The 54,688-nt window shown below is 45.6% G+C and carries 52 protein-coding genes (1 of these 52 cut by a window edge); 25 read left to right on the top strand and 27 right to left on the bottom strand.

Going from position 1 to position 54,688, the window contains the following annotated elements:
* From napA to ACTTJF_RS01245, 12 genes are all read left to right on the top strand, one after another.
* A protein-coding gene (napA, locus tag ACTTJF_RS01190) for a nitrate reductase catalytic subunit NapA (RefSeq protein ID WP_442550397.1) crosses the window boundary here: on the top strand, positions 1 to 6 show its end. 2,781 nt of this gene lie to the left of the window's left edge; only the last 6 of its 2,787 coding nucleotides appear in the window; its start codon lies beyond the left edge, outside the window; its stop codon occupies positions 4 to 6.
* Between the two features lie 2 nt (positions 7 to 8).
* Positions 9 to 773 (top strand): ferredoxin-type protein NapG, encoded by a 765-nt coding sequence (napG, locus tag ACTTJF_RS01195; RefSeq protein WP_442550398.1) that lies wholly within the window; start codon positions 9 to 11, stop codon positions 771 to 773.
* Complete coding sequence (napH, locus tag ACTTJF_RS01200) at positions 770 to 1,561, top strand: quinol dehydrogenase ferredoxin subunit NapH (RefSeq protein ID WP_442550399.1); 792 nt, start codon at positions 770 to 772, stop codon at positions 1,559 to 1,561. The genes napG and napH overlap by 4 nt, the downstream gene beginning before the upstream one ends.
* Positions 1,561 to 2,079, top strand: a complete 519-nt coding sequence (locus ACTTJF_RS01205; protein WP_314068731.1) for a nitrate reductase cytochrome c-type subunit — start codon at positions 1,561 to 1,563, stop codon at positions 2,077 to 2,079. Before napH ends, ACTTJF_RS01205 begins: the two co-directional genes overlap by 1 nt.
* Positions 2,076 to 2,546, top strand: a complete 471-nt coding sequence (locus tag ACTTJF_RS01210; RefSeq protein WP_314068730.1) for a 4Fe-4S ferredoxin — start codon at positions 2,076 to 2,078, stop codon at positions 2,544 to 2,546. Before ACTTJF_RS01205 ends, ACTTJF_RS01210 begins: the two co-directional genes overlap by 4 nt.
* Positions 2,543 to 3,514: a hypothetical protein gene (locus ACTTJF_RS01215; protein WP_442550400.1), complete on the top strand. Its 972-nt coding sequence runs from the start codon at positions 2,543 to 2,545 to the stop codon at positions 3,512 to 3,514. The genes ACTTJF_RS01210 and ACTTJF_RS01215 overlap by 4 nt, the downstream gene beginning before the upstream one ends.
* Positions 3,511 to 3,858, top strand: a complete 348-nt coding sequence (locus tag ACTTJF_RS01220; protein ID WP_298085818.1) for a chaperone NapD — start codon at positions 3,511 to 3,513, stop codon at positions 3,856 to 3,858. Before ACTTJF_RS01215 ends, ACTTJF_RS01220 begins: the two co-directional genes overlap by 4 nt.
* 68 nt (positions 3,859 to 3,926) lie before the next feature.
* Positions 3,927 to 4,562: a hydrogenase-4 component G gene (locus tag ACTTJF_RS01225; protein ID WP_442550401.1), complete on the top strand. Its 636-nt coding sequence runs from the start codon at positions 3,927 to 3,929 to the stop codon at positions 4,560 to 4,562.
* Entirely contained in the window at positions 4,549 to 5,016 is a 468-nt protein-coding gene (locus ACTTJF_RS01230) for a hypothetical protein (protein ID WP_442550402.1), read from the top strand. Before ACTTJF_RS01225 ends, ACTTJF_RS01230 begins: the two co-directional genes overlap by 14 nt.
* 302 nt (positions 5,017 to 5,318) lie before the next feature.
* Positions 5,319 to 6,494 carry a porin gene (locus tag ACTTJF_RS01235; protein WP_442550403.1) on the top strand — a complete coding sequence of 392 codons (1,176 nt, stop codon included), beginning with the start codon at positions 5,319 to 5,321 and terminating at the stop codon, positions 6,492 to 6,494.
* Between the two features lie 48 nt (positions 6,495 to 6,542).
* Entirely contained in the window at positions 6,543 to 7,139 is a 597-nt protein-coding gene (locus ACTTJF_RS01240; RefSeq protein WP_442550404.1) for a c-type cytochrome, read from the top strand.
* Between the two features lie 176 nt (positions 7,140 to 7,315).
* A complete protein-coding gene (locus ACTTJF_RS01245; protein WP_442550405.1) occupies positions 7,316 to 8,506 on the top strand; it encodes a major outer membrane protein in 1,191 nt (396 codons plus the stop codon).
* A gap of 284 nt (positions 8,507 to 8,790) precedes the next feature.
* Here ACTTJF_RS01245 and ACTTJF_RS01250 read toward each other — a convergent pair whose 3' ends face one another.
* The 16 genes from ACTTJF_RS01250 to ACTTJF_RS01325 all read right to left on the bottom strand — a co-directional run bounded on the left by ACTTJF_RS01250 (position 8,791) and on the right by ACTTJF_RS01325 (position 27,408).
* Complete coding sequence (locus ACTTJF_RS01250; RefSeq protein WP_442550406.1) at positions 8,791 to 9,228, bottom strand: Dps family protein; 438 nt, start codon at positions 9,226 to 9,228, stop codon at positions 8,791 to 8,793.
* A 720-nt stretch (positions 9,229 to 9,948) separates the two neighbouring features.
* Positions 9,949 to 11,178: a glucose-6-phosphate isomerase gene (locus ACTTJF_RS01255; RefSeq protein WP_442550407.1), complete on the bottom strand. Its 1,230-nt coding sequence runs from the start codon at positions 11,176 to 11,178 to the stop codon at positions 9,949 to 9,951.
* A complete protein-coding gene (gene galU, locus ACTTJF_RS01260) occupies positions 11,165 to 11,998 on the bottom strand; it encodes a UTP--glucose-1-phosphate uridylyltransferase GalU (RefSeq protein ID WP_122862728.1) in 834 nt (277 codons plus the stop codon). The genes ACTTJF_RS01255 and galU overlap by 14 nt, the downstream gene beginning before the upstream one ends.
* A gap of 288 nt (positions 11,999 to 12,286) precedes the next feature.
* On the bottom strand, positions 12,287 to 12,796 hold the full coding sequence (locus ACTTJF_RS01265) for a flavodoxin family protein (RefSeq protein ID WP_122862729.1): 510 nt from the start codon (positions 12,794 to 12,796) through the stop codon (positions 12,287 to 12,289).
* Complete coding sequence (locus tag ACTTJF_RS01270; protein WP_442550408.1) at positions 12,793 to 14,016, bottom strand: radical SAM protein; 1,224 nt, start codon at positions 14,014 to 14,016, stop codon at positions 12,793 to 12,795. Before ACTTJF_RS01270 ends, ACTTJF_RS01265 begins: the two co-directional genes overlap by 4 nt.
* Entirely contained in the window at positions 14,017 to 14,790 is a 774-nt protein-coding gene (locus ACTTJF_RS01275) for an energy transducer TonB (RefSeq protein WP_442550409.1), read from the bottom strand. It abuts the gene before it with no gap.
* Positions 14,790 to 15,611: an ABC transporter substrate-binding protein gene (locus tag ACTTJF_RS01280; RefSeq protein ID WP_442550410.1), complete on the bottom strand. Its 822-nt coding sequence runs from the start codon at positions 15,609 to 15,611 to the stop codon at positions 14,790 to 14,792. Before ACTTJF_RS01280 ends, ACTTJF_RS01275 begins: the two co-directional genes overlap by 1 nt.
* A 31-nt stretch (positions 15,612 to 15,642) precedes the next feature.
* Positions 15,643 to 16,410, bottom strand: coding sequence for an ABC transporter ATP-binding protein (locus ACTTJF_RS01285; protein ID WP_442550411.1), 768 nt, complete (start codon positions 16,408 to 16,410; stop codon positions 15,643 to 15,645).
* Between the two features lies 1 nt (position 16,411).
* Positions 16,412 to 17,392: a FecCD family ABC transporter permease gene (locus ACTTJF_RS01290; RefSeq protein WP_122862734.1), complete on the bottom strand. Its 981-nt coding sequence runs from the start codon at positions 17,390 to 17,392 to the stop codon at positions 16,412 to 16,414.
* On the bottom strand, positions 17,382 to 19,454 hold the full coding sequence (locus ACTTJF_RS01295) for a TonB-dependent receptor (RefSeq protein WP_442550412.1): 2,073 nt from the start codon (positions 19,452 to 19,454) through the stop codon (positions 17,382 to 17,384). Before ACTTJF_RS01295 ends, ACTTJF_RS01290 begins: the two co-directional genes overlap by 11 nt.
* A gap of 50 nt (positions 19,455 to 19,504) precedes the next feature.
* Positions 19,505 to 19,927 (bottom strand): ExbD/TolR family protein, encoded by a 423-nt coding sequence (locus tag ACTTJF_RS01300; RefSeq protein ID WP_442550413.1) that lies wholly within the window; start codon positions 19,925 to 19,927, stop codon positions 19,505 to 19,507.
* Entirely contained in the window at positions 19,905 to 20,534 is a 630-nt protein-coding gene (locus tag ACTTJF_RS01305; protein WP_442550414.1) for a MotA/TolQ/ExbB proton channel family protein, read from the bottom strand. The genes ACTTJF_RS01300 and ACTTJF_RS01305 overlap by 23 nt, the downstream gene beginning before the upstream one ends.
* 175 nt (positions 20,535 to 20,709) lie before the next feature.
* Positions 20,710 to 22,800 carry a TonB-dependent receptor gene (locus ACTTJF_RS01310; RefSeq protein WP_442550415.1) on the bottom strand — a complete coding sequence of 697 codons (2,091 nt, stop codon included), beginning with the start codon at positions 22,798 to 22,800 and terminating at the stop codon, positions 20,710 to 20,712.
* 313 nt (positions 22,801 to 23,113) lie between these two features.
* A complete protein-coding gene (locus ACTTJF_RS01315; protein ID WP_122867267.1) occupies positions 23,114 to 23,383 on the bottom strand; it encodes a DUF2470 domain-containing protein in 270 nt (89 codons plus the stop codon).
* 139 nt (positions 23,384 to 23,522) lie between these two features.
* Entirely contained in the window at positions 23,523 to 25,562 is a 2,040-nt protein-coding gene (locus tag ACTTJF_RS01320) for a TonB-dependent receptor (RefSeq protein WP_442550416.1), read from the bottom strand.
* Between the two features lie 265 nt (positions 25,563 to 25,827).
* The gene (locus ACTTJF_RS01325; protein ID WP_442550417.1) at positions 25,828 to 27,408 is read right to left on the bottom strand and encodes a cyclic peptide export ABC transporter; all 1,581 of its coding nucleotides are present in this window, start codon (positions 27,406 to 27,408) and stop codon (positions 25,828 to 25,830) included.
* Between the two features lie 96 nt (positions 27,409 to 27,504).
* On the opposite strand from ACTTJF_RS01325, the gene ACTTJF_RS01330 reads away from it, so the two are divergent.
* Both ACTTJF_RS01330 and msrA read left to right on the top strand, forming a co-directional pair.
* On the top strand, positions 27,505 to 28,125 hold the full coding sequence (locus tag ACTTJF_RS01330) for an IMPACT family protein (protein ID WP_442550418.1): 621 nt from the start codon (positions 27,505 to 27,507) through the stop codon (positions 28,123 to 28,125).
* Positions 28,126 to 28,493: 368 nt separating this feature from the next.
* On the top strand, positions 28,494 to 29,606 hold the full coding sequence (gene msrA / locus ACTTJF_RS01335) for a peptide-methionine (S)-S-oxide reductase MsrA (RefSeq protein ID WP_442550419.1): 1,113 nt from the start codon (positions 28,494 to 28,496) through the stop codon (positions 29,604 to 29,606).
* 290 nt (positions 29,607 to 29,896) lie between these two features.
* Here msrA and ACTTJF_RS01340 read toward each other — a convergent pair whose 3' ends face one another.
* Complete coding sequence (locus ACTTJF_RS01340; protein WP_442550420.1) at positions 29,897 to 30,151, bottom strand: chemotaxis protein; 255 nt, start codon at positions 30,149 to 30,151, stop codon at positions 29,897 to 29,899.
* Between the two features lie 319 nt (positions 30,152 to 30,470).
* The gene (locus ACTTJF_RS01345; RefSeq protein WP_442550421.1) at positions 30,471 to 32,060 is read right to left on the bottom strand and encodes an ABC-F family ATP-binding cassette domain-containing protein; all 1,590 of its coding nucleotides are present in this window, start codon (positions 32,058 to 32,060) and stop codon (positions 30,471 to 30,473) included.
* A 148-nt stretch (positions 32,061 to 32,208) separates the two neighbouring features.
* Here ACTTJF_RS01345 and ACTTJF_RS01350 point away from each other — a divergent pair, with 148 nt between their 5' ends.
* From ACTTJF_RS01350 to ACTTJF_RS01365, 4 genes are all read left to right on the top strand, one after another.
* Positions 32,209 to 33,375, top strand: a complete 1,167-nt coding sequence (locus ACTTJF_RS01350) for a GGDEF domain-containing protein (protein ID WP_442550444.1) — start codon at positions 32,209 to 32,211, stop codon at positions 33,373 to 33,375.
* Positions 33,365 to 34,432 carry a GGDEF domain-containing protein gene (locus tag ACTTJF_RS01355; protein WP_442550422.1) on the top strand — a complete coding sequence of 356 codons (1,068 nt, stop codon included), beginning with the start codon at positions 33,365 to 33,367 and terminating at the stop codon, positions 34,430 to 34,432. Before ACTTJF_RS01350 ends, ACTTJF_RS01355 begins: the two co-directional genes overlap by 11 nt.
* A 214-nt stretch (positions 34,433 to 34,646) precedes the next feature.
* The gene (locus tag ACTTJF_RS01360; RefSeq protein WP_442550423.1) at positions 34,647 to 35,504 is read left to right on the top strand and encodes a radical SAM protein; all 858 of its coding nucleotides are present in this window, start codon (positions 34,647 to 34,649) and stop codon (positions 35,502 to 35,504) included.
* Positions 35,501 to 36,349 (top strand): alpha/beta hydrolase, encoded by an 849-nt coding sequence (locus tag ACTTJF_RS01365; protein ID WP_442550424.1) that lies wholly within the window; start codon positions 35,501 to 35,503, stop codon positions 36,347 to 36,349. Before ACTTJF_RS01360 ends, ACTTJF_RS01365 begins: the two co-directional genes overlap by 4 nt.
* 80 nt (positions 36,350 to 36,429) lie before the next feature.
* Here the strand turns inward: ACTTJF_RS01365 and ACTTJF_RS01370 are convergent, their stop codons facing one another.
* The 5 genes from ACTTJF_RS01370 to thiC form a co-directional block, all read right to left on the bottom strand.
* Positions 36,430 to 37,122: a cytochrome-c oxidase gene (locus ACTTJF_RS01370; RefSeq protein ID WP_442550425.1), complete on the bottom strand. Its 693-nt coding sequence runs from the start codon at positions 37,120 to 37,122 to the stop codon at positions 36,430 to 36,432.
* A gap of 110 nt (positions 37,123 to 37,232) precedes the next feature.
* The gene (locus ACTTJF_RS01375) at positions 37,233 to 38,570 is read right to left on the bottom strand and encodes a PFL family protein (RefSeq protein WP_442550426.1); all 1,338 of its coding nucleotides are present in this window, start codon (positions 38,568 to 38,570) and stop codon (positions 37,233 to 37,235) included.
* A 9-nt stretch (positions 38,571 to 38,579) separates the two neighbouring features.
* Positions 38,580 to 38,846, bottom strand: a complete 267-nt coding sequence (locus ACTTJF_RS01380) for an ACT domain-containing protein (RefSeq protein ID WP_442550427.1) — start codon at positions 38,844 to 38,846, stop codon at positions 38,580 to 38,582.
* A 77-nt stretch (positions 38,847 to 38,923) separates the two neighbouring features.
* Complete coding sequence (locus ACTTJF_RS01385) at positions 38,924 to 40,024, bottom strand: P-loop NTPase (protein WP_442550428.1); 1,101 nt, start codon at positions 40,022 to 40,024, stop codon at positions 38,924 to 38,926.
* Positions 40,014 to 41,348: a phosphomethylpyrimidine synthase ThiC gene (gene thiC / locus ACTTJF_RS01390; protein ID WP_442550429.1), complete on the bottom strand. Its 1,335-nt coding sequence runs from the start codon at positions 41,346 to 41,348 to the stop codon at positions 40,014 to 40,016. Before thiC ends, ACTTJF_RS01385 begins: the two co-directional genes overlap by 11 nt.
* A gap of 99 nt (positions 41,349 to 41,447) precedes the next feature.
* Here thiC and ACTTJF_RS01395 point away from each other — a divergent pair, with 99 nt between their 5' ends.
* The 4 genes from ACTTJF_RS01395 to ACTTJF_RS01410 all read left to right on the top strand — a co-directional run bounded on the left by ACTTJF_RS01395 (position 41,448) and on the right by ACTTJF_RS01410 (position 45,752).
* A complete protein-coding gene (locus tag ACTTJF_RS01395; protein WP_442550430.1) occupies positions 41,448 to 42,578 on the top strand; it encodes a bifunctional 2-C-methyl-D-erythritol 4-phosphate cytidylyltransferase/2-C-methyl-D-erythritol 2,4-cyclodiphosphate synthase in 1,131 nt (376 codons plus the stop codon).
* 18 nt (positions 42,579 to 42,596) lie between these two features.
* Positions 42,597 to 43,523 carry a response regulator gene (locus ACTTJF_RS01400; RefSeq protein ID WP_442550431.1) on the top strand — a complete coding sequence of 309 codons (927 nt, stop codon included), beginning with the start codon at positions 42,597 to 42,599 and terminating at the stop codon, positions 43,521 to 43,523.
* Complete coding sequence (locus ACTTJF_RS01405) at positions 43,501 to 44,685, top strand: sulfate adenylyltransferase (RefSeq protein WP_442550432.1); 1,185 nt, start codon at positions 43,501 to 43,503, stop codon at positions 44,683 to 44,685. The genes ACTTJF_RS01400 and ACTTJF_RS01405 overlap by 23 nt, the downstream gene beginning before the upstream one ends.
* Positions 44,686 to 45,254: 569 nt before the next feature.
* Entirely contained in the window at positions 45,255 to 45,752 is a 498-nt protein-coding gene (locus ACTTJF_RS01410) for a phosphatidylglycerophosphatase A family protein (protein ID WP_442550433.1), read from the top strand.
* A 149-nt stretch (positions 45,753 to 45,901) separates the two neighbouring features.
* Here ACTTJF_RS01410 and ACTTJF_RS01415 read toward each other — a convergent pair whose 3' ends face one another.
* The 3 genes from ACTTJF_RS01415 to ACTTJF_RS01425 all read right to left on the bottom strand — a co-directional run bounded on the left by ACTTJF_RS01415 (position 45,902) and on the right by ACTTJF_RS01425 (position 50,059).
* On the bottom strand, positions 45,902 to 46,333 hold the full coding sequence (locus tag ACTTJF_RS01415; RefSeq protein ID WP_442550434.1) for a fatty-acid--CoA ligase: 432 nt from the start codon (positions 46,331 to 46,333) through the stop codon (positions 45,902 to 45,904).
* A complete protein-coding gene (gene ccsA, locus ACTTJF_RS01420; RefSeq protein WP_442550435.1) occupies positions 46,333 to 49,410 on the bottom strand; it encodes a cytochrome c biogenesis protein CcsA in 3,078 nt (1,025 codons plus the stop codon). Before ccsA ends, ACTTJF_RS01415 begins: the two co-directional genes overlap by 1 nt.
* A gap of 85 nt (positions 49,411 to 49,495) precedes the next feature.
* Entirely contained in the window at positions 49,496 to 50,059 is a 564-nt protein-coding gene (locus tag ACTTJF_RS01425; RefSeq protein WP_442550436.1) for an RBBP9/YdeN family alpha/beta hydrolase, read from the bottom strand.
* A gap of 300 nt (positions 50,060 to 50,359) precedes the next feature.
* On the opposite strand from ACTTJF_RS01425, the gene phsA reads away from it, so the two are divergent.
* The 3 genes from phsA to nrfD are packed head-to-tail and all read left to right on the top strand — an operon-like array spanning position 50,360 to position 54,192.
* Positions 50,360 to 52,648 (top strand): thiosulfate reductase PhsA, encoded by a 2,289-nt coding sequence (gene phsA / locus ACTTJF_RS01430; RefSeq protein WP_442550437.1) that lies wholly within the window; start codon positions 50,360 to 50,362, stop codon positions 52,646 to 52,648.
* A 10-nt stretch (positions 52,649 to 52,658) separates the two neighbouring features.
* Positions 52,659 to 53,228, top strand: a complete 570-nt coding sequence (locus ACTTJF_RS01435) for a 4Fe-4S dicluster domain-containing protein (RefSeq protein ID WP_315016363.1) — start codon at positions 52,659 to 52,661, stop codon at positions 53,226 to 53,228.
* On the top strand, positions 53,221 to 54,192 hold the full coding sequence (nrfD, locus tag ACTTJF_RS01440; protein WP_442550438.1) for an NrfD/PsrC family molybdoenzyme membrane anchor subunit: 972 nt from the start codon (positions 53,221 to 53,223) through the stop codon (positions 54,190 to 54,192). The genes ACTTJF_RS01435 and nrfD overlap by 8 nt, the downstream gene beginning before the upstream one ends.
* A 173-nt stretch (positions 54,193 to 54,365) precedes the next feature.
* Here nrfD and ACTTJF_RS01445 read toward each other — a convergent pair.
* Positions 54,366 to 54,688, bottom strand: a 323-nt coding sequence (locus ACTTJF_RS01445) for a M15 family metallopeptidase (RefSeq protein ID WP_442550439.1), incomplete at its 5' end; no start/stop codon positions are given.

Consider the following 54,688-nt stretch of genomic DNA (forward strand, 5'->3'; position numbering starts at 1 on the left):
GCTTAATAATGCAAAATAGAAGAGAGGCTTTAAAATTTGGGTTAAAAGCGATTAGTTTGGTTCTCGCGGGCGGCTTTATCTGGAGTACGCAAACGACGGCTAAAGCCCAAACTCTACTCATCAGGCCGCCGGGTGCTTTAAAGGAGAAAAATTTCCTTAGCGAGTGCATACGCTGCGGGCTTTGCGTAGAAGCCTGTCCTTGGGATACGCTTAAGCTTGCGGATTTAGACGACGGATTGCCTTACGGCACTCCGTTTTATACTCCGCGAAATATCCCTTGCTATATGTGTCCGGATATCCCGTGCACGGTCGCCTGCCCGACCGGCGCGCTAGATACGAAGCTAGTGAGCGAGGATAACGGCAAGCTAAATATAAACAAAGCGCAAATGGGTATCGCGGTGCTGGATCCGAATTTCTGCATCGCTTACGAGGGACTTCGCTGCGACGCTTGCTACCGCGCTTGCCCTTTGATAGACAAGGCGTTAAAGCTTGAATACGTTCGCAACGAGCGAACGCAAAAGCATGCGTTTTTTAAACCGGTCGTAGATGCCGATTATTGCACGGGCTGCGGTATGTGCGAGCAAGTTTGCGTGACGCCTAAGGCTTCTATTTTCGTACTTCCGCGCGAAATAGGGCTGGGATCTAGCAATGAGCAATATGTCGAAGGCTGGATCGAAGGGCAAGATAAAAAGCTAAAAGACGTAACGCCGAAAGATTTTAAAGGCGATGATAAAAAGCTAAACGACTATCTAAACGGCGGAGATTTGCTATGAAATTTTTGATTTTAAGAAGAATAAGTCAAATTTTGATTTTGGTTCTATTTTTTGCGAGTAACTATTACGGAGTTAAAATTTTACAAGGCAATCTTAGCTCGTCTTTGCTATTTGGAGTCGTTCCGCTTAGCGATCCGTTTGCGGTTTTGCAGCTGTTTTTAGCGGGTTTTTCTATCGGCTCTACCGCCGTTTTAGGAGCGGGGATAATACTAGCTTTTTATGCTTTTATCGCTCCTAGAGCCTTTTGTAGCTGGATTTGCCCCGTAAATATCATCACCGAAACGGCTCGCTGGGTCAGAGTAAAGCTTGGCTACGACAAAGATAAAAAATTCGTAAATTTCACGCGAAGCGCGAGATATTACGTTTTAGGGTTTACGCTTTTTATCTCGTTGGTCACTTCGGCTCCGGCGTTTGAGGGCATTAGTTTTATCGGCATTATTCAGCGCGGCGTCATCTACGGCGGCACGCTGTGGCTATTCGTGGCGTTTGGAGTGTTTGCGATAGACGCGTTTATCGGCGATAGACTAGTCTGCTCAAAGCTTTGTCCGTTGGGCGCTTTTTACGCGATAGCCGGCAAATTTGCCCTTATCAGAGTAAAGCACGATGCGGCTAGTTGCACTAACTGCATGAAATGCAAGCTAATCTGCCCGGAAAATCAAGTGCTTGGCATCATCGGCAAGCAAAGCGGATTTATAAAATCTAGCGAGTGCATTAGCTGCGGACGCTGTATCGACGTTTGCGACGACGACGCGCTCAAATTTAATATAAGAAATTTAAGGAGAAATTAATGAAAGCTAATAAGCTTATTTTTGGAGTCGTTTGCGCCGCTGCACTACTCATCGGCTGCAATAACCCTAGCGTCGGCGACGTGTCAGGCTTAAGAACCGCCGAAGTTACTGACGAGAACGTGACTTTAGCGGATATTAACTGGACTAGCCCGATGCCGGGCGAAGCGCAAAAATACGAGCGCTCTTTCGAGAACGCGCCTCCGCTAATCCCGCACGATATCGCGGATCTGCTTCCTATCACGAAAGACAACAATATGTGCGTTACGTGCCATATGCCTGAAGTCGCGAAAGACGTAGGCGCTACGCCGATCCCTAAATCTCACCTTTACAGCATGAGGTTTAACAAAGACAAAGGCGGCGAGCTAAGCCAAGACCGCTACGACTGCACGACTTGCCACGTTCCGCAAGCCAAAGTAAAACCGCGCGTGAAAAACAACTTTAAGCCTGACTTTAGCCGTCAGCAAGACGCGCAACACCGATCAAACCTTCTAGATATACTAAACGAAGGCGTTAGGTGAGCGTATCCAGACGCGAACTATTTACTAAATTTTTGGGCGGCAAAACCGCTCAAAAATTTATCGCGCCGCCTTATTTTTGCGGCGAATTTAACTGCGCTGATTGCGAAGCGCCTTGCGTTAGCGCTTGTCATAGAGAACTTTTGAGTTTTGAAAACGAGAGAGTAAATTTTAAATTTAAGTCCTTGGGTTGCAACTTTTGTAAAGAGTGCGCGATTGCTTGCGAGGAGGCGGGACGAGAGGTTTTAAATTTAAAATTCGCGGCTATTATAGAAGCTAAAATTTTTATCGACGTGCATAGCTGTCTTGCGTGGAACGGCACGATTTGCTGTAGTTGCCAGGACGTTTGCAAATTTAGAGCGATCGATTTTTTAGGCGTTTTTCGCCCAAGCGTAAATCAAAAATGCACGGGCTGTGCGCAATGTATGGAAGTTTGCTTCGCGAATAGTATCAAAATGGAGGCGTTATGAGAAAATTTATTTTATTTTTTACGGCGATTTTTTGCTTAAATTTGACCGCAAATTTAGCGGCGGCACCGCTTGAGATCTCGCAAGCGGACAAGGTCATAAAAGCGGGCGCAAACGTGATAAGCTCAAATTTGATAGATGAAATTTTATATCTAGGCACGGACGGTAGCGAGCTTGATATCTATGACATAAAGGCGGATAAATTTTTAGAACCGATCAAATTTCGCACGGTCAAAACGCACTTTAGCGACGAAGAGCCAGCAAAAATTTTTAGCATCGACCGCCTGGGCGATATGCTTTTAGTTCTAACCGAGATGGACTACAACGAACGCTATTTGTACGTTTTTAGAAAAGAAAATGACGGCTGGAGCGAGGTTAGCAATATGCACCTAGCCAACAAATCCGCCAAAAAAGCCTTTTTCATAGATGAAAAAACGGCGGTAGTGTCGGATTTCGGCAATGAAATTTACTACATCGACCTAGAGAGTAAAAAAGCGGTCTTTAAACATAAATTTTCTATCGCGCTTTACGTTGATTTCGAAATCAACAAAACCCGCGACAAAATCGCTATCGGAGCCGAAAGCGGCGTGATTTATATCTATAATCTAAAAACTCGCCAAACCGAGCAAACGCTAAATTTCTTTAAAGACAACATGTACGATATCGACTACAAAAATGACGTCGTAGCCGTGGGCTGCATCGACAAACAAGCAGGCGTTTTTAACGGCTCGATGAGCTATTTTAAGTCCGATTTTATCGTTTATGCGACTGGGCTTAGCGACGATGCCAAAACGCTAGCGTATATGAACGGCGAAGAGAGCGATATCCTGGTCTACGACATCGCAAGCAAAACAAAACTCGCGACCGTAAAAACCGGACAGCAAATTTTAAATGAAATTTATCTCTCCGATAACGGCAGGCTAATCAGCGTCGCGTACGAAAAAGAGGTTAAATTTTGGAGCGTAAAATGAACATATCAAGTGCGATAGTATATACCAAAGACGGAAACGAAGCCGCCGAGGTAGCCAAAAGAATCGAACAAGTAAAAGGCTGCGAGGTCATCGCCGCGCAAGACGGCAAGATCGTAGTCGTGATGAGCGCGGAAAATTTAGACGGCGAGATAGAGCTCTTTAAGGCGCTAGAGGGCGTAGAGGGCGTCTCGGGAGCCGCGATGATATACAGCTATCAAGAGGATTTGCAACAAGATATCGAAAGCATTAAAAAAAGCGGCAAGATAAGCGAAATTTTACTCGACGAAAACATCGATGCCAAGGACATTGTATACAACGGCCACGTCGGCGATAGGGTAAAATAAATTTTTACCCGTTAACTTTATCCTAAATTTGACGATATATAATATGGATAAAATTTAAAGGATAAAAAATGCAAAGCATCAACGGTTTAAGCCAAAATCCCTACATCCTGCAACTTCGCTATGACGTGCAAAACGTCCAAAACACGGCAAGCGTAGATCAAAATGAAAATATAAAAAGGATGCAAGAAGCCTACGCAAATATCGATGCAAAGCAGCTAACAAATAGCTATTTGTCGCATTTTCAGGCTAGAGCGGACTCAAATTCGAGTTCAAATTTCTTATCTCAAGTTTCGGCCTTTAATGGCTCTGCAAAATTTAGCGACATTTTCGGCGCTCAAAACAAAAGCATAAATTCTCTAAACGATATCTTGTCCGGCGTCGATTTTAAATCTATCGGCTACGAGGGCAAGCCTATAACGCAACTAAGCCAAAGCGAAGCCAGTGATCTAGTGAGCGAGAATGGATTTTTCGGTATCGCAAACACTGCTGATAGGATTTCAAATTTTATTATTAGCGCTGCAGGAGACGACCTGCAAAAGCTCGAAGCCGGAAAAGAAGGTATGCTGAGGGGCTTTAAAGAGGCTGAGAAAATTTGGGGCGGTAAACTGCCTGAAATTTCGCAAAAAACGATAGAAAAAGCGACGCAAGCGGTAGATAAAAGAATAGCCGAACTCGGTGGGAACGTCCTTAGTGTTCAGGCTTAAGTTTTTAAATTTAGCCGCCGTTTTGCTGGTTTTTAGCGGTTGCGCATTTTTTGAGAAAAAACCGGCGCCAAAAATCGTTCAAAAACCAGTCGTACAAAAACCTGCGCCAGTTAAAGGCTCTTTACGCGGCGTGATATCAAGTGTGACCTATGACGGCGGCAGATACTGCTACGATATAAAATCAATCGACGTATTAAACGGCAAACTGCCTAGCGGCAAATACTGTGCGGATAAATTTTACTTTTCTAGCGGAGATACCGTCTATGCAAGAGTTTCGGGTGGATTCGTTACCGAGATGCTACTCATAAAAAGCGGAACGCATCACGTTACGCACAAAGTAAAGAAAACGCCAAAAATTAAAAGTCCAAGTCCTGCAAAAAGCCCGCAGCAAGAAGAAAGCAATAAAAAAATCCTAATCGACGTTCCGAAAAGTGAAAATATCAGCTTTGATTAGCCGTTGATTTACCGAAATATTTTATAATTCTTACAAGCAATCAAAGTTAGAACTCCTTTTAAGAAGGGGATGTGCGTCCCCTTTTTTATCTTTTTTCTCATAAAAATCATTAAAATTTAGTTTTTGTATTTAAGCTTTGCTGATAGTATTTGCATTTTGGTAATATCAAGTATCAAAAATAACCTCAAAAATCCTGATATATACAAGTTTTGCCATTATTTATGTTAAATTTTCCTATTAAGCTTACTGCAGCCGCTTTTGTGCTAGAATTATGCCTATAAAACTTTTATAAAGGAGAACTTATGAAACTTGCTAAAATTTCTTTAGCTGCTTTGGTTGCGCTAGGCGCTTTCTCTACTTTAAATGCTACTCCGCTTGAAGAAGCTATTAAAGACGTAGATTTTTCAGGATTTGCTAGATATCGATATACGGGCAATAAGCTAAAAGTAAATGATGCAAAAGAGACAAAAGCAGCTCACAACTTTAGATTTGTGGGTACTTTTAAGGCCGCTCTTGACGATAACTTTTTTGGTGTGTTGGGCTTAAGATACTCTGCAAACGACGGTTCTGGTCACAACACTGATACGACAAATACAACAAGCTCATTTGGCGTAAGAGAATTTTATCTTGGCTATAACGTAGGTAATACCACAATAACAGCCGGTAAACAATTTGCCAAAACATATTTTGACGATGACTTGGTTGGAACCGGTCTAAGAGTGCAGAATACCGATATCTCAGGCCTTACTTTGGTCGGTGTTGCATTCGACGCTCTTGAAACCGACAATATTGATTACGACGGTAAACTACTATCAGGATTGGCAGGCTCAAAAAGCCTTAACTATTATGGTGTAGGCGCAATGGGAAGCTATGATCCTCTAAATTTCAAAGCTTGGTGGGCGTATCTTGAGGATACTGCAAACCTATTTGCAGCAGATGCGGCTTTAAAATTTGACTTAGAGGCTGTAAAATTGGGATTACAAGCGCAATACGTCCATAACGAATCAGACGATAATAACTTTGGCGATGCAAATTTCTTTGCAGCTAAGGGCGATGTAGGATTTTTTGGAGTTGGCCTAAATGCAGGTTATATTTACTATAAGGCTGATGACAATAAAAAATCTTTCGTAACAGTCGAAGATAATGCCAAGCTAATTAACCCAGGTAAACTTCTTAACTCTGTAATGAATGGTGGTGCTCAATACTACAACAATATTCAAGATAAAAACGACTATTGGTTTGTTGGCGCATCATACAAATTTGACAAATTTGGCTTGTATGCTAACTATATCGATGGCAAAGGCTATAGTTATAAATACCTAAAAAGAGTTGATAGAAACGAGTGGAATGCGGGTGGTAGCTACGCTTACAGCAAAAAACTTAACTTCTCTACATTCTATGCGGCAGCTAAAGAAAAAGACGGAAATAACAAAAATAAACACGATCGTATAAGATTTGAAGCTAAATACAGCTTCTAATCAAAAAAGCTCGTTTTATGCTATAATCCCAGGCAAATTTCCATTTGCTTGGGATTTTTAAATTTATCAAAAAGGTTTTTTATGAAATTTATGCGTTTTTCGCTTTTAGCGTGTCTTTTTACTTTTTCTTTAAATGCTGCTGATGAGCCGAGCTATATATTTGAGGCAAAAGGCGAATTTGCAAAAGAGCTAAAAAGCTTGGTAGAAAAATATTCTAAAGACGAAAATATAAGTATAAATGTTTATGAAAAAGCACCCGAAACTGATAGCAGCGGTAAGTTTTTAAATATCGGCGTAGATGGTAAAAGAAAATATAGTGTAGAAAAAGGTCGCGAGCTATATGCCAAAAACTGCGCATCTTGCCACGGCGAAGACGGAAATAAAAGAGCTTATGGCACTTCTGAAAAGTTAACCAAAATAAGTGCGGAGGATATAGAGGCTGCTTTTTCGGGCTATCTAAACGATTCTGATTATGGTGGAAACATGAGAAATTTAATGAAAACCGTTGCTGCAAAAACTACATATAAGGATCTTGGGGCTATCATTGCTTTTTTAAAAGGCAAGGACGCTTTATTGTATAAGGATGGCACACAGGAAAATACTGACGTCTCCACTACCCCTACACAGGGAAGCTACTTAAAATAGAAATTTGCCGAGTTGATTTAACTCGGCATTCTAAAATTTTGCTACAAATTTGATCCCTATATTATATTTTGGTAAATGCTTGGTAATAATTCGCCCAAAAGCTAAATTTTTAAGCTTACCAAAGGTTATATTATGCTAGTATTCTAAAATATTTAATCTTTCTTAAGGAGAAAATAATGAAAATTGCTAAAATTTCATTAGCAGCTTTGGTTGCACTAGGTGCTTTCTCAACTGTAGCGAGCGCTACACCGCTTGAAGAAGCTATTAAAAATGTAGATCTATCAGGATATGCTAGATATAGATATAATAATATTGCTGTCAAAGATAGTGCTGGGCAAAAAGACAATACTGTTGCACATCATCAATTTAAATCAGAATTTTCTTTTAAAGCTGCTCTTGATGACAATTTCTTTGGCGTTTTGACTCTTAGGTATAATTCATCAGATAGCTCCGCTTTCGGTGCCGACAATAGAGCGGACAATACTAACACCACTAGCCCATTCAATGTAAAAGAATTTTATTTAGGATACAAAACAGGTAACACTACAATAACTGCAGGTAAACAAGAGATCGGCTCATTCTTTACCGATGATGCTGTTGGTACAGGTCTTAGGGTTGAAAACCAAGATATTACTGGTTTAACACTAACAGCACTTGCATTTGATGCGTTAGAAAACAATAGCGAAAGTGATGGTAATATCTATGGCTTCCTTCCTGGAATTTTCAATAATAACCTTTACGCAGTAGCTGCTATCGGTTCTTATGATCCGGTAAGCTTTCAATTATGGTACGCATCTTTAGTTGATTCTGTTAACCTCATGGTAGGTGACGTAAACTTTAGCCTTAATGTTACTGATGATGTAAATATCGGTGCTCAAGTTCAATATGCACATGCTGATATAGATAGTAATGTTGGTACAGACTACAAAGATACAGACTTTTATGCAACAGAGCTGGGTACGAAAGTATTTGGCGCTGATGTAGCTGCAGGTTATATAGGCTACAAGGTTCACGACAAAGCTAAAGGTTTTGTAAGCCTGGAGGATCAAGGTTCATTTATAGATGTAGGTGAGATAAAATCTGCTCTTGACTATACTGCTCTTGAGGGTAAAGCAAATTTCTGGTTCTTAAAAGCTGGATATACTTTTGCTGAGAAATTTAGAGTGGGCGGCGATTACTCTAACGGTAAAGTTAAGCTTGCTTCGGGTGATAAAGAGAAATATCAAGAGTATGTAGCCAGACTAACTTATGATTACAGTGCTAAGCTTCAGTTCTCAAGCTTCTATGCGTATGAGGTTAACAAGCACCAAGACGCTTCAAAAGACAAGACAAAACAGCTAAGATTCCAAGCTAAATACACATTCTAATTTTAAATATCTCGGGCTTGTCCCGAGATATTCTTCTTTTTATAATTTTCTGCACGCTTATTATTGTATTCTTCAAAGTAGTTTTGGATTTCCATTTTTTTGTGGCACTAAGTGCAAATGTCCGTATTTCAATTTATCCAAATTTGACTCTTTCTATGGCCTAAATTTGATTTAATTTTTACATATTGATAATTTTGCTAATTTTTTAAAAATACCAAAATTTGTAGAGATTAAAATTTGAAAGAAAAGAATAAAAAAGAAGAGAGGGGCTTGCGCCCCAAAAATTAAGCTAAAGTAGCTTTTAGCATCCAAATAGCTTTTTCGTATTTTGCGATTTTATCTTGCGCCATAGCTACAGTTGTGCTGTCTTTTGCTTCGTCGGCTACTTCTTCAAGCTTTCTAAACTCGCCCAAAAGATGCTCGTACTCAGCTAAAACACCTTTTAGGACCTCGGTTGGAGTGTAACTATCCTTATTATCGGTTTTTGGATGCGCTAGTTTGTTTAGCTCTTCCATCTTTGTTATAGCTCTGCCGCCTAGCTGTATAGCGCGCTCAGCGACATCGTCGAATATCTCTGCCATATCCTCATAAGCTTTTTCGGTGTATTCGTGTACGCTAAAGAACTGAATACCTTTTACATACCAGTGGTAGTCGTGAAATTTAACGAATAACGCGTGAGCGTCGGCCTGAATTTGATTTAATTGGGTAACAACTTTTGACATTTTGTCTCCTTTGATTTGATTTATGGTGAAATTATAGCACAAAAAACTTAAAGAAAAATAATTTGCAAATAATAAAAATTATTGTTTGTGAAGAGTTTTTGAGGATTTAGAATACATTACTTCGTCAAGTGTTGATAAAGATTGCTACGGGGCATAAAAATCTTTCTGGATGGAATAGGGGCATGTTCTTTGGTTGGTTTTTAAATTTCACTAAATATGCCAAAATATCTAGAGAGGAGGTTTTGGTGATTAGAGGGTAAAAGTTTAGAAATTTTTATTGCAAATTATAGGATGATATATGGTAGAAGCTGTTAAATTCGTCTATAAATGCGTTTGCCAAATAATATTTATGATCAAACCAGCGGTATCGAAAAAGTAAAATCTAGCAAATTTACTGATAAATTTTATTCGCACGACTTTAGCGAAGGCTAAAGATCGCGCAATGTCGCGCCAAATTTACGCCTCGAGTTATCAGCACTGCAAAAACGAATCAAAAGCGTATAGGGCAGCGGAGATTATTCGCTTGTTTGCCGGTATTGGTGGATGCGCATTAAATTTCCGCCTAAAATTTGTCAAAACAAAGCCACAGCAAACTTAAACTCAAATTTGCCGACGATACCGCAAATTTGAGCCGACAGCTCAAAAAATTGCTAGACTAACGGTGCTTTGTTTGCATACGTCTTCGCAAAGCAAAATCTGCGTAAATTTACGCCGCAGCCTTTATTTTCCGGCCGTTAGCATCGTCTTTAGTATGCGTTTGCCGACCTCGACGCCCGGCTGATCGTAGGTGTTTATGCCTAGCATTATGCCGGTAGCCGACGTAAGAAGCTCGAAATAATAAATCAAAAATCCCGCGCTCGCCTCATCTAGCCGCTCAAGCTCGATGACGTCTACGCTGATGCCTTCTTGCACGAGCGCATGCATGGTGGCGCTACACTGGGCGTTGATTAGCTCGCCCAAATTTAGCCCGTTTACGAAGTCGCAGCCCTCAAGGCCGTTTAGGCTAATGCTCGGTATCGCCGTGTTTACGCCAACTGCGGCTACCTTGATGAAGCTTACCGTTTTGTCCTTCACACCGTCCATGATGAGCTGCAAAAAGCTGTGCTGATCGCGCGAGCCGATGAGTCCGACGGGCGTGAGTCCGTAGCGTTTGTAGCCCTTTTTCTTGCCCAGGCTCTCCGCCCACAGCTGTACGTACCAGTCGTTAAACTCCAAAAACCTATCGCCGTAGCTAAATATCACGTTGATCTTGGCGTTTTTGTGCGTCGCGTAGTGATAGGCTTTTTGTAGTAGCGTATCGTCGCCGTCCTCTAAAAATCGCTTTTTACACGCCCGCGCGCCTTCTAGCAGCGCCGCCGCGTCGTATCCGCATAGCATTAGCGGCACGAGTCCGATCGCGCTAAGCACGCTAAATCTGCCGCCGACGTTTTTAGGGATATTAAAAAATTTGATACCGTTTTGCTTGGCGTAGGTCTCTAGCGGCGAGGCGGGGTCGGTGATGACGATAAAATTTGCGCTCAAATTTGAGGGCTTAAAGCGCTCTAAAATGCACTTAAATAGCGTGATCGTCTCGATCGTGGTGCCTGATTTTGACGAGATGATAAAAAGCGTTTCGTCAAATTTGATGCTTTTGCAAACGCTCTCAAAGCTAAAGGCGTCTACGTTATCGAGAAAATAAAGCTCTCGCTCGCGGCTCCTTTTTGCGCTTGAAAGCATCGTTTTTAGCGCCTTGACGCCTAGGCTGCTACCGCCGATACCTACTAGCACTACGCTTTTTACGTGCGCGAGCGTCGTTTCAAACTCGGCGATTTCGCTTAGTAAATTTGCGCCGATTTCGGGCAGGTGATAGTAGCCGATCTCGCCGCCTTTTAGCTCGTCGTTCATGCGTTTGGCGTAGGAGCCGATCGCGCTTAGCGGCGTACGCTCGAAAAATAGCTCATTTTTTAGCATTTTTGCCTAGCTCGTAGAAGAAATTGGTCGCCTGCACGAAGCCCTCGACGCTACCGCAGTCAAAGCGCTTGCCTTTAAATTTATATGCTAACACCATGCCGTCTTTGGCTTGCTCTTTTAGCGCGTCGGTGATCTGCACTTCGCCGTTCTTGCCGGGCTTGGTGCGCTCTAGGATCGTGAAAATATCGGGCGTCAGGATGTAGCGGCCGATGACTGCTAGGTTGCTCGGAGCTTCTTTGGGGTCTGGTTTTTCGACCATGTCGCTAACCATCAGCAGATCGTCCTCGATCGCGCGGCCCGTGACGATGCCGTAGTTTTTGCTCTGCTCGATCGGTACTTCCATCACGGCGACGATGCTGCAGCGGTACTTCTCGTAGATTTTTACCATTTGAGATAGCACGCCTTCGCCCTCTTCGTTGATGCACAGGTCATCGGCCAGCACCACGCCAAAAGGCTCGTCTCGCACGAGGACTTTGCCCGTGTGGATGGCGTTGCCTAGGCCCCTCATACTCTCTTGACGCGTGAATGAAAACGTGCAGCGCGCCATCAGTTCGCGGATATCGACGAGCAGGTGTTCTTTGTTCGTGCCTGATATCTGATGCTCTAGCTCGTAGCTGATATCAAAATAATCCTCCAGCGCGCGTTTGCCGCGACCCGTGATAAACGCCATGTTTTTCATGCCGGCCTCTAGCGCCTCGTCCACGCCGTAGTGGATCAGCGGTTTTGTGAGGATCGGCAGCATCTCTTTTGGCAGCGATTTGGTCGCAGGCAAAAATCTCGTGCCGTAGCCCGCAGCCGGAAATAAACAAGTTTGTATCATAATTTTCCTTTTGATTTTTTAGGAGATTATAGCGAGTTTTGGCTTATTTGGAGTATTGGGGGCGGTTTTGAGCGGTCAAATTTGACTAAATTTAAATTTTGCCGGCCGAGACCCGAGTCTTGAAAATGTGAAATTTAACTCCATCAAATTTAAAAACCAAATTTGCTCTTTCAAGATACGAGTCTGGGTGAGTAAAATTTAAAATCAAGCTAAAAATAGGGTGCAAATTTATGAGTTTAAAATGCGCCGAATTTATCTAGCAAATTTGACCGCTGGAGGGCGTCAAATTTATATCCCTCTAAACGCAGCCTTCGCATTTTCTAGGTCGTTTGCGTCGGGGTGAGTTGCGGCTCTTGCCCATCTGGCTTCGCGCTCCGGAGTTACGGCGTAGCGCGGGTCGTTAGGAGCTGCTTCGCCCATTTTGCGTAGCTGCTCGATGACTTTCGGATCGATCGCGCCTTGACAGTAAAACTCGCGTAAAATTTCATTTTCGCCCTCGCGTAGCACGACTTTTGCCTTTTCTAGGCAGTTCATCGCGTGCTCGTGCTCGGGATCCATGCCAAGCGTCATAAATACGCCCGTTTTTTTGCCCTTTATCTCGCGTAAAAAGCGTTTAAATTTAGGCTCCGCGTCGCCCTTATCGACGTAAAATCCAAGCGCGATAAAGTCGTAACCGTCCAAATTTAGGTGTAGATCCTCGGTAAATTTGACCGCCTCGCAGCCAAGCTCGTTTGCGATGGCAAGACCGACTTTCTCGGTATTTCCAGTCGCGCTCGTGTAGATAACTATTTTTTTCATTCAAAGTCCTTTTGTGAGATATTTGCTACTTCGGTGCCGATCGACATACCCCAAAATACGCCGTCCGTCGTGTAGTTTAAAAAGCCGTTTTCTATGTGCATATAGCCTTTGCTTTCGCATTTTTTGAAAAACTCCATTAGCGCACTAAACGTCTCGTTGCTAACGAAGCTTTTTACCTGCGCGAGGTCGATTTTTGGGTACATAAAGAGGCTTTTTAGCCGTCCCTCGGCGCGCTGTTTATCGTCTACTTTGTTTATCATACGCATTTTTTCTTTTGCGTTATAGATGTCGTAGTAGCCCAGCTTTCCGCCCGAGCCTCTACCTAGCGGCAGGATATCGGCGCCTTGGTGGCTTAGGCGGATATACTGATAGCGGTCGCGGCCGATGCGGTTAAATTTAGTATGCTCTAGCACCTCGTAGTTGCCCGTGCCCAGTAGCTTTTCAAAGAAAGCGTTGTGTAGCTTATGCTCGTAGTTTACGTCGTAGTAGTCCTGCGAGACCGTCTTTGCGAGCTCTGATTTCTCAAAAAGCTGAAGCGAATAAAAGCTCGTGCTGTCGATCTCTAGCTCATCGACTAGGCGCGCGTCTTCTAGCACCTCGTCTATCGTTTGATCCGGGTAGTTAAAGATAACGTCCGTACAAACCATGCCGCTAAAATTTTGCCTGATCATTTTTAGATGCTCTATCGCGCCTTTTTTGTCGTGGACGCGGTTTAGCAGTTTGCGGCCTTTGTCCGAAAACGTCTGCACGCCGATGCTAAAGCGGTTTACGCCTAGGCTTTCTAGCAGGCGCACTTTGCTTAAATTTAGATTATGCAGCGTGCTCTCTAGACTAAATTCGCAGTCCTCGGCGATATTAAAGCTCGAGCGCAGAGCCGCGATAATGGGCTCAAGGTGTTTTTCTTTTAGTATCGTAGGGGTTCCGCCGCCAAAATAGACGCTGCGGATATTTTTAGCTTGCAGATACGGAAATTTGCCGTATTTCTCGATCTCGCCCAGCAGATACTGTGAGTAGCTATCTAGCTCGTCCTCTAGCTTCGTGCGGTTCATCGAGCAAAACGAGCAGATATTATCGCAAAAAGGCACGTGGATATAGATCACGCCGTCTTTTTGCGCGGGCAGCTCCTCGTTTAGAAATTTCTCGACCTCGGCGTTAGTCGCCATTTTTATTTTTTTGGGACGCGTCGGTCCTGCGTGCCCCTTTTGTCTGGTTTCAAACATCTATTCCTCCGTTTTGAACTCGTAAGGTTTGGTAATTATACAGTGCGATATATTTTTTAACGCTTTAATTTCTAACTCCTTTGTTATTTTCGCCGCCTCGTCGTTAAAGATTTTATTTTTCCCGCGCACGGCGACGATTTGTATCTGCCCGTCAAATTTAAAATCGACCTCGACCTTAAACGTCCCGCTTAGCCGCAGCATGATCGCTTTTTTGGGATATTTGGCCTCCGGCTCGCGCGCCACGGTAAAGCCGACGCCCTCTTTGCACGCGTTTTGCTCTTTTGCTTCGCCGCTATTTTGCGCGGCGGGCTGCTTTGCGGGAGTTAAATTTGAGCTAGGCAGCGAGCTTTGCTCGGCGGGCAAAATTTGACTCGGCGCGGGTGCTGGTGCTGGTTCAAATTTAGGCTCGTCTTTTACCGCTTGCGCGGGCTTTGGCGAGATTTGTTTTTTTATTTTCGGTTTTGGCGGTTGCTTTTTCTCCTCCTTGGGTTTTATAGATTCGCTCTCTACCTGCTTTGGCTCGGGTCGTGAAATTTCGGGCTCGGGCTCGGGCTCAAATTTGACCGGCTGCGGTTGCGTTTCTTGCGGCCTTTCAAATGGCTCTGCGCTTTGAGGCGGCACATACTCTCTAGTCTCTTTACTAGGCTCTTCTTGCGTCAAATTTAGCTTGATCTTTATCGTTTCTTGCGGCTTTGCGCTCTCTATTGGGCGCGAGTTTAACGGCAAAAAAAGTAGAGCTAAATTTAAGACGAGCGAGACTAGAAAATAGCGCATTATTTGCTTAGCATCTCGTAAAATTTATCTACGGCTTCGCCTATGCGAGGCGTTCCTCTAAGCAGCAGCGAGGATGGCACGGTGAGTACTTTACCGTTTTTTGCGGCGGTCGTTTTTTTAAGCACAGGATTTTGTTTTAGGAAATTGTCGCCGTCGCCGCCCATGCCGCCGATAACGACGATGTAGTCGGGATTTTGCGATAAGATAAACTCGGTCGAGACGATCGGAGTCGAGCCCTCTACATTATCGGCGATGTTTTTTAGTCCAAGTTTGGTAAAGATATCGCCCGGTAGCGTCTTTGAGCTAAAGCCCGTAAGCGGCGTCGAGGAAAATACCGCTAGTATCTTTTTGCCCTTTACCTCGCTGTTTGCAAAAGAGTCGATTTTGGATTTTATCTCGCTTACGACTTCGCTCGCTTTTTGTTCTTTGCCCGTTACTTTGCCGATTTCTTCGATATTTTTGTAGATATCGCCGACGCTATCGGCTTTTAGCGTGAGGGTTTTTAGGTTAAATTTAGCAAGGCTCTCGTTTACGTTTGCCGAGTGAAAGCTGGTGACGACGAGATCAGGCTTTAGCTCGACGATCTGCTCGATATTTGGCTTCGTGTATGTGCCCACGCTTTTTAGCTTTACGGTTTGATCCTCGGGCCAAATTTTAGAAAACTGAAGCGTAGCGATGGCCGCTAGCTGATCCTGCGCGCCTAGCATATAGACTATCTCGACGACCGAAGGGTCTAGCACGACTAGCTTTTTGGGCGAATTTGCGGTTAGATTCGTCAAAAGACAACTAATGGCAAGTAAAAATGCCGCGACTTTTTTCATAGAAAATCCTTTCAAATTTTGATTTATAAATTTATCGCTTTACGGGCACTACGAACGGCATGCCGTCGTGTTCTAAAATTTCGCAGTTTAGCCCGTAAATTTCATGCAAAATTTCTTTCGTATAAAGCTGCTTTGCCGTGCCTGCGTAGCGTATCTCGCCGTCTTTTAGCATCACGAGCTCGTCGCAAAACATAGCGGCTAAATTTAGATCGTGCAGCACGGCTACGGAGAGTAAATTTAGCTCCGCGGTCAAATTTTCGCAGATCTTTAGCATCTGAACTCCGTAGTTTAGATCCAGCGCGCTCGTAGGCTCGTCAAGAAGCAAAATCTTTGGCTCGCTAACTAGCGCTCTAGCAAGCAGCACTCGCTGAAATTCGCCGCCGCTTAAAGAGTGGGCGCTACGTTTGGCAAACCGCTCTACGTCAAGCAGGCGCATGATCTCGTAGGTTTTTGCTACGTCGTTTGCGTCGTATCCGCTAAACTGGCTTTTTAGATGGCAAAAGCGCCCCGTTAGCACTATATCCTCGACCGTTAGAGGCATGCTTAAAACCGTTTTTTGCGGCACGAAGCCTAAAATTTTAGCCAGCTCTTTTAGCGAATAATCCTCCAGCTTTTTGTTTTCTAGGGTTATTACGCCGCTATTTGGCGATAAAATTCTTAGGATATTTTTTAAAAGAGTGGATTTGCCGCAGCCGTTTGGGCCCAAAATCCCTACGAACCGACCGTTTTTGAGGCTTAAATTTACGTTTTTTAGTATCTCTTTTTTGCCGTAGCTAAAGCATAGTTTTTCTACTTTCACCTTATATGCTCCTGCTTGAACGGATAGCTAAAAATAGAAAAAACGGAGCGCCGAAAAACGCCGTAACTACGCCTATAGGCACCTCGGTCGGGCTTAGGACGCTTTTGCCTATCGTGTCGCAGGCTAGCAGGAAAAACCCGCCCGCAAAGGCGCTAATGGGTATCAAAACGATGTTGCTCGAGGTTTTTAGTATCATGCGTAGCGTATGCGGGATGATGAGCCCCACAAAGCCTATCATGCCCGTAAACGCGACCGAAAACGCCACGGCTAAAGATGAAACGATGAGCAGGCGTTTTTTCATCTTTTCGACGTCCACGCCTAGGCTTTGAGCCTCTTCGTCGCCGCTTAGGATGACGTTTAGCTCAAAACGCTTAAAGTAAAAATACGCCATAGATAGCACGAGAGGAACGCTGATGTAGGCGATCTTTTCCCAGTTGGCAGAGCCTACGTAGCCCATCATCCACGCTACTATCTTAAAACTATCCTCGCCGATGAGGTAGGTAGCAAAGCTCGTAAATGCGCCCAAAAACGACGAAAACGCGATACCGATGATAAGAAGCGTGGCGATGGATTTGCCTTTTTTTGAGAGTTTAAAGATCAGTACCGAAAGTATCGCCGCGCTAAAAAAGGCAAACACTCCGTAGTAAAAATCGGGCAGCTTTAAAAGATAAGCCGCCACGGCGCCAAAGGTCGCGGCGGAGGCGATGCCGATGATGTAGGGGTCTGCTAGCGGGTTTAAAAACACGCTTTGCACGACGACGCCAGAGCTTGCTAGAAGCATGCCGATTAAAAAGGCCATTATGACGCGCGGCAAGCGAATCTCAAGCAGGATCGTTTCCTTTATCTCGTCTATCTCGCCGCCGCTTGCAAATTTGATTATATCTTGCCACGAGATATCGGCTCCGCCAAGACTAAGCGAAAATATAAAAAGCAGCGCCGTAAGCGCCGCCAAAACCGCCGTAACTCCGTTTTTAGTAGGCATACTTAAACTCTACGTAGTAGTTTCTCTCATCGGCGGGCTCATATATGTCCTCTAGCACGCTTTGATAGGCGTTATATTTTTTGTTGAATAAATTTTTAACTCCCGCAGAGACCGAAAATCCGCCTTTAAATTTATACTTCGCCCCAAGATCCACTAGCGTTCTAGACACGGTCTGCGTCTCGTAGCCGGATATGTCCGTCACGCCCGAGTAGATAGCTCTTTTTAGCTTTGATAGGTATTTGACGTCAAGGAGTAAATTTAGATCCTTGATCGGCTCGTAGTCGAGGCTAGCGACAAATTTGCTCTTTTGCACAGTCGGTACCTCCATGCCTTTGTTGCTGCCTTTTTTAAATTCGGCTTTTACGTAGGAGAAGGTCTGACTGGTTTTTAGGTTGTCTAAAATTTGCTGTTCGGCATAGAGTTCGGCTCCGTATCTCCTAACGTCGTCTAAATTTATAAAAAACCAACCGTCGGTTATGTTGTTTGTTAGCGTCCTGGTGTAGATTTCGTTTTTCGTATCGGTTAAAAACACGGTCGCGCTTACGAAGCTATCGTAGATCATATCTCTAACGCCAAGCTCGTAGGTTTGGTAGGTTTCGGATTTTAGATTGTTTACTACGTAGTCGGTTCTGTTTGGCTTATCTACGAACTGAACGGGCGACGGCGAGACGAAGCCGCGCTCAAATTTAAAATAAACGTTGCCGGTGTCTGAGTACTTAAAGCTAGGCGTTATCTCAAAGGCGTGGTTGTCCGAGTTTTTCTTGCCTTTAAAGGACGAAGCGCTAGTTATCGTTCGGCCGGGCGTCATGGTTACGACGGATTTTGAGCGCCTATCCATATCGTTTCTAGCTAGCTCGAATCTATACCCCGCGCTCAAAGAAAACTGATCGGTGAAGTCGTGCTTTTCTAGTACGTAAAACGAATGCGTTTTCTTTTCTACGTCAAATTTGGTCGTGACGTCGGCGCTTACCGTGATAGGACCGCGTCTGCTCGTAGATTTCGAGAGTATGGATCTTTTGGCCTCTTGCCTTAAAAAGTCGTAGCCGAATATAAAATCTCCGCTGCCGTAGCCGTATTTGCCCTTAAATTTAGCTCCGGCTTGTTTGTCGGTTAGCCCTAGCGCTCCGGTGCCGCCGTCTTTGTAGGCGCTATAGGAGTCCATAGTTAGCTTTTGATAATAAGGCGATAGATTAAACGTCAGCGCGTCGTTTAAATTTATAGAGTAGTCGGCGTTTACGCTAACTCTTTTGTTTAGAAAGTCGGTTTTGCTTGATCCCGCTTGCCTTCTGTCCTGCTCTAGCTGAGCTTTACTTAAAGCGCCGGTGGTGCGGCTTTTGTCTTTAAAATAGCTTGAGTTTATAGATAGCGCCTGATCGTCCGTTATCTGATAGGTTAGGCCGCCCGAGAGGTAGTCTTCTTTGGTTTTATCCCCGCGTCTATATCCGTTTGAGTCAGATTTTTTTGCGTTTAGTTTTAAAGATAGCGCGTCGGTTACTCCGCCGCCCACGTTTAGGGCTACGTCTTTATAGGAGTAGGAGGCTAGCTTGCTAGAGACGCCAGCGTAAAATTTCTTTTTGCTCTTTTTGGTGATGATATTTATCACGCCTCCCATCGTGCCGCTGCCGTATAGCACGGTGCCGCCTCCGGGGACTATCTCTATCCTATCTACGTCCTCGATAGGTATCATATCTACGGGGATCCTAGTAGGCGTAGTGTCGATCATGTTTAGCGCGACGCCGTCTACCATCACCTTTACGGTCGTGGTCGATCTAGCCGACGAGCTCCTTCTAGATCCTTGTCCGCGCATATCTACGTTGTTGCCGTTTAGGCTGACGCCCGGAGCTTTTTCTAGCGCTTCTTTGATATCGCGGTATCCCCTGTCCTCTATCTCTTTGGCGGTTATAACGGTTACGTTTCTGGCTTCGTCTTTTAGCGCGCTCTCAAAGCCAGTCGTGGTTATGACGGTGGCGTCTAGTCTCGTAGAGTCGCTATCTGCGGCGTATAAATTTATGCTCGCTATCAGCGAAAGCGCGATAGCTCCTTTGCTTGATTTGGTAATCATAGTTACTCTCCTTGGTTAAATTTACAGGGAGATAAAACCGGGTTCATTTTCTATCCTTTGGATTTTTTCTTGATGTTTAGCTCGACGTTTTGCGTGCCGTTATCTTTTAAAATAGAGATCAAATTTACGACCTCGCCGTAGTTTATAGCCTCATCTGCGTTTAGTTTGACGCTCTCTTTTTGCTTTGGGGTCAAATTTGCGATTTGCGCGGCTAGATCCGTTAAATTTAAGCTTTTTTGTTCGCTGCCCACGCTTAAAAGCACTTCGCCGTTAAGTAGATAAAAAACCTCGACGTTTTTGGTATCTTTTTCGTCCAAATTTGACGCGCTTTGGGGCAGGACGATGTCGATGTGGGCAAATTTGTTAAAAGAGGTCGTGACCATAAAAAATAGCAAAAGCACAAATATCACGTCGATCAAATTTAACATCGAGATGCCGGCGTATCTGGTCTTATCTCTGCGGACATACTTCACAGCTTCTCCTTTCAAAACTGCGGCCAAACAGGCTCATAATGCGGTTTAGATCGTTTAGGATGAAATCTATCTTTTTGCTAATCATGAGAAAAAATATCACGCAAGGAATCGCCACTATAAGCCCAAAAGCCGTCGTATAAAGCGCCTCGGAGATACCGACTGCTACGAGCGGAGCGTCCACTCCGCCGCTAAGTCCGCTAAAGGCCTTTATCATACCAACTATCGTGCCCAGTAGCCCTAGCTGCGGGCTCGCGCTCGCGCAAAGCCCCAGTATCCACGTGCGCCGCTCAAGCGAGGTTAGCTGCATGGATACGGCCTCCTCGGCGATGTAGTCGATCTGCGTTTTGCTAGCGCCTTCGCCCAAATTTTCCGCGACGAAAAGTGCGGTTTTAGCAAGCGAGTTTTTGTAGCTTTTGCAAAACTCTTTGATTTTTGCGTAGTCGCCTTCTAAAATAAGATTGCAAAGCCTGATCTTAAACGAACTCGTCGCGTCTATTTCGATAAATAAAAAATACGCTCCCTTTTCAAGAAGCACCGCAACGCCAAGCACCGAGAGGCAAAATATCGGCCACATAAATATACCGCCGACTTCTATATACTCAAACATTTTAATCCTAATATTAATTATCAAAAGCGGTTTATTATACCGCTGCTATCATTAATCGGTAATAAAATTTGACGGTATTTCATAACGTTAGATAACAAAATCCAAATAACATTTCGCAGAGAAACAGAGCGTCCAAAAAGGCAAATTTAGGACACAAAGCCCTAAATTTAGCGGTTTAGTAGGTGTACTTAAACTCTACGTAGTAGTTTCGCTCGTTTGCCGGGCTATACTCGTAGATGCCGGTTTGGTTGTTTTTGCCTTGGTAGTCGTAGTATTTTTTGTTAAAGAGATTTTTTACGCCTCCTGTTATGCCAAATCCGTTTTTAAATTTATACGAAAGGCCTGCGTCCACGATGCTGCGAGATGGGATGTTGTCGTAGTTTACGTCCTTTTTCTTTGAGTAAAATTTATAGTCCGCAAACACGTGCAAGTCGCTCACGATCTCGTAGTCCGCGCCGAATATAAATTTGTGTTTTGAGACGTACGGTACCTCTTTGCCCGCGTTATCGCCTTTTTTGATTGTGGCGTTTACGTAGGCGTAGGACTGGCTTAAAATCAGCCTATCAAAGAGATTTTGCCTGCTAAAAAACTCAAATCCGTAGCGTCTAGTTTTTGCGATGTTGTAGTATTTCCAAGCGTCTCCGTGGTTGGCCCCGAGCTCGACATAGGCTATCTCGTCGCTAGTGTCGGTTAAAAACACGGTAGCGTTTACCGGCATGCTTGCGATGTGATCTTTTAGTCCGATCTCGTAGGTGTTAAATTTCTCGGACTTTAGGTCGTTAAATTTGTACTGTTTGGTCACCTGATCCTTGTCGGTTAGCTGAGAAGGCGAAGGCGAGATGTAGCCGCGCTCAAATTTAAAATATACGTTTCCCGTGTCTGAGTATCTGAAATTGGGCGTAAACTCAAACGCGTGGTTGTTGATATCTCTGCCGTCGCTTATGGCGTTGTAGCTAGTCATCGGAGGAAAAGGTATGCCGTTTCTAAAGCCCTTCATATCAGAAACCCTGCTCGCCTCGTACTGCGCTAGCTCAAATCTATACCCGAAGCTTAGGTCGAAAAGCTGCGTGAATTTATGCTTTTCCATAAAATAAAGCGCGTAAGTGGTCTTTTGTAGATCAAGCGTCGTATCGTGCTTTAAGCTTATCACGGGCGATGTTTTTACCTCGTAGTGCGACTCTCTCTCGCCTTTGTTTTGTTCGTAGTCGTAGCCAAAGATAAACTCGCCGCTGCCGTAGTCAAGCTTGTTTTTAAAATTTACGCCGTATTTTTTATCGCCGAAAAGCCCCTCCATCGGATAGCGCACGCCGCGAGCCGACTCGGTCGATGAGGTTTTGATTTTGATTTTTTGATAATACGGCATCAAATTTACCGAGTAAAAGTCGTTAAATTTACCCTCATAAACGGCGTTTACGTCGATTTTTTCGTTTTCAAAGAGCTTTGTTAGGCCGTTATTGGCGTTTTGTCTGCGGTTTTGCGAAACTTGATCCTGGGTTAGAGTGCCCGGATCGTTCCTTTTTGATTTAAATACGCTAGGCGTCAAATTTAGCGAGTGAGAGTCGTTAAATTTGTAGTTTAGCCCGCCGCTTAGGTAGTATCCGCGCTCCTTGTAGTCATGTCTGTAGCCTTTTTGACCGAAGGCCTTGCCGCTAAATTTTAAAAACAGATCCTCGCTCGCGTTTCCGCCGACGGTTGCTGCGGCGTCGCGGTAGCTATACGAGCCGATTTTTGAGCTTACGTTTGCGAAAAAATCTCGCGGTCTTTGCTTGGTGATGATATTTACCACGCCGCCTCTAGTGCCGCTGCCGTATAGCACGGCTCCACCTCCGGGCATCACTTCGACCTGCTCGACGTCCTCGATGGCTATCATCTCAAGCGGTATGATGCCGTGCGCCGCATCGACCATATTTATCGGCACTCCGTTTAGCATGATTTTTACGGCCATAGTAGGCGTCGCGCCGTCTCCGCGCATGCCCTGTCCGCGCATATCTATGTTTTCGCCTAGGCTTGAGGTGCTGACGAAATCGACGCTAGGGATCTTTTCTACGAGCTCTTTTATCGTGCGGTAGCCGTAGGCTTCGATGTCTGTTTTGGTTACGACGAATATATTTCTGGTCTCTTCTTTTAGCGCGCTTTCAAAGCCCGTCGCCGTTACTATAGCCGCGTCAAGCGTGACGTTTTGGGTTTGCGCGTTTAGGCTTGCGGCTGCGGCTAGCGACAAAAGTATAAATTTACCGCCTTGCGCGCCTAATCTTTTTTTGCTCATTTTGGCTCCCTTCGGTTTTATCATGATTAATAATGATAAAATTTTCGTTATTCTATTGCTTTTTATATTAATTAATAATTAAAATCAATTCTATATTAAATTTATCAAGAGCGAATTCGGATGATATTTTCGATTTAAATTTGCAGACGATTTTGCGCGTTTCAAAGATGAAATTTAAAGATTAAATTTGAAAGACTTTAAAATAAATTTGACGCGAGGTAAAGCTTGGAAGGTTTTAAATTTGAGGGTTAAATTTGGCGTAAAAGCAAGTAAGCGCAGTAAATTTACGCCCTGCTAAAGAAGCAAGGGAGGATTACCCCTCCATGCTGTTTACGACGTTTATGACCTCGTCGCGTAGGCTCTCGACTGTTAGCTCGGCTTTTTTCTCAAACGGTACAAACACCTCGCCCTCGTCGCAGGCGATATGCATGCCGTCCTCGGTGATATCGGTCATTTTGACGTTTTGCGGGTTCGTAAAGCCGCCAAATTTTGCGCACATATCCTCTGTAAGGCCGATGAAGTTATCGTTCATCATGCCTAGCGCCATCTCTTTAGCTTCTCTTGCTTCCTCGCTCAGCTGCATTATGTCTCCTTATTTAAAATGATATCCGTTATTTTAACCATCTTTAGCTGAAATTTGTCCTTGTGTTTATATTCTAAAAGAAGGATCGTAAAGCAAATTTAAGGCAAGCCGGTCGCCGACAAGGACCGGTTTGCGAATTTTAATAAGTATATTTAAACTCTACGTAGAAATTTCTTTCCGCGGACGGGTAATAAACGCCTGCTCCTCTATCTGCCGCGCTGTCATAGTAGGAGTAATATTTTTTATCAAAGAGATTTTTGACGCCGCCGGACAAGGAGAAATTTTTAGTGAATTTATATTTTGCGGAGAGATCGACTAAGGTTTTTGCGCTCATGTATTCGTAACTGCTGTTTAAAATTTTGGAATAATTTCTCAAACTCGCATATATATTAAGCGTTTTGATCGGCGCGTAATCGACGCCCAAAACGATTTTTCTTTTCGCTACGTAAGGCAGCGACTTTGTTTCCTCTTTGCCTTGTCTCGTAAAAGTAGCCTTTGAATCTACGTAGCTAAAGGACTCGGTGAGTTTTAGTTTGTCGCTAAATAAATTTTGTTCCGCATAAAGCTCCAGTCCGCTACGCGTCGCTTTGTCTAAATTTATATATTCTCTTTCGAATATCCTTTGTCCAAGTCCGTGCAAGGGGTCTTTCCACTTTAAAAATATCATGTCTTTTGTGTAGGTTTTAAATACCGTAGCGCTGAAGAATTGATCAAAAATGGTATCTTTTATGCCTATTTCAAAGCTTTTAAAGGTTTCTGGTTTGAGGCCGTTAAATTTAAATTCGGTATGATTATCTACCTTTACGACGTCGACTAGCTCTTGAGGGGACGGGGAGACGAAGCCTTTTTCAAATTTAAAGTAGACGTTTCCGGTGTCCGAATATTTAAAATTCGGAATCACGTCAAAGGCGTGACTGTTGGTGTATTTGCTTTGGTGAAAAGCCGGTCTTTTATTGGCCTTGCTTTCAGGCCTTTTTACGTCGTATAGGGCCCTTTCGTATCTGGCTCCGCCGCTAAGAGAGAACCAGTCGGTAAAATCGTGCTTTTCGACGAGATAGACGGAGTGTATCGTTTTACCGAGCTCATCGCCTTGAGATAATTTATCGAATATGTCTTCATAATCATATCCGAATACCAATTCGCCGCTGCCGTATTTAAATCTATTTTTCAAATTCGCCCCGTATTTTCTATCGCTAAATTTGGTTTGATATGAGCGTTTTACGCCGCCGGCTCCTACGATTTCGCCTTCTTGGGTGTATTTTGTTTTTAAATAATACGGCATTATGCGCGTTTGAAAGCTGTCGCTAAAATCGATCGAATAATCGATGCTAAGATCGGTTTTGGTGTATTTTTGCGGATCTTGCGTTTCGCCGGATTGCCTTCTATCTTGCTCGACTTGTCGCAACGTGAGCGGACCGCTTTGGTTTTTTAGTTTTTGGGAGTAGTAGCTCGGAGTAATGGCGATATTTTGTTTATCGTTTATCTGATAATTGAGTGCTCCGCTGAAATAATGTCCTTTGTTTTTCTCTTCTTTTCTGTAGCTTTTCGAGTCAAAGCCTTTTGCGCTAAATTTTAAAAACAGATCTTCGCTAACGGGTCCGCCTATGCCAAAGGCGAGGTCGCGGTAGCTATACGACGCAAATTTACTCGAAGCGTTTACGTAAAATTTGCTCGGTTTTTTCTTTGTGATGATATTTATTACGCCACCGGTCGTGCCTCCGCCGTAAAGCACCGACCCGCCGCCAGGGATTATCTCTATCCTTTCTATATCTTCGACGGCGATGAGGTTAAAAGGCGTCGTGATGTTGCCGTGACCGGCTTTTAATACGTTTAAATCCATCCCGTTTACTAGCGTCCTGACGTTTGTTTTGGCGTAGTCGCCTTGCCCCCTCATGTCTATCTCCTCAGCGCCGAATTCTCCGGAGTTCCTTATATAAATGCCGGGCGCTCTCTCAAGCACCTCCGTCACGCTCGCGTAGCCGCGGTCTTTGATCTCTTCCGAGGTTATTATGTAGACGTTTTTGACCTCGTCTTTTAGAGGTGTTTCAAAACCGGTCGATGTTATGACGGTTTTTTCAAGTTTCGTATTTTCCTCGTCGGCTGCGTATAAATTTACGGCAACGATCAAAGACAAGATGTAAACTGCACTTTGGCGTCTGCAATATAGACCCTTTTTCATCGTTTTCTCCTTAAAAAATATTTTTATACAAATTTAGTAAGCGTAAATACAAATATATAAATATGGATTATAATATGCTCAAATATTATAACTTTATTCCTTAATTGATAATTAAAATTGATATTTATATAATATAAAATAAGCATAAAATAACTAATAAATAATCGATAAAAACGAGCTTGATTTTAAAATACAAAATTTTGGGATTAATCGGCGGTTATTTGCATTATTTTACGAACGACGAAGGTCTATAAGCGATGGCGAGTCATTTTATTTTGCTTATTTGCCCGTTTCGTATCTCGTAAATTTTATCCGCCGCGTCAAAATACGCATCATCGTGGCTGATCGCAAAGATCGTGTAGCCTTGCGCCTTAAGCCCCGACAAAAACTCCGCGTAAAAATGCCGTCTAAACTCTGGGTCTTGATCGGCCGCCCACTCGTCAAGGATCAAAAATTTACGTTTTTCAAGCAGCGCCGCGACCATCGCGAGGCGTTTTTTCTGGCCTTGAGAGAGATTTAGCGTGCTAAAAATCCCGTCCTTGACGCTTACTTTATTTTCTATCGACATCTTTTTTAGCAGGCCATCTATCAGCGCTTCATCCTCGCTCATCACTTCGTCAAAGAGATAAAAGTCGCTAAACACCGCGCTGATCGTGTTTGCGTAGCTTTTTAAATTTGACTCGGTGATTTTGACGTCATCTGCGAACATCTCGCCGCTTTTTGGCGCTAGAAGCCCGGCTAGGATCATAAATAGCGTGCTTTTGCCGCTGCCGTTTTTGCCGATCAAAAACACCGTCTCGCCGCGCTTAATCTCTAAATTTATATCCTTTAGCGCAAATTCGCTCCCCTCGTCGTAGGCGAAATTTATATCTTTTAGGCACAGTTTTTGCCAAATTTGCGGAGCCGTCTCGCCTAGCTTAAACTCCGGCTCAAAGGGCGCTAGGTCTAGCTTTTTTAGCCGCTCGTACGCGATGCGCGCGCGAAATACGCTAGGCACCGAGTAAAGCAGCATCATGAGAGGCGCTCGCAAAAAAAGTATCGCTAGCGCAACCGTGATCGCGTCTTGCAGGCTCGCGGCGTCGTAGGCTAGGCAAAAATATATCTCGATGCCCACGGCGCCTAGCATCACGGTGTTTAGCCAGTTGCTCATAAAGGATTGATGGATCTCGGCTTTTACGATATTTTCGCGCAGGCTTTTTGCGTTTGGGATAAAGCGGTCCCAAAAAAGCCGCTTCGCGCGGGCTAAATTTAAGCTAAGCTCCCTGTGCCCCTCGATGCAGGTCTGATAGTCGCGATATAGCGCATCCTCGCCGTTACGGCATTGTTCGTAGTATTTGTGGATATTTTTGATGAAGTATCGGCAAATCCATGTCGCCGCGCTCATCCAAAGCACCAAAAACACGAAAATCTCGGCCGAGATGTAAAGCACGTAAGCGCCCGTCGCGCCGATGATAAGCACGCCTTGGATGATGCTTGGCACCTGCATAAAGCCGTCGGTTAGGCTGCGCACGTCGCTTGAGAGCGAGGCGATCAAATTCGACTTGCCCGCGGCTACGATTTTTTGATTTGCGGTATCGAGTATTCTTTTTATCGTTTTGGCTCGCAGCTCGTAGACAAAGTCGTTGCCGATCACGCTAAGAGCGATGCGCGAGAGCACCGAAAAGCCCAAAAACAAAATCAAAAGCGCGAAAAACGCGAGTAAAATTTGAGCGTCTTGTTCTTTTAAATTTAAGAGGTATTTGTTGATAAAGGCTAGTATTAAGATTCCTGAGCCGCTAAAAACGGCGCTAGATACGATCATAGCGATGATTTGCCAAAGCGTTTTTTTTGAGATTTTTTTAAACATTTTCATTCTTTTTGAGATCTTATTTCATTTTAGTCGCCATTTTATAAGAATATTTTTAAAATTTCGCTAAAATCGAGTTTTATTTAAAGGAGAAATTTGCAAACGGTTTTGCGGGTCGTATCGACCAAAACTGAAGCCAAAAAATCGACGTTTTTGTGTTTTTTGTGTCCTATTTCGGAGTTTAAGGCCTTGCACGAGCGCCTAAAGGCCGAGCATCCAAAGGCCGCGCACGTCGTGTGGGCGCTGCGCGAGCGAAACGGCTACGGGCAAATAGTAGAAAATCAAAGCGACGACGGCGAGCCAAAGGGCACGAGCGGCCAGCCCTCGCTAAACGCGCTTAGAGGCGCCCAGCTCGTAAACGCGGGCGCGCTCATCGTTCGGTATTTTGGCGGGATAAAGCTAGGCACGGGCGGACTCGTGAGAGCGTATGGCGCAGCGGTAAATGCGGCGATAGAGGAGGCTGCTGGCTGTGGCGCGCTAGTTAAATTTGAGATAAAATCGCTTTGCCTGTTTTTTACGCCCTACGCGCTTGGATCGCGCTTTGAGCACTATTTTGAAAAGCGAAATTTGATTTTTGAGCGTGAATTTAACGAGGATGGCGCGATCTGGCGAGCGGAGTTTAACGGAGCCGAATTTGACGAATTTCAGGCATTTGCGAGCGGGTTTGAGCAGGAGGGGTTTAGCTTCTACGCCTTGCCGTTAGCCGCGCGAGAATAAATTAAGAGGCAAAATTCACGTTGGGTTTAGAGTGGGCGGTTATAATTTTGATATTTTCGGGTTGATGCTTTAATGATTTGATAAATTTTACTTAAATTGTTTGCGTTAAGGGGGAAGGGGTTGAATTACGCTCTGCTTTGCAGTTGCGAGCGTAGCGAAGCAAAAGAGCTCCCTTCCCCCTTAACAATCCCCCAACCCCTACGACGTGATAGGTGGCGACACTGCTTTGCTCTGCAAGCAAAGCGTCGCGTGGTTTGAAGGCAAATTAAAGATGCAGCTTTCGGTGCGTAAAATGCAAAACCGTCAAATTTGAAGTCAAATTTGCCCGAATCAAATTTAATCAAAAATTTAAGCCAAAAGGAGCGAAAATGCTTGGCAAAACGTTAAAGACAGTTGGAATAGTCGGCGCTTTGGCGCTATTTTTAGGTATATTTTTAAATTTACAAGGAGAACAGATGAATCATAAAACAAAAGAGCCTGCGGTCGCGAACAAAACTATCGTGCTAGCGGGCGGGTGTTTTTGGGGCACGGAGGCCTATCTCAAGCAGCTTCCGGGCGTGGTGAGCACCTACACGGGCTACGCAAACTCAAAGGTGCCAAACCCTAGCTACGAGCAGGTCTGCACGGGCGACACGAACGCCGCCGAGGCCGTCTGGGTCGAATACGACGAGTACGTGATCGACCTGCCGCATTTGCTCAAATTTTATTTTAACACCATCGATCCCACCAGCCTAAACAAGCAAGGCGGCGACCGCGGCACGCAGTACCGCACGGGCATCTACTACACCGATGCGGCAGACGAGGCGGCGATCAGGGCCTTTATCGCCGAGCAACAAAAAAACTACAAAGCACCCATCGTGACGGAGGTCGCGCCGCTAGAAAATATCTACAAAGCCGAGGAGTATCACCAGGACTATCTGGACAAAAATCCGCACGGCTACTGCCACGTGACCTTTGAAAGCCTGCCTAAAAAGGGCGAAATTTTGAGCGACAAAAAGCGCGATATGAAGCAAAATTTGCAAAACTACAAAAACAAAGACGACGCAACGCTAAAAAATGAACTAAGCGACATCTCATACGACGTCGTGAGGCACGCCGCGACCGAGCGCCCGCACAGCAGCGAGCTAAACGCTGAGGAGCGTATCGGCATCTACGTCGATATCACCAACGGTCAGCCGCTTTTTAGCTCGTACGATAAATTTGACGCGGGCTGCGGTTGGCCGAGCTTTACTAAGCCGATCGACGCGAGCCTGATCGCCGAAAAGTCCGATCTATCGCACGGCATGGTGCGCACCGAGGTCAAAACCGCGATGTCGGACTCGCACTTGGGGCATGTATTTGACGACGGTCCGCGCGATAAAGGAGGGCTAAGATACTGCATAAACGGCGCTGCGCTGAGATTTGTGCCAAAGGAGGAGATGGAGAAGGAGGGGTATGGGTATTTGATACCGTATCTTGACGCGCAGTATTCTTCTAAGTAAGGCTTGCCTCTTGCGCGCCTTTAAATGATTTCGTAAATTTCGCCCTGCGACAGACTATATGTCTAGTCTTGGGACGAAATTTACTTCAAAACATTTAAAATCATCGCAAGATACTTCGCCTTATCGTTTTACGTTCAAATTTGAAGTCAAATTTGTAAATTTCGGCTTCAAATTTTACCCGCCGAGACCCGCATCGCAAAAACGCTAATTCTTGTTTTTATGCCTTATTGTGAGTAAAATCTTTTTCGTCCACAAAGAAAGAATTTAAGAGATTTAAATTCGGCTAAAATTTATTCTTTATGTTCTTTTAGCGCCTTTATCCCCTCGCACTCTTTTAGTTCCGCAAAATCGGCGTGTAGTTTTTCGTGGATTTTAAAAATTTGTACGCCGACGTCGGCAAAATCGCGGTAATAATCCTTAAATCTTGGATCATTTTTTGACATTTCGATAAAATTTTTGACGAGCTCGCCAGCTTCTTTTACCATATTTACTATCAGTTCATCGCTTTTTTGTAGTAAATTATTTATGCTTTCGCCCATTAGCATTCTCTCCTTATACTGCTACATTCGCATCTATTTGTTTTTATATTTAGCTATTTTTTCACAGTAGTAAATGATATAGATAAATGTTATCATAGAAATATTTATCTCATTCTTAAGAAACAATACGCGGCAGTAAAATTGAAAAATATTTCGGCATTTTCGTAGCGCAAGCCTTATAAATGGTCGCTAAAAAGATAAGCGGTAAAATTTATTTAAATTCAAGTAAGCTAAACCGAGTCAAATTTCCGCTTGGATTTGCTTTCAAATTTAGCGAGCGTCAAATTTGCCCGCCAAAATCAAAAGCTAAGATTAAAGATAAAATTTAAGCCGTCGCCCCCTCGTTCATCGCGGCGTATTCTTCAAAAGTTCCTTTAAAATCGACGACCTCGCCGTTTCCTTTGAGGTGGATGATGCGGTTGGCAAATGCGTCGATGAGCTCGCGGTCGTGGCTCACGCAGATGACGTTGCCGACGAATTTATATAGCGCCTCGCCTAGAGCGATGATGGCTTCGAGGTCTAGGTGGTTGTTTGGCTCGTCTAGTACGAGTAGATTGCCGCGCTCTAGCATCAGACGGCTTAGCATTAGGCGGTGTTTTTCGCCTCCGCTTAGGCTGCCGACTGATTTTTCCTGTTCGGCGCCGCTAAATAGCATCCTGCCCAGGCACTTGCGGATCTCGTCTAGGTCCTTGTTGTTTTCGTCTTGCAGCCACTCGTAGAGTTTGAGCTCGCCGGTGATTTTGTTTGTCGTGTCCTGCGCGAAGTAGCTAGGCTCTATCGTAGCGCCCACGTGCACGTCGCCGCTATCCGGAGCGACCTCGCCGATGATGATTTTAGCCAGCGTGCTTTTGCCCACGCCGTTTGCGCCGATGATGGCGACTTTGTCGTTTTTTTCGAGCTTGAAGCTAAAATTTTCAAACAAAACCTTGTCGTATTTTTTGCTGATGCCGCGCGCCTCTAGGATCTCGTTGCCGATGTCGCGCTTGGTGCGGAAAAGTATGCTAGGATCGCGCCTGCTTGATACCTTGATCTCCTCGATATCAAGTTTATTTAGCTGCTTTTGACGGCTCGTGGCTTGGCGGGCTTTGCTTGCGTTTGCGGAAAATCGCGCGATAAATTTCTCTAGCTCCTCTTTTTCTTTTAGCTTTTTGTCGCGTTCCATCTCGTGCTGCTTTGCAACCAATGTCGAGGCGATGTACCAGTCGTCGTAGTTGCCGGCAAACTGCCTGATTTTCTTAAAATCCACGTCTAGGATGTGCGTGCAAACCGCGTTTAAGAAGTGGCGGTCGTGGCTTATTAGCACCATCGTGCCTTCGTGGCGGTTTAGCTCGTTTTCTAGCCATTTTATGCTCTCGATATCAAGGTTGTTGGTCGGCTCGTCGAGGAAAAGGATGTCGGGCTTTGGAAATAGCACTTGAGCGAGCAGGACTTTAAATTTATCCGAGTTTTCGACCTCGCTCATCGGTTTTTCAAAGTCGCTAAAGCCAAGCGAGCTTAGGATTTTTTCGATTCTCACTTCGTACTCGTAGCTAGGATCCTCCTCGGCGCTTATCATCTCAAGCTGCGCCAGGCGGTCGTTTATAGCGTCGGTAAACTCCTCGCTCATGTAGAGTTGCTCTTTTTCTTTGACGGCGTCGTAGAGGCGTTTGTTGCCGTATAGCACGGCATCTTTGACGCTAAAGTTTTCAAACGCGAACTGATCTTGACCTAGCACGCCTACTTTTAGCCCGTTTTCGATGACGATCTCGCCGCTGTTTGCTTCGATCTCGCCTGCAAGGATTTTTAAAAACGTCGATTTTCCAGCGCCGTTTGCGCCGATGAGTCCGTAGCGGTTGCCACGAGTGAGCTTTAAATTTACGTCTTCAAATAGCAGCTGCGCGTTAAATCTTATTAATAAATTTTTGACTTCAAGCATATTTACCCTTAAATTTTACTTTTAAAATCCTAGATTGTGCCAAAAAATCGTTTAAAATTAGTATAAAGACTTATCTAAGATCAAAAAACTTTTAAACAAAAATGTGATAAAATGAGCCAAAATTTATAGAAACGGAGCTTTTTTGCTTATGGCCGAAACGGCGCGAAAAATCTTGCGAAAAAATTCGCATGACGAGAGAGAGTGCGAAAAAAACGGTAGCAGATTTAAAGAGCTAAAAGCTCGGGTACAGATGGCGAAATTTGAGCAAAGCGCCGAGGAGAAGGCGCTTGCGGCGATTGCTCTTCCGCTACTTAGATTTTTTACTTGCTTGCAGATATTTTTACTATTTTTCGCTATTTATGCGCGCGTGCCTGCGCCGTTTTTGGCTGCTTATATTTTCTTGGCGACGGTTAGCATTTACGTGGTTCTTTGTTATGGCGAGGATCCGAGCTTTGCGGCAAATTTTATCCATCTCACTGTCATATGCCACGGATTTTTGGGCGTATTTTTATACGGCTGGGGTTGCGGCAACGAAAATTTCTTTATTTGGGGCATCGCGACTAGCTATTTGATTTTTATCGGTAAAAACCGAACCGTGCTTGCCATCATCATCGCCGAAGCCGCAGCTTACGCGGTTTTGTATATCTTAAGGGACAAATTCGGTATCGTAAATTTAGGCGCTAGCGGAGGCGTAATGTTCGTGGTGACGTTTGCGGCGATATTCGTATCGTTTGCTCGCCGTACGAACACGCTAAACTCGGTTTACGCAAAGAGTATAAACGAGGTCGCCTCGCAAAACGATAAGCTAGAATCCGCATCAAAATTTGACTTTTTAACCGGCCTTGATAATCGCCGCTATGCGCAGGAACAGTTTGACGAGATAGCGGAATATTTTCCGTATGAAAAGGTGCTGGTCGCGCTTGGCGATATAGACGATTTTAAAGTGATAAACGATACTTTTGGGCACGACGTCGGGGACGAGACGCTAAAAGAGATTGCGCGAATTTTACGCGAAAACTCGCGCGGAGAAAAAGATATCCTGTGCCGCTGGGGCGGCGAGGAGTTTTTGCTCGTAGCTTTAGTGCATGACGACGTTTCGGCTCATGAGATGGTAAAAAGGGTGCTAAAAAGCATAAACACTCTTAGTGCTCCAAACGGCAAAAAAATAGGCATAACCTTTGGCACTGCGGTGTTTGAAAGCGCGCGGGCAATGAGTCTAAACGAAATGGCAATCGTCGCGGATAAGCTTTTATACGAGGGCAAGAGGAGCGGTAAAAACTGCGTCAAATTTAAGGGATGCGGCGATGCTGCTTAACCTTTTTGCGAGGTACGGCTTTTATGTCAAACTTCGCGCGATGTTTGCGGCGTTTGGGCTTATTCACGCGATATATCTGGCGCTTTTTATCTACATAGGGCAGCCTTTACTCGCGTGCTTAAACATCCTTAGCGTCGCTCTTTATGCCGCTTGCGTTTATGCGGCGAAGGATCTAAAAACGGCCGCCATAGCCGTAGCGGCGGTTAGGATCGAGATATTTGCTCACGCTTTTATCTGCACGCTTGTTCTTGGCTGGGATTACGGATTTCAAAATATCATCTTAGCCCTCATGTCCATGGTGTTTTTCTCGAGCTTAGCTACAAAGGGCGTAAATAACTTTTTTGCGTATGCCAAAGGCGCGGCGTACCTATTTTTGTATTTTTACGCGAAGACTCCGCCGCAGCTCGCCGGAACGCAGGCAGAGTGCTTTTATATTTTAAATTTCATCGTCGTAGCGGCGTTTATTATCGTTTTGGTCGTGGATTTTTCTAGGACTTTTAGCGCAAAACTGCGCCAAGAGATGCTTGAGCGCCAAGAGAGGCTAAGCGAACTAGCCAACAAAGACCCGCTCACCGGCCTTTTAAATAGAAACGCATTTTACGAATTTGCCGTGCCGCGCATGCAGTTTTTGAGCTGCGATGCCAGCATCGTGCTGTGCGACATCGACGACTTTAAAAAACTAAACGACGCCCACGGGCACGCCTTTGGCGACGAGGCGCTAAAGATCATCGCGCACGCGATAAAAAGCAGTCTGCGCGAGGGCGATCTGGTGTATCGCTGGGGCGGCGAGGAGTTTTTGATATTTTTATCGGACATAAATCTCGAAAACTCGGAGCATATTTTTGAGCGCATCAGGCGCAAGATCGCCGAGACGCAGCTAGAATTTGAAGGCAAAAGCGCTAAGACGTCTGCGACCTTTGGGCTAGTTAACTTTAACGTCAAAGCCGTAAAAGACGTGGAAGCTGTGATAAAACAGGCTGATAAACTGCTCTACGAAGGCAAAAATAGCGGTAAAAATAAGGTCGTCGCTCAGGCTTTCGGTGGAGATTATCTTTAAAAACCTACGCCGGGAGCGGATCAAATTTAAATTTATCATTGGGGCTACTTAAATTTGAGTTAAATTTGACGAGTTTAAATTTGACCGCTAAAGGCAAAAACCTAGCTTTCAAAATCCTTTTGTAACCGCTAAAATTTGTTCAAATTTAAGTTGAGCCCGTAAAATTTCGCTAAAATCCCTCATAAAATCCACGCAATCAAAGGCCGAAACCAAAATGCGCATCGCAAAAATCAGCGCCAAAAATATCCTCTCGCGCTCCAAAATCGGCAGCGGAGGCTACGCGATCAACCCGTACGTAGGCTGCCCGCACGGCTGCATCTACTGCTACGCCGAGTTTATGCGCGGCGTCACCGGGCACGAGGAGGCGTGGGGCGAGTTTTTGGACGTGAAGGATTTTGGCGCGGCGAGCCTAGTTAAATTTGCCGCTTCGCACGGCGGCGAGCGCGTATTTATGAGCTCGGTCACCGACTGCTATAATTCGTACGAGGCGCGCTTTGGTGCTACGCGTAAAGTCCTTGAGGCGGTTGCGGTCTCGGATGTGAATCTACAAATTTTAACAAAATCAAGCCTCGTGACGCGCGATATAGGCTTGCTGCAAACCATGCCAAACGTCCGAGCGGGCGTGAGTTTGAGCGTGATAGACGAAAAACTGTGCCGCACGCTGGAGCCTCGCGCGAGCTCCGTAGCCGCAAGGATCGCAGCGATAAAAAAACTGCGCGCCGCGGGAGTGAAAACATATATCTTCGTCGCGCCGATTTTCCCGCAGATCACGCCCGTTTTTGATATCATATCCCGCTACGGCGATGCGGCGGACGAGATGTGGTTTGATAGGCTAAATCTCTATCCAAATTTTAGGGATAAAATTTTAGCTTTCATCGGGCGAAATTTTCCGGCGCTTTTGCCGCTTTATAAGCAAATTTATCTATTTGGAGATAATGGCTATTTTGAACGGCTAGCGGATGAGATCAGGCTAGCGGCGCAGGAAAAATTTGGAAGCGAGGGCGACGAGAGATTTAGGGTATTTTTCGGGCAAAGAAAGTCCGGCGCAGATAAATTTGAAAGGCGAAAATGAACGTAATTTTACGGCTTGGCATCGTAGTTTTGATCCTATATATCGCGCTTTTGGCGCTGCTTTATTTTTTTCAAGAGAGGCTGATATTTTTCCCGAGCAAGCTTGAGTCAAACCATGATTTTAGCTTTGACCAGCCTTTTGAGGAGATCAGACTAGACGCGGAGGGCACGTGGATAAGCGGCCTTAAGTTTTTAGCGCAGAGTAGGGACGGCGGGCAAATTTACGGCGACGCGCGCGACGGAAACGGCGAACGAAAGGCAAAAAAGGGCGCGGCGATATTTTTCCACGGTAATGCGGGCAACCTGCAAGGCTGGGGCAAGTATGCGCGGTATTTTACGGATTTGGGCTATGATTTTTATCTATTTGACTACCGAGGCTACGGCAAGAGCGGCGGCGAGATAGGCTCACAGGAGCAGCTTTACGCGGATACGGACGCGATGATGCAGGCGGTTTTGAGGGAGTATGACGCGGGCAAGGTTACGGCGGTCGGCTATTCTGTAGGTAGCGGACTGGCGGCTCGCGTGGCGCAGAAATACGGCGCTAAGCGACTAGTTTTGATCGCGCCCTATTTTAGCCTAGAGGAGCTAGCGCGGAAGAAAATGCCCTTCGTGCCGAAGTTTTTAATCAAATATAAAATCCCTACGTTTGAGTTTGTAGGCGGTTTTGGCCGGCCGGTGACGATATTTCACGGCGAGCATGACGAGCTAATCGGCGTGGATAACTCGCGCAGGCTATTTAAATTTCTAAAACTCGGAGATCAAATTTACGAACTAAACGCCGGACACAACGATATCCTAGGCCTAAGCGAGTTTTGGGAAAAATTAGCGCAGAAGCTAGGCGAGTAGGGCGGGGCTACGGCGGTAAATTTGACGCGGCTAGCTTGGTTAAATTTGACGAAAACGGGCGCTAAGGCCCGCTTTGCCTCCTAAAAACAAAACCTCTCGTCGGCTTTGTTTTGCTTGCGCATAGCTTTAAATTTAGCCAAATTTTCCTCATTTAAAAAATAATCTTTTTCTTTTTGCGCGCGTGCCTCTAGGGCTTCGATTGCTTTTGCAAGAGCCGCTTTTCTGTCTGCGTGAGGCGACCCAAACTCCGGTAAAAACATAGCTTCATAGACGTTTGCCTTGCTCCACTCAAGCGACTTTGCGGCGATATCTTGCTGCTTTTTGATGTCGCAAAACGCGTATGGATTTACCACGTCGCCCACTAGCTTGATAAATGCTCCTATCGCGCTTTTGACCTCAAAAAATCTACCGTCGTCTAAATTTATAATCTCTCTTAACAAGATCGCGCGGTTTTTAGCGTTGTAAAACCAAAACACCGCATCGTCGCGCAGGCCAAGATCGTAAGCGCGAGCCGAAAGCACGAAAAGAGTCATCGGCGTGACCATCTGAGGAGCGTCCTGCACGATCTTTTCTGCGCTTTTAAAGTCCTCTAGCGTGCCGCTTTTTAGTAGACCGTCAATCTTGTCGTAAACCTTTACATGTTCAGCCTTGCCGTCATTTGCCGAGTAGTACGGCGTCACGTAAATATCGATGCTCGTTACCTTGCCGTCACCAGCCGCCCATGCCGCCGCCGCGCCAAAACAAAGCGCCGCTAAAAAACGTAAAATTTTCATTTATAGATCCTTGACGTAAATTTTCGATGTTATTTTAACTAAAAAATATTTAAACGTCGCGTATAAATTTGAAGGGATAAAGTCCGCAAATTTGAGCGGACTTTGTAAATTTAGTTTTTAAAACTATGAATAGGCGCGGGGATCTGGCCGCCGCGGGCGATGAAGTCAGCCGAGGAGTTTTTATTTACGCTCATCACGGGCGCGCTACCGAGCAGGCCGCCGAATTCCAGCGTGTCGCCCTCTTTGCCCTTTGGGATTATGCGCACGGCGGTCGTTTTTTGATTTATCACGCCGATCGCGGCCTCGTCGGCTATGATCGCGGCGATCGTCTGCTCGGGCGTATCCTGCGGGATCGCGATCATATCAAGCCCCACCGAGCAGATCGCGGTCATCGCTTCGAGCTTTTCTAAATTTAGCGAGCCCGCGCGCACTGCGGCGATCATACCCTCATCTTCGGAGACGGGGATAAACGCGCCGCTAAGCCCGCCTACTTGGTTGCACGCCATAACGCCGCCCTTCTTGACCGCGTCGTTTAGCAGCGCTAGAGCTGCCGTCGTGCCGTGCGTGCCGACGCGCTCTAAGCCCATCTCCTCAAGCACGCGCGCGACCGAATCGCCCACCGCAGGAGTCGGAGCTAATGATAGATCGACGATACCAAATTTCACGCCCAGCCGCTCGGAGGCCATTTGGCCGACGAGCTGTCCGATGCGCGTGATCTTAAACGCCGTCTTTTTCACGGTCTCGGCGACCACGTCAAAGCTCGCTCCGCGCACCTTCTCAAGCGCGCGCTTAACGACGCCGGGGCCGCTGACGCCCACGTTTATGACGACCTCGGCCTCGCCCACGCCGTGAAATGCGCCCGCCATAAAGGGATTATCCTCGACGGCGTTGGCAAATACGACTAGCTTTGCCGCGCCCAGATCGGAAAGTCGCGCCGTCTCTTTGATCACGCGTCCCATATCGGCGACCGCACTCATATTTATGCCCGTCTTGGTCGAGCCGATATTTACCGACGAGCAGACCTTTTGCGTCGCGGCGAGCGCGGCGGGGATAGAGTCGATTAAAATTTTATCGCCCTTTGCGTAGCCCTTTTGCACTAACGCCGAAAAGCCGCCGATAAAATCGATATCGACCTTTTTGGCCGCCTCGTCCATCGCTTTTGCTAGTGGCACGTAGTCTGCAGCATCCGTCGCCGCGCCGATGATGGCGATAGGCGTTACGCAGACGCGCTTATTTACGATCGGGATGCCAAGCTCTGCCGAAATTTCATTACCGACCTTTACCAGATCGCGCGCCTTGTCGGTGATTTTTGCGTAAATTTTCTCCGCGGCTTTGTCGATGTCGGGATCGATGCAGTCAAGCAGGCTGATGCCCATCGTGATCGTGCGGATGTCGAAATTTTGCTCTTCGATCATCGCGATCGTTTCGGTTACGTTTTTGATGTCCATATCGGGGCCTTAGATGTTGTGCATGGCGTCGAAAATCGCCGAGCTTTGGATGTTGATTTTAACTTTTAGCTTTTCGCCAAGCTCGTTTAGCTCCTCGCGTAGGACCGTGAAGTCCTGCTTTTCCTCGCTGGAAACCACCGCCATCATCGTAAAAAACTCATCCAAAACCGTCTGGCTGATGTCGTCTATGTTTAGCCCAAGCTGCGCGAGCTTGGCCGAAACGCCCGCCACAATGCCAACCTTGTCCTTACCGATCACCGTTACGATCGCTTTCATCGTCGTTCTCCTAAATTTGTAAATTTGCGAGAGTTAAAGCCCAAATTTGAGTAAATTTGGGCTTTAGATTTTAAATTTTACTTCGAGCAAGCGCTCTTGCCGTCCATCACGGGCTGGATAGACGAGTTGTCTGCGCCGCCGTCATCGTTGATATTTTCGATTATCTCCCACAGCCTAGCCGCCGCTTTTTCGTAGCGTTTAGCCGTGACCGAGTTTGGCTCGTAAAAGCTCACCGGCTTGCCGCTATCGCCGCCAACCCTAACGGCAGGCTCGATAGGTATCTGAGCTAACACTTCGGTACCGTAGGCTTTTGCCACTTCCTCGGTCGTGCCTTTGCCAAATATATCATACTCCTTGCCGCTTTCAGGGCAGATAAATCCGCTCATGTTTTCCACGATGCCCGCGATCGGTATGTGAAGCTTCTCAAACATATCAAGTGCTCTTTTGCTATCATCTAGGGCTACTACTTGCGGCGTCGTGACGCACACGCCCGCAGTCACAGGCACGCTTTGAGCAAGGGTTAGCTGCGCGTCGCCAGTTCCCGGAGGCATATCCAGAAATAGCACGTCTAGCTCGCTCCAAAATACGTCTTTTAGCAGCTGCTCGATAGCTTTCATGATCATCGAGCCGCGCCAGATGAGGCTCATGCCTTCTTCCATTAGCACGCCCATACTCATCATCTCGACGCCGTGAGTTAGGATCGGTTTTAGCTTGTTGCCGACGACTTGCGGCTGCGTGCCCACTTCGCCTAGCATGCGAGGGATGTTTGGACCATATATGTCGGCGTCTAGGATGCCTACTTTTTTACCCAGCTTCGCCATCGAGATAGCTAAATTTAGCGTCGTAGTGCTCTTGCCCACGCCGCCTTTGCCCGAGCTTACCATTACGAAATTTTTGATCTGCGGAGCGATGTTTTTACCGCTTTGAGTGTTGCTTTTTTCTTCTGGGATTTTTGGCTGGATGATGCTAACAACGCACTCGTTTGAGCCCATCACGCGCTTTATATCCGTTCGCAGTTCGTTTGCTACGTCGGGATTTGAGCTTACGATCTCGACCTCGATTAAAATTTTCTCACCGATTTCGACGTTTTTTACGAATCCAAAGCTCACGATATCTTTCTCAAAGCCCGGATATATCACGCCTTTTAGTCTATTTAAGACATCCTCTTTACTTAACATTTTTCTCCTTCATTAGATTTTTTGAAATTTTATACGCGCAAAATTTAGGCCCGCACATCGAGCAAAATTCCGCCTTTTTAAACGACTCTTGCGGCAAGCTCTCATCGTGTAGCTCGCGCGCCCTTTCGGGATCTAGGCTTAGCTCAAACTGCCTGTTCCAATCAAATGCGTATCTAGCGTCGCTCATCGCGTGATCTCGCTCTATCGCGCCCGCCTTGCCTAGCGCGACGTCGGCTGCGTGAGCGGCGATCTTATGCGCTACGATGCCCTCTCTGACGTCGTTTGCGTTAGGTAGGCCCAGGTGCTCTTTAGGCGTCACGTAGCACAGCATGCTAGCTCCGTAAAAGGCCGCCATCGTCCCGCCGATAGCCGAAGTGATGTGATCATACCCCGCGCCGATGTCCGTAGGCAGCGGTCCTAGCACGTAAAAAGGCGCGCCGTGGCACAGCTCGCGTTCGATTTTCATATTATACTCTATTTGGTTTAAAGGAATATGACCCGGCCCCTCGATCATCACCTGCACGTTTTTCTCCCATGCGCGCAGCGTTAGCTCGCCTAAAACCCGTAGCTCGCTAAGCTGAGCTTCATCAGTCGCGTCGTATAGGCAGCCCGGACGCAGCCCGTCGCCTAGAGACAGCGCGACGTCGTGAGCGGCGCAAATTTCTAAAATATCGTCAAAGGCCTCGTAAAACGGGTTTTCTTTGTGATGGTGCATCATCCAGCTAGCAGTTAGGCTACCGCCGCGGCTAACGATACCCATCTTGCGTTTTGCGACCAGCGGCATAAATTTGAGCAAAAATCCCGCATGTATCGTAAAGTAGCTAACTCCTTGGCGCGCCTGCTTCTCAAGCGTTTTTAGGATGTCGTTTGCGGTTAAATTTTCGACCTCTTTTATGTCGTGGATGATCTGATACATCGGCACGGTGCCTATGGGGACGCTCGAGTTTGCGATTATGGCGCTTCTGATCATATCCAAATCGCCGCCCGTGCTTAGATCCATGACCGTGTCGGCGCCGTACTTTAGGCAAATTTGCAGCTTTTCAAGTTCGGCGCAGATATCGCTGCTTAGGCTTGAGTTGCCGATATTTGCGTTGATTTTGGTTTTGGCCTCCCTGCCGATCGCCATCGGGAGCAAATTTGCGTGATGGATGTTAGCTGGGATTATCATCTTGCCCGCGGCGACCTCGCTCCTAATGAGCTGGGGATCTAGCATTTCAGCTTGCGCTACGTAGTTCATCTCGGGCGTTATGACGCCTTTTTTAGCGTAGTACATCTGCGTCGGAGTTTTGTCGGCGGAGTCAAATTTGACCCGAAATTCTTTCATGTTTCGCTCCTTAAAATTTTGGTTCTAATCTTACTCAAAAAAGATAAAAACAAGCTTTTGGGATGTATAATATCGTAACACTTCGCCAAAGGAGAAATTTTGCTAGACGTTACGCTGATAATGCTCGGAGCCGGAAGCTCTAGCCGTTTTGAAATGCCCGTTAAAAAGCAGTGGTTGCGCGTCGGAAGCGATCCGCTATGGCTCTTTGCGGCTAAAAATTTAAGCTCGCACTACGCTTTTAAAGAGATAATCATCGCCTCAAACGAGGAAAAATATATGAGCAAATTTGCCCCGTCGTATCGCTTCGTAAAAGGCGGAGCGACGCGTCAAGAGAGCCTAAAAAAAGCTCTTAAACTCGTTCAAAGCGAATTTGTTTTAGTTAGCGACATCGCTCGTCCGATGATTAGCGCGGAGCTTTTTTCTCGCATAATAGGCGGCATCCAAAACGCCGACTGCGTCGTGCCTGCGCTAAAGGTGCCCGATACAGTTTATCTAGGCGCTGGCGTCGTAGATAGAGAGCAGATCAAGCTCATCCAAACTCCGCAGCTCTCGCGCACGGCGATGCTAAAAAGCGCGCTCGAATCAGGTCAAATTTACACCGACGATAGCTCGGCGATAGCGGCTGCGGGCGGTAAAATTTGGTACGTGCAAGGCGACGAAAACGCGAGAAAAATAACATTTAAAGACGATCTAGCCAAAATTTACGGCCTTAGCGCGCCCTCAAGCGAAATTTACGTCGGCAACGGTTTTGACGTGCATGCCTTTGAAGAAGAGAAAAAAGAGGGAAGTTTCGTAACAATCGGCGGCGAAAAAATCCCTTTTGAAAGAAATTTAAAAGCCCACTCCGACGGCGACGTGGCTATCCATGCGCTCATCGACGCGATACTGGGAGCGGGCGGACTAGGCGATATAGGCGAGCATTTCCCCGATACCGACGATAAATTTAAGGGAGCAGACTCGGCTGTGTTGCTAAAAGAAGCATATAGGCTCGTTCAAAGCGTCGGTTTTGAGCTTATCAACGCCGACGTCACCGTTATCGCCGAGAGGCCAAAGCTTAGTAAATTTAAATCCGCGATGGAAATAAACATTGCAAATGCGCTAAATTTAACCCCGAGCCGCATAAACGTAAAGGCCACGACGACCGAAAAGCTAGGCTTTACGGGGCGGGGCGAGGGCATAGCCGCCACGGCGTCGGCGAGTCTAAAAATTTACGACTGGACGCAAAAATAAAACGACGAAAGTAAAAAAATGAGAGTTTTGATAATAGAAAACGAAATTTACCTAGCCCAAAGCATCGCATCAAAGCTAGAAGATCTAGGCTACGAGTGCGAGATCGCAAGGAGCGCGGCGGAGGCGATGAAAAGCGAGCCCGAGCAGAGGGCAAAGGAGGGCGCCAAGGACGTACACTTTGACGTGGTGCTGCTCTCTAGCGCGTTTGCGGGCGACGACACGCTAAAAATCATACAAAAATTTAAAGATTCCGTCGTCATCCTGCTCATCACGTACATCAGTAACGACACCGTCTCGATCCCGATAAAAGTGGGCGCTAGCGACTACATACAAAAGCCGTTTATGATCGAGGAGCTGGTGCGAAAGATCAAGCATTTCGAGGAGTTTAGGAGGCTGCAAACGTTTATAAAAACCTATCAGGACTACCTAAACTATCATTTTAAGGCCGTCTCGGCGCTAAATTTCGACTTTAAGCGCATAAAGCTACCGCTTCTCATAAAGTGCAATAAAATGATAAATGCCGATAATTTCGTTTTCGAGTACGCAAAGGCGCTAAATTTGAGCTTCAAATACGTCCCGCTAGAGCCAGGCGTCGACGTAGAAGCCGTAGCCGCGGCAAATCCGCGCACGCTTTTGTATTTTTCAAATTTTCAAATTTTACGCCAAGAGGCCAAAAATCAGATCGTATCTCTCGCCGCTAAACGCAAGCTCATCGCTAGCTCAACCAATCCTAACGAAGAAGCGCCGATGGAGACGCTAAACATCGCAAGCGACGAGAAAAATTTCCAAATCGACGAAATTTTGACGATTGACGACTACATCAAGCACATCATCGTAAACTATCAGGACAAATACCCAGACACCGAGCTTAGCAAAAAGCTAGGCATCTCGCGCAAATCGCTTTGGGAAAAGAGGAAAAAATATGACGTCGTCAAGAAAAAATAACGCCGTTTGGATAAACGACGAGGCTTTCGGCGCGCTTGATCTCATAGAAAATCAAATTTTTAGCAAATTTAACCGCCTGATGAACGAAAAAGAGGCGAACGGGATCTATGAAACGGGCTTTTTAGCCGGCGAGCCGATGCCATATACTTTCGTCTTCGCTCCGCACGGCAAGCGCAATCAAGAAACGATAAAAAACGCCTCAAAGGGCGATCATATCGAGCTTATCAGCGGCGGTAAGGTCGTGGGATATATCGAGGTCGGCGAGGTATTTAAATTTAACGCCGAAAAAAGCTCGCAAAATATCTTTCGCGCGAACGAAGCCGCGCCCGCACAGCAAAGCCAAAGCGGCGAACTAGCCGTGAGCGGCGAGATAAAGATATACGACGACAAGTTAGCCGAGGTAAGAAAGCTCATCGAAGAGGTCAAAAGAGAGCAAAACGTCCGCAAGGTCTCGGCGATCATGCTAACCGCGGAGCCCTTTAACCGCGCGCACGAGCGCCTGATCAGGATGACGATAGATAAGTCCGATCTGGTGTTGCTATTTTTACTAAAAAGCCACGGCGCGGACGAGATGATGAGCTTTTCGCTCAAAAAAAGCGTGCTAGAATACTTCATCCAAAACTACATCCCCAAAAACCGCCTGATCATCGTGCCTTTTGAGAACTCAAATCTCTTTAGCTCGCACCTAAATCCGACGCTAGAGTGCATCGCGGCGCATAGGCTGGGTGCAGATAAGCTCATAGTCGGACAAAATCACGCGGGCATAGGGATGTTTTACGATCACAACGTCGCTCACACGGTGCTAGAGCGATATAAAAACGATCTAAATTTAGATATCGTCGTGCTGCCCGAGCTCGTCTACTGCGACGAGTGCAAGACGCTAGTTAGCACCAAGACCTGCCCGCACGGCCAGCATCATCACATCAAATACCACGCCCAGACGCTAAAAACGCTGCTGCTAGCGGGTATCTTGCCGCCTGCGATCCTCATGCGGCGCGATATCTCGGCGATGATACTGAGCGAGCTTTTCCCGAACCGATTTGAAAATATCCAAAAGCTTTGCGACGATCTTTTCCCTAGCAACGGACTGCTCGAAAAGCAGACGGAGAGGGAGTTTTACGAAAACTTGATGAAGCTTTATCAGACGACGTCGCTGACTTAAATCTGCTTTCGGCGGTTTTGGTAAAAGCGGTTAGTCTAGCAGGCGTTTTTTGCAGAGTCGGCAAATTTTAGCACGTGTCTTATATTTGTTAAATTTGAGCCGTAGGCGAAGCAAGGCATTTAAATTTGCTTCGCGGTACGATGTCTAAATTTCTCGCGCCCAAATTTATAATCAAGTTTTTGTAAATTCGTGCCTTAAATTTACTCGCCCAGATCCGCACCACAAAAACTCAAAATTTAGTATTGTTGATTTATGGCGTTAGGCTGCGGCTTTCTTTGCAAGAGACGTCGTGCCGTATTTGGCGTCAAATTTGATGTTTTAAAGGTGCGGGTTTTGCGCAGGGCGTGGGTATGCTTGCAGTCAAAATTTACGAGCCAAAAGCCTGGGTAAAATTTGCGTTTTTGCTTCAAATTTAGCGGCTCGTGCTTGCAAATTTGAAAATATCCGAGCTTGGCGCAAATTTGACGTCCGAATTTTGAAATTTGCAAGCTAAATTTGCTAAAATCGCACTAAAAATCGGCGAGTAAAAATGCGCCGTTTATGATTTAAATTTGATTTCAAGGAAAATTATGCAAAGGTTATTTTTAACGTTTTTCGGCGCCGGCCTAAGCCCCAAAGCTCCCGGCACGGTGGGCTCGCTAGCGGGCGCGATCGCGGCGTTTGGGATTTTGACGATCCTGCCAGCTTCCACGCTATTTTTGGTTTCGATTTGCCTTTTTTTGTATAGCATAAAGATTATCGACGATTATGAGGCGAAAACCGGCGTGCACGATCACGGCAGCATCGTGATAGACGAGGTTGCGGGCGTTTGGTTGGCGATATCTATCAGCGGCGCTACGGCGGTGCAGTTTGCTCTATCGGTAGTTTTTTTTAGGCTCTTTGATATCTGGAAACCTTCCGTGATCGGACGTATCGATAGGGATGTCAAGGGCGGACTCGGCGTGATGGGCGACGATATGCTAGCAGGGCTTTTTGCGGGGCTTCTTAGCGCGATTTGCTACGAGGCCGTGACGAAGATCGGGCTTGACTACGAGTGGATTAAATTTGAGCTGCCGTTTGTAAAATAAAATCGTAGCGGCTCTCAAAGCCAAGGCGCTTTTATTGGTTCTTGGCTTAAATTTGCCTTTCAAGCGCTACTTCTGCGTCAAATTTGGTTGGGTAAAAATAAAATCGTCTGCTTAAAAATCAAACGGCGGCGTTAAATTTGACGCCTGATTTACTTCTTTCTTTGCGAGGTTCCAAGCTGTTCGTAGTAGTCTATCTCGGCTACGTATTCGGGATTTTTCTTTTTTAGCTCGTTGCTCATAAGGGCTATCAGCTTTGCGTCGGCGTTTTTGTGAGAGGCCAAAATCGTAATGAAATTTAGATAAGCTTTTGCATCGCTTGGGGCCTTGCCGTTTTGTTTGGACGGGATTTTAAACGAAGCGGCGAAAATTTTTAAAGCCGCAAAAAGATCGTTTTTATCGCTTTTTGGATTGCCGGCGATGTCGATTAGATCTTGCAGGGTGAGCTCTTTTTCCTCTTTTGCCGCGGGAGTATTTTGAGTGGTTTTGTCGCCGTGTTTAAATTTGACGACGAGAAAAATTAGCGCGGCGACGATTATTAAAAAAATCGCCGCCAAAATCGCTATTATGAGGGTTTGATTCATTATAATTTTACTGTTTTATCGGGCTTTCTAAAATACGCCAAAACCGCGATCAAGACCATCAAAAGCGCGCCCACCCATACGAAAGTCGGCACCGGTATCGGCTCGCCCGCGGCATACGAGTGCATACCGCTTAGGTAGAAGTTTACGCCAAAATAGGTCATTATGATCGACCAATAAGCAAACATCGAAGTCACGGCAAATGCGTACTGGCTGTTTAGTTTAGGGATAAATCTGATATGTAAAACCGCCGCATAAACTAAAATAGAAACAAGCGCCCACGTCTCCTTGCTATCCCAGCCCCAGTAGCGACCCCAGCTTTCGTTCGCCCAAACGCCGCCTAGGAAGTTTCCCATCGTAAGTAGGCTAAGGCCTAGTATCATCGCCATCTCGTTTATACGCGTGGCTTCTAGGATATTTCGCGAAATTTCCTTATGCTCCTTGCCGCCTTGCAGAGCAAAAAGCACGAGCGTAAACATACCAAGTAGCGAGCAAAGTCCCAAAAATCCGTAGCTAGCTGTTATGACTGAAACGTGGATCGTTAGCCAGTAGCTCTGAAGTACCGGCACTAGAGTGGTGATCTGCGGATCCATCCAGCTAAGGTGTGCGACAAATAGCGTAACGCCGGCTAAAATCGAGGTTAACGCCATGGCTATCGGGCTTTGGCGCGAGAACACGAGGCCCGATAAGCTAAGCGCCCAAGCGATATATATCATCGACTCGTAGGCGTTGCTCCACGGTGCGTGCTCAGCGATATACCAGCGTATGCCAATACCGAAAGTGTGTAGTAAAAACGCCAAGATATTTACGCCGTAAACGATACCAAATAGCCATTTTATATTTAGTTTAGGCCTTGCCATCTTAGCAAATACGAAGCATAAAAGCCCAAATCCTGCCAAAAGATATATCGGCGTTAGCGACTCGAAAATTTTATATTCGTTAAAAAACAGCTCCATCTCGACGCGTTTTTCGCCTGGGATGACCGCTTTGCCGTGCTCTTGTTGATAGGTTTTTATCTCGGCTAGAGCTTGATTTGCTCGGCGCCAGTTGTTGTTTTCTGTAGCTTCGGCAACGCCAGTGAAATAGCTCCTTAGCATCCTGCCGATCGGCTCGCTCTCGTTTTTAGGAAGGTATATCATAGCCGAAGCTATACCGTACCATTTGTTGTTTGGATCATCCATCTTTGGAAACATCGTAAAGACTTCGCCTATAAACACCATATAAAGGATATTTAGACGCTCGTCCACCTTTTGCAGGTCTTTATCGAACGTTCCGCGCTCACCCGGAGTTTTGCGGTTTGCGGCTTCGGCAAATTTGTTTAGTTTGTAGATGATTTTACCGTCTTTATCGCTTGCAAAAAAGTCATTATAGCTCGCGTATTTGGCCTTTTCGTCTATGCCGATTAGTTTTTTTAGCTCTTTATTTCCGACGTAGATTATCGGCACGTCGCGCCAGTACGGGGCGTTTACCATCATCGAAAGTATGGCTTGGTTTGCGTTTAGGCCGTCTAGAGTATCGCCGCGGTGGATTTTGTTTAAAATTTCCCTTGCTACGGTGTCAAAAGGCTTCATTCTTCCGTCGGCGCTTTGGATGATTAGCGTCGAAAGCTCTTTGGCATGGTTTACGTCGATATTTCTAGCGTTATCGACCGCATAAGTTTTGCTTGGGGCAAATGCCGTAAAACAGGCAATTAGCGCAAAGCTAGCGACTTTTTTAACGGCATCTTCGTTTATCATTTTAGCTAGTTTTCTAAAGCGCGAGCGAGGATTTACGACGTTAAAAAATAGTCCTAGTCCTAGCAAAAAGTAGCCGACGTAGGTCGGAATCTTGCCCGGGTCGCGGTTTACCGATAGTACGGTGCCAAGCTCGTCTTGGTCGTAGCTGCTTTGGAAAAATCTATATCCGTCGTGATCTAGTACGTGGTTCATATAAATTTTATACGGGTAGTTTCCGGTCCTAGAGTCCTCGACGATGACGTCGCTAGAGTAGCTCATCGGCGAATTTGAACCCGGATAACGCTTAAGCTCGAAGTCCTCAAGTTTTAACGAAAACGGAAGTTCGACCATCTTTGAGCCCCAGTAAACGTTAAAAAGCACGCCGTCGATCTTAGCTTTAGCCGGTATGTAGCTGTTTTCGTAGAGCATGAGCTGCTGAGTTTGCCCGTCAAACGCCAAATTTGCCACCAATGCGTCGTATTCGCCGTTTTTGCTCACGACTCTCTTGGCCGCCTTGGTTAGCAATGATTTTGGAACGAAATTTACGTCCGTGACCGTATAGAGCTGCATCGGTAAAAACTCTGTCGCTTGGTCTTTCGCGTACTCGCCTTTTTCATTTGTCGCCATCGTAAAGTAGCCGATATTTTGGTTTGATGTTATGTAAAATTTGCCCTCTTTTAGCTCGATTTTGACGAAATTTTCAAGTAGCGGCTGCGCATCGAATGCAAAGCTAACGCCGCCCACCTCGCGAGTTTCGCCGGCTTGCAGGCTTATTTCCTCTTTTGAGTCAGGGCTTGAGACCGCAAGCCTAACGAGCGGCTCGCCTTTTTCCGCTTCGTAGTACTCGGTTTCGGCCTTTTTGTAGTATCCGTCAAAGGTTAAATTTGCTTTTTTCCCCGCGATTTCAAGCGGCAAGTTAAAGTCGTTTGAGCCGACGGAAGTGATTTGTTTCGGGATTGAGTTTGAGTAAATTTGACCGTCTTTTTCGGCTGCGATTTCTATCCTAGAAACGGATCCGAATACCGCGTTTGAAGTTTCGTTTTCTCTGATGTGGATGTTGCCCTCAAAGCCTAGATATCGCGTCATCGCCGCACCTAAAAGCATAAACAAAAAGCTAACGTGAAATATCAAAACAGGTAGTTTTTCTTTTCTTAAAAGGTTGTATCTAAAAATATTGTAAGCCAAATTTATGCCTAAAAGCACCTGAACTAAGGCGAACCAACTCGCTCCGTAAACCGCCGCCCACGCGCTTTTTGTGTCGTAGTAGCTTTCTATTATCGTCGCCGCGCCGCTACCGATAGCAAATATAACAAGTAGCACGACGGCCGACGTCATACTGAAAAATAGGGATTTTAACTCGCTCAAAACAGATCCTTGAACATAAATTTAGTAAATCAAAATGCACATTATAGTAATTTTTTTTAAATAATCTTACTTTTTAGTTATTATTTTATGATAATTTTTCGTCTTTAAGTTTAAATAAATTTAATATAAACTCAAATTCGCTAAAGCCGTCCGTGCTCATAAAGTGCCCGCCTTTTTCAAAGATATCGGGCGTTACGCCTAAATTTAGCGCGACCTTTAGGCTAAGCTCGCAAGGCACGATATAGTCGTCTTTTGCGGCTATTACTTTTATTAAATTCGCCGCCGTTTTTATCTTTTCGTAGGCGATTTGCGGCTTGCAAAACTCATCTAAAATCGCAAATTCCTTAATCGGCTCGTCAAACGGCGAGATGAGAACTAGACCGCCAAATTTCGGCAAATTTGCAAAACCGCTAAGAAAATTTAGGCTAGTTATCGTGCCCAGGCTGTGAGCGATGATGAATGAATTTTCGCATAAATTTACGTTTTGCTTCATCGTTTCTAGCCATTCGCTTAGCTTTGGCGTTTGGGGGTTTGGCATCTTTAAAATTTCCACCTCGGCAAGGCCGCGCACTTTATCTTTAAACCAAGAAAACCAGTGGCTTTGCGGAGAAGCGTCGTAGCCGTGAATGACGTAAATTTGCTTTTTCATTAAATTTGCCTTTTTGAAAAAATACGCGAATTATATACAAATAAAATTAAAATAATTTTTGACGTAAACCGCAAGAATACTTTTTAAGTTATAAATTTAAGTAAACTGTGACTCAAATATCATCATCCTTTAAAATTTGATATTTGTAAATTTAGCAAATTTGAAGTTAAATTTAAGTTTTTACCCTAAAAAACGAAATAGTCGTTATCAATTAAAATTTATATTGATACGAAAAATTTACGTATAATTTACGTTGATTATTTAAGATTTCAGCAAATTTATTTCAAAAAGGGAGAAAAAATGGATACTTCGAGGCGAAATTTCTTAAAAGCATCCACCGCCACAGGCTTGCTTGCGATGACTTACGCGCCCGGTACTTTAGGCGCCGTCGGTGCCAAAGCGCTAGAAGGCGGCGATAAGACCGTTTATAGTTTTTGCGAGATGTGCTCTTCTCGCTGTCCTATCGAGGCCAAGGTCGTAGACGGCAAAAACGTCTTTATCCAAGGCAACGGCAAGGTAAGCGGCACGGCGACTTCCGTGTGCGCAAGGGGCGGCAGCGGGCACAATCAACTCTACGATCCGCAGCGCATCGTAAAACCGCTCATCAGAGTAGGCGAGCGCGGCGAAAACAAGTGGCGAGAGGCGAGCTGGGACGAGGCGCTAGATCTAGTCGCTAAAAAAATGCTAGAAATCAAGGAAAAATACGGGCCGGAGAGCTTTGTGTTTACGGCAAAATCAAGCCAAACGCACAAGCTAATGACGACCTTTGCCAGCGCATACGGCTCGCCTAATTGCTTCTCGCACCTATCTTGTTGTCCCGTAACCTATCAGATGGTTTGTACGCATATGTACGGAGATGCGAAGCTAAAAAGAGACTTCGGCAATGCAAAATACGTCGTAAATTTCGGGCACAATCTTTTTGAGGGTATCGTCATCGCCGACGCTAAAAAGCTGGCTAAGATGGCCGCTAAAGAAGATACGAAGCTGCTAGTTTTAGATCCGCGCTTTAGTGTCGTAGCCTCAAAAGCCGACGAGTGGCTACCCGTAAAACCGGGCACCGATCTGGCATTTGTTTTAGCTCTCATCCATACGTGGATCAAAAACGGCACGTACGATAAAGAATTTATAGAGAAATTTACGATCGGATTTGATAAAGTCGTAGAAGCAACCAAAGACACCACTCCGCAGTGGCAAGAAAAAATCACGGGCATCCCCGCTAAAACCGTCGAGCGCATCGCGGGCGAAATCTGGAAAGCCGCACCTAAAGTCATCATCGACTTCGGCCACAACACGACTACCACTAGAGCTGAGTATATCCGCACTAGAGCTATAATGACCGCAAACGCGATGATGGGCAACTGGGAGAAAAAGGGTGGAATTTTCGGCGGCAAAAAGGCTAAGCTATATAATACTTTAGCAGGCGAAGAGCTAATCCCCGAGATCACGAACCCGGACGCCGCGATAAAAGTGCCTAAAACCCCTAGGATAGACGGCGCGGGCGAGGACGGGGTAAATAAATTCGTCGGCAGGAGTCACGGCGTTTTGATGCAAATTCCGCAAGCTATATTAAGCCAGAAGCCTTATCCGGTAAAAGGCTGGTTTAGCATAAGATTTAATCATCCTATAAACGTCGCAGGCACGGAAACTACGATAGAAAGCCTTAAAAAGCTTGACTTTATAGTTTGTTCGGATATTTATATGAGCGATTTTGCGATATGGGCGGACGTGATACTGCCTGAGAGCACCTATTTGGAGCGCGACGAAGGCATCGAGGATAAATCGGGTCAAAAACCTGCGTATATGATAAGAAATAAGGTCGTAGATCCCGTCGGCGACACCAAAAACGGCTACGATATCTTTAGGGAGTTAGCCCGCAGGATGAAAATAGACGAGCTATATACTTCAAATACGATGGACGAGTGGCGAATGCGACAAGTAAAGGGAAACGCCGAGCTGTTGGCAAAGCTGGTTAAAGACGGCTACGTCACGTGGAAGGTACCGGGGATTTTGTTTAGAGAAAAAGATAGTGTAAAAGAATTTACTAAAAAATTTCCTAGCGCGGCGCAGTTTGTGGGCGAAGACGGGCTTATGGAGTCGCAGGTAAAATTTAAAACCGAAAGCGGCAAAATAGAGCTTTTTAGTGAAAAAGTGGAAAAACAGTTTCCTGGGTACGGCTGTCTAAATTCCGAGGGCATGGATGTATTTTTCGGCGAGGAGCTTTGTCTAATGAGCGGCAAAACGCCGATACATACCAACGGACACACGCAAAACGTCGAATTTTTAAACGACCTGATGAGTAGCGCGCCCGTCTGGATACACCCTAATACCGCGAAAAAATACGGGCTAAAAGATGGCGACAAAATAACCCTGCAAAGCAAAACCGCAAAAGAAAAAGCAAGCGTGATGCTGACTGAAGGCATCAGGGAGGATACGCTTTTCGTCTATCACGGTTTCGGTCACGAAAGCGCGGGACTAAAGCGTACGAACGGCGTGGGAACTAATCAAAGCAAGTTGCTAGATCCCTCTGTGATCGGCCCCGTCGCCTCTACGATGGTACGAAACGTCGGCGTCAAGATAATAAAAGCGTAAAGGAAAAAAGATGAAAAAAGCGTATAGAATGATACATGACGAAAACCTCTGCATAGGCTGTCAGGCTTGCTCGGTGGCTTGCAGGAGCGAAAACGAAGTGCCTAGAGGCGTTTTTAGACTTCAAGTCCATTCGCAGATAAAGGGCAAATTTCCAAATTTAAAAACCGACTTTAGCAGACACAGCTGCGTGATGTGCGAGGACGCTCCGTGCGTGGCGGTTTGCCCTACTGGAGCTAGCTTTCAGACGGCTGAGGGTATCGTGCTGCTAGATCACTCTACCTGCGTATCTTGCAAATACTGCATCCTAGCCTGTCCTTACGACGCTCGCTACGTCGAGCCAAAAACCGGCGAGATAGGCAAATGTACGTTTTGCTTTGAAACTAGAGTGAGCATTGGCGAGCAGCCTGCGTGCGTGACCGTTTGTCCGACCGATGCTTTGGCGTTTGGCGATATAAACGATCCAAACAGCGAAGTAAGTAAAATTTTAAATACCAAAACTCACTACTATCCTAAAGCCGAGCTTAAAACCAAACCTAAGCTTGCTATGATAGCTAACCGCAAAGGAGGAAGCCATGAATAATATGTGGGGAAGCGTAGCGCAATATAATGAAATTTACTGGCCGTGGCCGATAGCGGTTTATCTATTTTTAGCGGGTTTGTCCGCAGGCGCGATGATGGTTGCATTGCTTGTTAAGTGGAACTACCACAAAAAACAAGACGGCAGTATCTGGGACGCGATGGTAAAGGCGGGCGCTCTAGTGGCTCCTATAACGATTACCGTGGGCCTTGCGCTTTTGGTGCTTGACCTTGGCAAACCGCTTAGTTTTTACTGGATTTTGATTAAGTATAACTTTGGTTCGGTTATGTCTATCGGCGTTGCGTTATTGCTACTTTATACGCCGCTGGCTTATCTTTTTGCGGTGATTATTTTTGAAGAAGAGATAGAAAAGTATAAAATTCTAGCGATTTTACGTCCTATTTCTAGGCTGATTCGCTCTTTCGCGCCTCTTTCAAAGATAGTCGAGATGGCGCTTTTCGGCCTTGCGATCGGCGTAGGTATATATACGGGCTTTTTGCTTAGCGCGATTACGAAGCTTCCGCTTTGGAACACGCCGATTCTACCGATCTTGTTCCTAACCTCAGGCTTTAGCTCGGGCGTAGCGACAAACATCTTGGTCGGACTTTTGTGCTTCAAGCGCCTTCTTAACGAAGACAACGTGAAGTATCTTTTGGTTATGGACTTGCGCGCCGTAATTTTTGAGATACCGCTTATAGCTATACTATTTTTGGGACTATATTTCGAGGGCGGAGCTAGCGCGGTCGCCGCAAAACAAGCTCTAAGCACCGGACAATACGCGTTAATATTCTGGATAGGCGTCGTGGGTATCGGACTTTTAACGCCTATCACCATAGCGCTAACGGCTCTTAAAAATCACGCTTATAGAGTGGGCTACATCATAGCAAACTCTCTTGTAGTTATCTGCGGCGTCGTGATGCTAAGATACTATATAGTTTATGCCGGTCAAGTTTTCACGGGCGCGTGAAATTTAGACTAAACTATACGCATTAGGCTCGGTAAACTCGCCGAGCCTTTTTAAGATTTTAAGATACTTGTCAAGGATTATTTTTGATAATGTAGTGTTGTGAGATTATGAAAGCTCGATTATATCGAGGTTTTGTCAATGAAAAATATTTTTTATTTTTGTGTGTTTTTGGGTTAGCATTGTCTTTCAAAATGAGGGGTGTCTATAAAGTTTTTGAAATTACCGCCCCATTTGTTGCTTTTATCAAGGGTTTCCCAATAGTCACCTATACTTTGAAGCTCTGATTTTAATTGTAGCCATTTATTATCTTTGAATATGTGTAAATCAGCAGCACATCGTTTTAGGTGCATTGAATTATAAGTTTTTGATTTACCCTCTTTGATATAGATTTCTTGTTGTGCCTGCGTGCGCTCGACTTCGCCCAATCTGATTGTATAGCCATTGTCGATTAGGTGGTTTAAAAGTTTTACGAGGTCTTGAGTAAATTTCTCTTGAT

Source organism: Campylobacter sp. (genome assembly GCF_052170435.1).
GTDB lineage: Bacteria > Campylobacterota > Campylobacteria > Campylobacterales > Campylobacteraceae > Campylobacter_A.

What these genes read in the sequence shown, in the direction of transcription:
- napG (WP_442550398.1), top strand. Translation starts at nt 9, where the DNA reads ATGCAAAATAGAAGAGAGGCTTTAAAATTTGGGTTAAAAGCGATTAGT.
- napH (WP_442550399.1), top strand. Translation starts at nt 770, where the DNA reads ATGAAATTTTTGATTTTAAGAAGAATAAGTCAAATTTTGATTTTGGTT.
- ACTTJF_RS01205 (WP_314068731.1), top strand. Translation starts at nt 1,561, where the DNA reads ATGAAAGCTAATAAGCTTATTTTTGGAGTCGTTTGCGCCGCTGCACTA.
- ACTTJF_RS01215 (WP_442550400.1), top strand. Translation starts at nt 2,543, where the DNA reads ATGAGAAAATTTATTTTATTTTTTACGGCGATTTTTTGCTTAAATTTG.
- ACTTJF_RS01220 (WP_298085818.1), top strand. Translation starts at nt 3,511, where the DNA reads ATGAACATATCAAGTGCGATAGTATATACCAAAGACGGAAACGAAGCC.
- ACTTJF_RS01225 (WP_442550401.1), top strand. Translation starts at nt 3,927, where the DNA reads ATGCAAAGCATCAACGGTTTAAGCCAAAATCCCTACATCCTGCAACTT.
- ACTTJF_RS01235 (WP_442550403.1), top strand. Translation starts at nt 5,319, where the DNA reads ATGAAACTTGCTAAAATTTCTTTAGCTGCTTTGGTTGCGCTAGGCGCT.
- ACTTJF_RS01245 (WP_442550405.1), top strand. Translation starts at nt 7,316, where the DNA reads ATGAAAATTGCTAAAATTTCATTAGCAGCTTTGGTTGCACTAGGTGCT.
- ACTTJF_RS01250 (WP_442550406.1), bottom strand. Translation starts at nt 9,228, where the DNA reads ATGTCAAAAGTTGTTACCCAATTAAATCAAATTCAGGCCGACGCTCAC.
- ACTTJF_RS01255 (WP_442550407.1), bottom strand. Translation starts at nt 11,178, where the DNA reads ATGCTAAAAAATGAGCTATTTTTCGAGCGTACGCCGCTAAGCGCGATC.
- galU (WP_122862728.1), bottom strand. Translation starts at nt 11,998, where the DNA reads ATGATACAAACTTGTTTATTTCCGGCTGCGGGCTACGGCACGAGATTT.
- ACTTJF_RS01265 (WP_122862729.1), bottom strand. Translation starts at nt 12,796, where the DNA reads ATGAAAAAAATAGTTATCTACACGAGCGCGACTGGAAATACCGAGAAA.
- ACTTJF_RS01270 (WP_442550408.1), bottom strand. Translation starts at nt 14,016, where the DNA reads ATGTTTGAAACCAGACAAAAGGGGCACGCAGGACCGACGCGTCCCAAA.
- ACTTJF_RS01275 (WP_442550409.1), bottom strand. Translation starts at nt 14,790, where the DNA reads ATGCGCTATTTTCTAGTCTCGCTCGTCTTAAATTTAGCTCTACTTTTT.
- ACTTJF_RS01280 (WP_442550410.1), bottom strand. Translation starts at nt 15,611, where the DNA reads ATGAAAAAAGTCGCGGCATTTTTACTTGCCATTAGTTGTCTTTTGACG.
- ACTTJF_RS01290 (WP_122862734.1), bottom strand. Translation starts at nt 17,392, where the DNA reads ATGCCTACTAAAAACGGAGTTACGGCGGTTTTGGCGGCGCTTACGGCG.
- ACTTJF_RS01295 (WP_442550412.1), bottom strand. Translation starts at nt 19,454, where the DNA reads ATGATTACCAAATCAAGCAAAGGAGCTATCGCGCTTTCGCTGATAGCG.
- ACTTJF_RS01305 (WP_442550414.1), bottom strand. Translation starts at nt 20,534, where the DNA reads ATGTTTGAGTATATAGAAGTCGGCGGTATATTTATGTGGCCGATATTT.
- ACTTJF_RS01310 (WP_442550415.1), bottom strand. Translation starts at nt 22,800, where the DNA reads ATGAGCAAAAAAAGATTAGGCGCGCAAGGCGGTAAATTTATACTTTTG.
- ACTTJF_RS01315 (WP_122867267.1), bottom strand. Translation starts at nt 23,383, where the DNA reads ATGCAGCTGAGCGAGGAAGCAAGAGAAGCTAAAGAGATGGCGCTAGGC.
- ACTTJF_RS01320 (WP_442550416.1), bottom strand. Translation starts at nt 25,562, where the DNA reads ATGAAAAAGGGTCTATATTGCAGACGCCAAAGTGCAGTTTACATCTTG.
- ACTTJF_RS01325 (WP_442550417.1), bottom strand. Translation starts at nt 27,408, where the DNA reads ATGTTTAAAAAAATCTCAAAAAAAACGCTTTGGCAAATCATCGCTATG.
- msrA (WP_442550419.1), top strand. Translation starts at nt 28,494, where the DNA reads ATGCTTGGCAAAACGTTAAAGACAGTTGGAATAGTCGGCGCTTTGGCG.
- ACTTJF_RS01340 (WP_442550420.1), bottom strand. Translation starts at nt 30,151, where the DNA reads ATGCTAATGGGCGAAAGCATAAATAATTTACTACAAAAAAGCGATGAA.
- ACTTJF_RS01345 (WP_442550421.1), bottom strand. Translation starts at nt 32,060, where the DNA reads ATGCTTGAAGTCAAAAATTTATTAATAAGATTTAACGCGCAGCTGCTA.
- ACTTJF_RS01350 (WP_442550444.1), top strand. Translation starts at nt 32,209, where the DNA reads ATGGCCGAAACGGCGCGAAAAATCTTGCGAAAAAATTCGCATGACGAG.
- ACTTJF_RS01355 (WP_442550422.1), top strand. Translation starts at nt 33,365, where the DNA reads ATGCTGCTTAACCTTTTTGCGAGGTACGGCTTTTATGTCAAACTTCGC.
- ACTTJF_RS01360 (WP_442550423.1), top strand. Translation starts at nt 34,647, where the DNA reads ATGCGCATCGCAAAAATCAGCGCCAAAAATATCCTCTCGCGCTCCAAA.
- ACTTJF_RS01365 (WP_442550424.1), top strand. Translation starts at nt 35,501, where the DNA reads ATGAACGTAATTTTACGGCTTGGCATCGTAGTTTTGATCCTATATATC.
- ACTTJF_RS01370 (WP_442550425.1), bottom strand. Translation starts at nt 37,122, where the DNA reads ATGAAAATTTTACGTTTTTTAGCGGCGCTTTGTTTTGGCGCGGCGGCG.
- ACTTJF_RS01375 (WP_442550426.1), bottom strand. Translation starts at nt 38,570, where the DNA reads ATGGACATCAAAAACGTAACCGAAACGATCGCGATGATCGAAGAGCAA.
- ACTTJF_RS01380 (WP_442550427.1), bottom strand. Translation starts at nt 38,846, where the DNA reads ATGAAAGCGATCGTAACGGTGATCGGTAAGGACAAGGTTGGCATTGTG.
- ACTTJF_RS01385 (WP_442550428.1), bottom strand. Translation starts at nt 40,024, where the DNA reads ATGTTAAGTAAAGAGGATGTCTTAAATAGACTAAAAGGCGTGATATAT.
- thiC (WP_442550429.1), bottom strand. Translation starts at nt 41,348, where the DNA reads ATGAAAGAATTTCGGGTCAAATTTGACTCCGCCGACAAAACTCCGACG.
- ACTTJF_RS01400 (WP_442550431.1), top strand. Translation starts at nt 42,597, where the DNA reads ATGAGAGTTTTGATAATAGAAAACGAAATTTACCTAGCCCAAAGCATC.
- ACTTJF_RS01405 (WP_442550432.1), top strand. Translation starts at nt 43,501, where the DNA reads ATGACGTCGTCAAGAAAAAATAACGCCGTTTGGATAAACGACGAGGCT.
- ACTTJF_RS01410 (WP_442550433.1), top strand. Translation starts at nt 45,255, where the DNA reads ATGCAAAGGTTATTTTTAACGTTTTTCGGCGCCGGCCTAAGCCCCAAA.
- ACTTJF_RS01415 (WP_442550434.1), bottom strand. Translation starts at nt 46,333, where the DNA reads ATGAATCAAACCCTCATAATAGCGATTTTGGCGGCGATTTTTTTAATA.
- ACTTJF_RS01425 (WP_442550436.1), bottom strand. Translation starts at nt 50,059, where the DNA reads ATGAAAAAGCAAATTTACGTCATTCACGGCTACGACGCTTCTCCGCAA.
- phsA (WP_442550437.1), top strand. Translation starts at nt 50,360, where the DNA reads ATGGATACTTCGAGGCGAAATTTCTTAAAAGCATCCACCGCCACAGGC.
- ACTTJF_RS01435 (WP_315016363.1), top strand. Translation starts at nt 52,659, where the DNA reads ATGAAAAAAGCGTATAGAATGATACATGACGAAAACCTCTGCATAGGC.
- nrfD (WP_442550438.1), top strand. Translation starts at nt 53,221, where the DNA reads ATGAATAATATGTGGGGAAGCGTAGCGCAATATAATGAAATTTACTGG.